Origin of the sequence: Pseudomonas sp. efr-133-TYG-23 (assembly GCF_030209215.1) — a bacterium.
Taxonomy (GTDB): domain Bacteria; phylum Pseudomonadota; class Gammaproteobacteria; order Pseudomonadales; family Pseudomonadaceae; genus Aquipseudomonas; species Aquipseudomonas rhodesiae.
This window is the reverse complement of the sequence record NZ_JARVSL010000005.1, coordinates 169,034-217,603: the sequence shown is the minus strand read 5'-3', so window position 1 is coordinate 217,603 and position 48,570 is coordinate 169,034. Positions and strand designations below refer to the sequence as shown.

The window sequence follows — 48,570 nt, the reverse complement described above, 5'->3', positions numbered from 1 at the left end:
AGCCCGTTCCGCTGTAGCCTAGACAATTACTGTCCAACTTTTGGGGCGCACTTCAATTCACACTTCGAATGTGGGAGGGGGCTTGCCCCCGATTGGCCCTCCAGGCCGCCAAAAAAAGCCTAGATTGGCGACATTTCCTGGGCTAACCCCAAAAACGCCGCCGGCAGGCGAGCGCCTTTTCGTTCTTTGAGGCAGTACAGATACTCCGGAATCTGCGGCGCATGCTCAAGGGTCAGCACCTTGAGCTGTGGGTCATGGGGCACTTCCTGGCGGGCGATGATGCTGATGCCGATATTGCGCAACACCGCCTCGCGGATCGATTCACGGCTGCCGATTTCCAGCAGCGGCCCGTAGTTCACGCCGGCGCCGCGCAGCATGTCTTCGGTCAGGCGGCGTGTGGTGGAGCCGACCTCGCGCATCAACAGGGTGTGTCCGGCGAGCGCGCTCAGCGGCACATGATCGAGTTTGGCCAGGGGATGGTTGCGATGCACCGCCAGCACCAGCGGGTCGGTGCCGAGGACGCGACGTATCAGCCGTGGGTCGTCGAGCAGCTGTGAGGACGCCGCCACATCGACGCGGTAGTCATCCAGCGCTTCGAGCACCTGCTGCGAGTTGCCGATTTCCACCGACACCTCCACTTGGGGTAGGCGCTCGCGAAAGGCTTTGACCAGATCCAGGATGTAGTACGGCGCCGTTGCGGCAATCCTGAGTGCGCCCTGGACCTGACCGTTGTTGCGCAGGAAAAACTCGATATCGGCTTCCTGCTGCAACAGCGTCTTGACCATCGGCAACAGCCGTGCGCCTTCGTCGCTGACGGTGAGGCGGCGCCCGCCGCGATAGAACAGCTCGACGCCGTATTGGCTTTCCAGGTTGCGGATCTGGGTAGTGACCGTGGGCTGGCTCAGGCCGAGTTTTTTCGCCGCCTGGGTGATGCTGCCCAGGCGGGCGACCATAAAAAACGCCTTCAGCTCGGCACTCAGCACACCACCCTCTCTTGTCTATTTGCGCAACAGGCGCAGGCCATTGAACACCACCAGCAGGCTCACGCCCATGTCGGCGAACACCGCCATCCACATGGTGGCCATGCCCATGAACGTCACCGCGAGGAAGATCGCCTTGATCACCAATGCCAGGGCGATGTTCTGCTTGAGGATACTCGACGTTTGCCGCGACAACCGAATGAATGCCGGAATCTTGCGCAGATCATCGTCCATCAACGCCACGTCGGCGGTCTCGATGGCGGTGTCGGTGCCGGCAGCGGCCATGGCAAAGCCGATTTCGGCGCGGGCCAGGGCCGGAGCGTCGTTGATGCCGTCGCCGACCATGCCCACTCGACGGCCTTGGGTGTAGAGGGTTTCGATGGCGTGGAGTTTGTCGGTGGGCAGCAAATCGCCCTGGGCTTGATCGATACCTACCTGCGCCGCAATCGCCTGGGCGGTGTGGGTGTTGTCGCCGGTGAGCATCAGGGTCTTGATGCCCAATTCATGCAACTGCTGGATGGCTTCTCGGCTGCTGTCCTTGACGGTGTCGGCCACGGCGAACAGCGCCAGCGGGCCGGATTTGTCCAGTAGGAGCACGACCGACTTGCCTTGTTTCTCCAGGGCGAAGAGTTTCTCTTCCAGCGCTGGCGAGCACAGGCCCAGGTCCTCCACCAGGCGGTGATTGCCCAGGTGATAGGTTTCGCCGTTGATATCGCCTCGCACGCCGCGCCCGGCCAGGGCCTCGAAGTTATCCACAGTATGGGGCGGCAGGTTTTTATCCACAGCTGCGTTGGCGATTGCCAGGGACACGGGGTGGTCGGAACGCCCAGCCAGGCTGGCGGCGAGGGCCGGCGCGCTGTCTTCGACAGTGGGGAACAGCGCCAGGTAGTCGGTCTGCACGGGTTTGCCGTGGGTGATTGTGCCGGTCTTGTCGAGGGCCAGGTAATCGAGCTTGTAACCGCCCTCCAGGTACACGCCACCCTTGATCAGGATGCCTTTGCGCGCCGCAGCGGCCAGGCCGCTGACAATGGTCACCGGCGTGGAAATCACCAGCGCACAGGGGCACGCGACCACCAACAGCACCAGCGCGCGGTAGATCCAGTCGAACCAGGCGCCGGCCATGAACAGCGGTGGAATCACTGCCACGCCGAGTGCGAACAGGAACACAGCCGGGGTGTAGATCTTGGAAAAACTGTCCACGAAGCGCTGGGTCGGAGCCCGCGCGCCCTGGGCTTGTTCCACCGCGTGGATGATCCGCGCCAGGGTGGAGTTGTTGGCCGCCGCCGTCACGCTGTATTCCAGGGAACCGGCCTGGTTGATGGTGCCGGCGAAGACTTTATCGCCCACCGTCTTCTCAATCGGCAGGCTTTCACCGGTAATCGGCGCCTGATCGACAGTGGATTGACCCGCGGTCACCTCACCGTCCAGGCCGATGCGCTCACCGGGCTTTACCCGCACCACAGCGCCCAGTTCGATGCTTTTAACCTCTTGTTCAACCCAACTGCCGTCAGGCTGCCGCACGGTGGCCTGTTCCGGGGTCATCTGCATCAAACCGCTGATGGCATTGCGCGCGCGGTCCAGGGACTTGGCTTCGATCAGCTCGGCCACGGTAAACAGGAACATCACCATCGCCGCTTCCGGCCACTGGCCGATAAGAATCGCGCCGGTGACCGCGATACTCATCAGCGCGTTGATGTTCAGATTGAGGTTTTTCAGGGCGATCCAGCCCTTTTTATAGGTGCCAAGGCCGCCGCTGAGGATCGACACCAGCGCCACCAAGGCAATGACCCAGGTCGGCGCGGCATTGGTGAAGTGCAGCACTTCGGCGCCCAACGCCCCAAGACCCGACACGGCCAGCGGCCACCAATGTTTCTTGGCCGGGGGAGTAGCGGCGGGCGCGCCCTCTTCGATGGGGTCGGCTTGCATGCCGATGGATTTGATCGCATCGATAATCGGCGCAGTACTCGGCAGGTCGTGGGTGACGCCGAGAATGCGGTTGATCAGGTTGAATTCCAGCTGCTGCACGCCAGCGATCTTGCCCAGCTTATTCTGGATCAGCGTCTGCTCGGTGGGGCAGTCCATGGCTTCGATACGGAAGGTGCTCAGGCGCGAACCGGCGGTGGGTGCTTCGCTCAGTGTCACCACCGCAGGCGCGGGGCCACCTGAACAGCAGGAGCCGCCGTGGCCGTGATTGTGTACGGGCGTGAGTTTTTCAGTGCCATGATCGTGGGTGTGATCATGTTTATGCGGGGTGTGGTGGGAATCGCTCATGCTGTGGCGTCCGTAAGAGTGCTTGTTGCCAAGTAAAGACCCTGTAGCCACTATAGGGTCAAGCACCCATTTGGAGATTGCTGCGATGAAGATCGGCGAACTGGCCAAACTCACCGACTGCGCGGTGGAGACCATCCGTTACTACGAGAAGGAAGGCCTGCTGCCGCCCCCGGCGCGCACTGACGCCAATTACCGCGTGTACACCCAGGCGCACAGCGAACGGCTGGTGTTTATCCGCAACTGCCGCAGCCTGGACATGACCCTTGAGGAAATCCGCAGCCTGCTCAGCCTGCGCGACAGCCCTCAGGACCAGTGCGAAAGCGTCAATGCGTTGATCGACGAGCATATCCAGCATGTAAAGACGCGCATCGACGGGCTGCTGGCATTGCAGGAGCAATTGCTGGACCTGCGCCAACGCTGTGGGGGCGGGGATCACTGCGGGATTTTGCAGCGGTTGGAGGTCAACGGCGGGGTAGTCGCCAGCGAGGCCGAGCCCTCACACGTAGGCAGGAGCCACGGGCATTGACTCAAGCGAACACTGTTCGAATGTGGGGTGGGGGCTGCCCTGGATGCGGAATTTCAGCTGACCCACCGCAATCGGGGGCAAGCCCCCTCCCACATTTGACAGCGTCAGGCTCTAACCCTCTCCCACTTCGGACAGCGTCAGGCTCTAGATAGCGACATCGGCCTTGATGCTCGGATCGGCGTCGTAACCCACGATCTCGAAGTCTTCGAACTTGTAGTCGTAGATCGACGCAGGTTTACGCTTGATCACCAATTCCGGCAGCTTCTTAGGCGTGCGCGCCAGCTGGGTCTGGATCTGTTCCATATGGTTGCTGTAAGCGTGGGTGTCGCCGGTGGTGACGATGATCTCGTGGGGGATCAGGTCGCACTGTTGAGCCAGCATATGGGTCAGCAACGCCAGGGCGGCGGTGTTGTACGGCAAGCCGAGGAACACATCGGAGCTGCGGATATACAACTGCATCGACAGGTGACCGTCATGCACGAACGCCTGATACAGCAGATGGCACGGCGGCAGGGCTTGTTTGCCGTTGCGCGCGTTTTCCTGGGGGCTCTTGGTTTCGTCGGGCAGGTACTCGACGTTCCAGCCGTGGAACAGGATGCGGCGGCTGTTGGGGTTGGTCTTGAGGGTGTGAACCATATAGTCGATCTGGTTGATCGTGCCGCCGTCCTTGGTCGGCCAGGCGGTCCATTGCTCGCCGTAGACCGGGCCCAGGTCGCCGTCTTCGGTGGCCCATTCGTCCCAGATGCGCACGCCGTTTTCATTGAGCCATTTGATGTTGGTGTTGCCGCTCAACATCCAGATCAACTCGTTGGCGATGCTTTTGAAGTGCAGCTTCTTGGTGGTCAGCAGCGGGAAGCCGTCGGCCAGGTTGTGCCGATACTGGCGAGCGAACACGGCCTTGGTGCCGGTGCCGGTGCGGTCGCCCTTGGTCAGGCCATTGGTCACGACGTCGTGCAGCAGTTCGAGATATTGCTTCATGTGGATACCCGTTTCGTTGAAGCCTGGGCCCATCGCGGCTGGGCCCAGGCGTTCGAATTTAAAGCGCGGTGTTCTTCAGCGGCTGCGGGCGATTGTACGCCCACCACAGCAGGCCCAGGCCGACCAGGATCATCGGCAGGCTGAGGATCTGGCCCATGGTCAGCCAGCCCCACGCCAGGTAACCCAGCTGCGCATCCGGCACCCGTACGAATTCGACGATAAACCGGAAGATCCCGTAGAACAGCGCGAACATGCCGGACACGGCCATGGTCGGGCGCGGTTTGCGCGAGAAGATATACAGAATCAGGAACAGTGCCACACCTTCCAAGGCGAATTGGTACAGCTGCGACGGATGGCGCGGTAACTGGGCCGGGTCGCTGAACGGCGGGAATACCATGGCCCACGGCACGTCGGTCGGCTTGCCCCACAACTCGGCGTTGATAAAGTTACCGATGCGCCCGGCGCCCAGGCCGATCGGCACCAGCGGCGCGACAAAGTCCATCAATTGGAAGAACGACTTGCCGTTGCGCCGACCGAACCACCAGGCCGCGATCATCACGCCGATAAAGCCGCCGTGGAACGCCATGCCGCCCTTCCACACTTCGAAAATCAGCATCGGGTTGGCGATATACGCCGACAGGTCGTAAAACAGCACATACCCCAGGCGTCCGCCGACGATTACCCCCATCGACAACCAGAACACCATGTCGGAGAGTTTCTCCTTGGTCCAGGTTGGGTCGAAACGGTTCAGGCGCCGAGACGCCAGCAGCCACGCGCCGCCGATGCCGATCAGGTACATCAACCCGTACCAGTGGATTTTCAGCGGACCGATGGCCAGGGCCACCGGGTCGATCTGCGGGTAAGGCAGCATTGCGACTCCTCGTTAAATCATTCGTTATGGCGTCCGGACCATGCCCGGGCGCGATTAAGCCTTCGTTACAGCAAAAAATTCAAACCGACGCACAATAGCAATCCGGCAAACAGCCGCTTGAGCAGGCGGGGCGACAGCCGGTGCGCCAGGCGTGCACCGAAGCGCGCGAACACCATGCTGGTCAGGGCAATGCCCAGCAGGGCCGGCAAATACACGAACCCCAGACTATGAGCGGGCAACAGCGGGTCATGCCAGCCCAGAATCATGAAACTTAATGCACTGGCCAGCGCAATCGGCAGGCCGCAGGCCGACGACGTCGCCACTGCCTGCTGCATCGGCACGCTGCGCCAGGTCAGGAATGGCACGGTCAGCGAGCCGCCGCCAATCCCGAAAATCGCCGAGGCCCAGCCGATCACGGTGCCGGCCAGGGTCAGACCGACCTTGCCCGGCACCGTTCGACTGGCCTTCGGCTTGACGTCCAGGCCCAGTTGCAGCGCCACCAGCAGAGCAAATACGCCAATGATCTTCTGCAAGTGCGGCCCGGAAATCGCTTCGGCGGTCAGCGCGCCAAAACCGGCGCCGATCAGAATGCCGACGGTCATCCACACAAAGATCGGCCAGCGCACCGCGCCACGCCGATGGTGCTCGCGCACGGCATTTACCGAGGTAAAGATGATAGTCGCCAGGGACGTTCCCACCGCCAAGTGCGTCAGTACCTGCGGGTCGAAGCCCTGCAAGGTGAAGCTGAACACCAGCACCGGCACGATGATGATCCCGCCGCCCACACCGAACAGCCCGGCGAGCACGCCCGCACAGGCGCCAAGCACCAGATACAGCAGAAATTCCATGGGAGCCCCCGAAACAAGTCCGGCATGTTAACGGATGGAAGGCATGCGACCCAACTGGAGACGATGGAACGCTTCTGCTTGAGTGAGTAGAGTGGCAAAAAACACAAAAGGGATCGCCTGATGTGCTTGATCGTTTTCGCCTGGCGGCCGGGTCATGCCCAGCCGCTGATCGTCGCGGCCAACCGCGATGAGTTCTACGCCCGCCCTACGCTGCCGCTGGCCCAGTGGCCGGATGCGCCCCATGTGTATGCCGGCCGCGATCAGGAAGCCGGCGGCACCTGGCTGGGGGTGAACGCCGATGGGCGGTTTGCGGCACTGACCAATATCCGCGATCCGCACCAGCCGCCGGCGCGTAAGTCCCGCGGCGAGCTGGTGGCGCGGTTTCTCAGTGGTTCGCTGCCGATTGACCAGTATTTGGCCGAAGTAAATGGCCGATCCATCGAATATGCCGGCTTCAACCTGCTGGTGGGGACGCGGGAAGAGATGTGGCATTACAACGCCAATCACACCGAGCCTGCCCGATTGGAGGCGGGAGTGTATGGGTTGTCCAATGCCGGGTTGGATACGCCGTGGCCGAAGCTGCTCAAGGCCAAGGCAGCGTTAAGCCAGGCGCTGGATGATCCGCACCCGCATACCTTGCTGGCGTTGTTGAGTGATCCGCAGACCGCGCCGTTCGCCGAGTTGCCGGATACCGGCGTGGGGCTGGCGACTGAAAGCCTGTTGTCGAGCGTGTTTATCGCCAGCCCTACTTATGGGACCCGAGCCAGCACAGCATTGATCGTGAATGCCGACGGCACACGGTGGATGGTGGAGCGTAGTTTCGGGCCCGAGGGCGGGCGGCTGGGCGAAGTGGAGATCAACCTCTAGCCACACCACAACGCCGATGTGGGAGGGAGCAAGCCCCTCTCACAATTCTGATCGGTGTCAGCGTTATAGGGGTTTCGCCGAAGCCGGATTGATCATCCGCGTCAGCCCCAGGTTTTTCAGGGCCAATTGCAGCGAGCTGTGGATAACTTGCGGGTTGTCGATGGTCATCACCTCCGCCAGCAGATCCTTGGCCATGCTCAGGTTGACCTGGCGCAGCAGCCACTTCACTTTCGGCAGGTTGGTGGCGTTCATCGACAAGCTGTCAAAACCCATCGCCATCAACAACACCGCCGCCGCCGGGTCGCCGGCCATTTCGCCGCAGATACTCACCGGTTTGCCTTCGGCATGGGCGTCGCGAACCACATGTTGCAGGGCTTGCAGCACGGCCGGGTGCAGGTAGTCGTATAGGTCGGCAACCCGAGGGTTGTTGCGGTCCACGGCAAGCAAATACTGAGTCAGGTCGTTGGAACCTACCGACAGGAAGTCCACCTGCCGCGCCAGCTCCTTGGCCTGGTACACCGCTGCCGGGATTTCGATCATCACGCCAATCGGCGGCATCGGTACGTCGGCGCCTTCGTCGCGCACTTCACCCCAGGCCCGGTGGATCAGGTGCAACGCTTCTTCCAGCTCATGGGTGCCGGAGATCATCGGCAACAGAATGCGCAGGTTGTTCAGGCCCTCGCTGGCCTTGAGCATGGCGCGGGTCTGCACCAGGAAAATCTCGGGATGGTCGAGGGTCACGCGAATACCGCGCCAGCCGAGGAACGGGTTGTCTTCCTTGATCGGGAAGTACGACAGCGACTTGTCGCCGCCGATATCCAGGCTGCGCATGGTCACCGGCAACGGGTGGAACGCCGCCAACTGCTCACGATAGATCGCCAGCTGTTCCTTCTCGCTCGGGAAACGCTGGTTGATCATGAACGGCACTTCGGTGCGGTACAGCCCCACGCCTTCGGCGCCTCGCTGTTGCGCGCGGGCCACGTCGGCCAGCAAGCCCGTGTTGACCAGCAGCGGCACGCGGTGGCCGTCGAGGGTCACACACGGCAACTCGCGCAGGGAATCGAGGCCCAGCGCCAATTGCTTCTCTTCTTCCACCACCTCGGCATATTGCTTGCGCAGCACTTCGCTGGGGTTGGTAAAGACTTCGCCGCGATGGCCGTCGACGATCATGTCGATGCCGTCGACTTTGGAATACGGCAGGTCCACCAGGCCCATCACCGTCGGAATGCCCATGGCCCGAGCCAGGATCGCGACGTGGGAGTTACCCGAACCGAGTACCGACACCAGGCCCACCAGTTTGCCTTCCGGTACTTCGCCGAGCATGGTGGCGGTCAGTTCTTCACTGATCAGGATGGTGTTGTCGGGGTAGACCAGGTTGGTGCTGCGATCTTCCTGCAAGTAGGCCAGCAGACGGCGACCGAGGTCACGCACATCCGAGGCGCGCTCACGCAAGTAGGCGTCGTCCATCATTTCAAAACGGTTGACGTGATCGCTGACCACCTGACGCAACGCGCCCTGGGCCCACTGGCCGGTCTTGATCACGGTCTTGACTTCGTTCCCGAGGGACGCGTCGTCAAGCATCATCTGGTACACCTCGAACAACGCCCGCTCTTCGGGGCGCAACTGGGTGGCCAGCTTGTTCGACAGGTTGCGCATGTCGGCGCGCACGCCTTCGAGGGCGGTCTTGAACAGTTTGATTTCGGCGTCGATGTCGGTGATGGTTTTGTCCGGCACCACATCGAGGTCGGCCGGCGGCAGCATGACCACCGCCGTACCCACAGCAGCACCTGGCGAACCCGGCACGCCGACGAACTTGGCTTCCTGAATACCCTTGCCCTGACGGCCCAGGCCACGGATGGAACCGGTGGCCTCGGCGTGGGCGATAACCCCGGCCAATTGCGCGCTCATGGTCACGAGGAAGGCTTCTTCACCTTCGTCGAACTGGCGGCGTTCTTTCTGTTGAATGACCAGCACGCCGACAACGCGGCGGTGGTGAATGATGGGTGCGCCGAGAAATGAGGCGTAGCGCTCTTCGCCGGTTTCGGCAAAGTAGCGATAACGCGGGTGATCGGCCGCATGTTCAAGGTTCAGGGGTTCTTCACGCGTCCCCACCAAGCCAACCAGACCTTCATTGGGCGCCATGCTGACCTTGCCGATGGAGCGCTTGTTCAAGCCCTCGGTGGCCATCAGCACAAAACGGTTGGTCTCGGGGTCCAGCAGGTAAACCGAGCAGACCTGGCTGCCCATGGCTTCCTTGACGCGCAACACAATAATCCCCAACGCCGCCTTGAGATCCTTGGCGGAGTTAACTTCCTGGACGATCTTGCGCAGCGTATTGAGCATGGCTCGGGGTCGAACTCCGTCGTCAGTCGCGCGCTAAAAGGCGCGGGGCAAGCTCTTTGAGAGCGCGACGATAAACTTCGCGCTTGAATGTCACCACCTGGCCCAGCGGGTACCAATAACTGACCCAACGCCAGCCATCGAACTCCGGTTTACCGGTCAAATCCATCCGCACCCGCTGCTCATTGGAGATCAGGCGCAGGAGAAACCATTTCTGCTTCTGGCCGATGCACAGCGGTTGGCTGTGGGTACGCACCAGGCGTTGCGGCAAACGATAGCGCAACCAGCCACGGGTACAGGCCAGAATTTGCACATCTTCGCGCTCAAGGCCGACTTCTTCGTTCAACTCACGGTACAAGGCGTCTTCAGGGGTTTCGTCGGGGTTGATTCCGCCCTGAGGAAACTGCCAGGCATCTTGGTTGATTCGGCGAGCCCATAGCACCTGTCCGGCATCATTCGTAAGAATAATCCCGACATTTGGACGGAAACCATCGGGGTCGATCACGGCAACAACCTCGCAAACGCATGTCGCCGCATTGTTCCACAAAGCTTGCGCAAGCGGCAACGAGGCTTCTTAGCTTATGTGCACTCTTGTGAAAAGACCGTATTCTGGACGCCTTTTTACAGACATTTCAGCGAGTAACTGCAATGCGCCTGGCTTTATTCGACTTGGACAACACCCTTCTCGGCGGTGACAGCGACCACGCCTGGGGCGATTACCTGTGTGAACGCGGGATTCTCGACCCGGTGGCCTACAAGGCTCGCAACGACGAGTTCTACCAGGATTACCTGGCCGGCCAACTGGACAATGCCGCTTACCTGAACTTCTGCCTGGAAATCCTCGGCCGCACCGAGATGGCCCAGCTGGACGCCTGGCATAACGACTACATGCGCGACTGCATCGAACCGATCATGCTGCCACGCGCCTCAGAACTGCTGGCCAAGCACCGCGACGCCGGCGATAAGCTGGTGATCATCACCGCCACCAACCGTTTCGTCACGGCGCCGATTGCCGCACGCCTGGGCGTGGACACCCTGATCGCCACTGAATGCGAGATGGAAAACGGCCGCTATACCGGACGCAGCACGGATGTGCCGTGTTTCCGTGAAGGCAAGGTGACGCGCTTGAATCGTTGGCTGGAAGAGACCGGGCATAGCCTGGAAGACTGTTACTTCTATAGCGACTCGATGAACGACTTGCCGCTGTTGGAGCAGGTGGCGAACCCGGTGGCGGTCGATCCGGACCCGAATTTGCGCGCCGAAGCCGAGAAGCGGGGTTGGCCGGTGATTACCCTGCGTAGCTGATAGCGCTATCGGGGCAAGCCCCCTCCCACAAGGACTCGGTTAAATGTGGGAGGGGGCTTGCCCCCGATACAGGCGACACGATCCAACGGGTTAAACCGGCTTGGCCCCCATCAACCCGGCAATCGCCACAAACCCCACCAGGCTGACCACCGCTAGCACCAAAGTGAAATTCAGGCTACCGCCCTCGCCCTTGCGCAACCGGTTGAGCCGCGCCACCAGCCAGAACCAGGCCAGCGCCGCCACGGTGTAGAGCAGGCTGGAGCCCAGAATCCAGGTCTGCCCCAACGGCCAGCCCACCAGGTGCACCAGCCACCAGCCGGTAAACGGCATGCTGAGCAGACAAACCCCCATCAGCAACCATACGAACGCCCAAGGGCGCTGCACGACCACCGCCGGACCGACGCTGCGTTTGCGCCATGCCAGCAGCGCCAGGCCCAGGCCGCAGAGCAGCAACACCGCAGTGGCCGCAATGTGGATAACTTTGAGGGTGATCAGGGTTTGCATGTGTCTACTCCTTAAAGGCCGCCCCAATCAGCGTAGTCGCTCAACCGAGGAACAGTTTGTAGGCCGGGTTATCGCTTTCGTCCCAGTACGGGTAACCGATTTCCGCCAGGGCCGCCGGTACCAAGTGACGTTCGTTAGCCGGCACTTGCAGGCCGGCCACCACACGGCCATCCGCCGCGCCGTGGTTGCGATAGTGGAACATTGAGATGTTCCAGCGCCCGCCCAATTTGTTAAGAAAGTTGAACAAGGCCCCCGGCCGCTCCGGAAACTCGAAGCGCAACACCACTTCATCGCTCACCTTGGCCGCATGACCACCGACCATATGGCGGATGTGCAACTTGGCCAATTCGTTCTCGGTCAGGTCCAGCACCGGAAAACCCTGCTGGGTGAGGCTGGCGATCAAGGCGCTGCGCGGGTCGCTTTCCGGATGCGTCTGCACACCGACGAAAATGTGCGCTTCGCTGCCGGTGTGATAGCGGTAGTTGAACTCGGTAATCTGGCGTTTGCCCACGGCCTCGCAGAACGCCTTGAAGCTGCCAGGCTTCTCGGGAATGGTCACGGCGATGATCGCTTCGCGGCCTTCACCCAGCTCGGCGCGCTCGGCCACATGGCGCAGCCGGTCGAAGTTGACGTTGGCGCCGGAATCGATAGCCACCAGGGTTTGCCCGCTGACGCCTCGGGTTTCCACGTATTTCTTGATGCCCGCCACGCCCAGCGCCCCCGCCGGCTCGGTGATGGAACGGGTGTCGTCGTAGATGTCCTTGATCGCCGCGCAGATTTCGTCGGTGCTGACGGTGATCACTTCATCCACGTAGTCCTTGCAGATGTCGAACGTGTGCTGACCGATCTGCGCCACCGCCACGCCATCGGCAAACAGGCCCACGGTCGGCAACACCACGCGCTCGCCCGCTGCCATCGCGGCTTGCAGGCAGTTGGAGTCATCCGGCTCGACACCGATGATCTTGATTTCCGGGCGCAGGTATTTCACGTATGCCGCAATACCCGCGATCAGGCCACCGCCGCCCACCGGTACGAAGATCGCGTCCAGCGGCCCTGGGTGCTGGCGCAGAATCTCCATCGCCACGGTGCCCTGCCCGGCAATGGTGTGCGGATCGTCGTAGGGGTGAATGTAGACGTAGCCTTTTTCGTCGACCAGCTTGAGCGAATAGGCCAGGGCTTCCGGGAACGAATCGCCGTGCAGCACCACTTTGCCACCACGGGAGCGCACGCCTTCGACCTTGATCTCGGGGGTGGTCTTGGGCATCACGATAGTGGCCTTGACCCCCAGCACCTTGGCCGCCAGGGCCAGGCCCTGGGCGTGGTTGCCCGCCGAGGCGGTGACCACACCGCGCGCACGTTCTTCGGCGCTCAGTTGGGTCAGCTTGTTGTAGGCGCCGCGAATCTTGAACGAGAACACCGGCTGCAGGTCTTCCCGCTTGAGCCAGACCTTGTTGCCCAAGCGCTCGGAGAGCTGGCGGGCGGTCTGCAACGGAGTTTCTACGGCAACGTCGTAGACGCGCGAGGTTAGGATCTTTTTGACGTACTGTTCAAGCATCGGAAAGCATCACTGGGCGGGTTGGGCAGGGCCAAGGAGTCTAACCCGGCTTTTAGCCATACGACCACACGAATCCCGAGGTTTTGTTGGGGTATACTCGCCGCCCTCGATAACTCCCCGCCCGTTCCGGAGCCCGCATGACCCAGGATCAACTCAAACAGGCCGTGGCCCAGGCCGCCGTCGATTTAATCCTTCCCAAACTCGACGACAAGAGCATCGTCGGCGTCGGCACCGGCTCCACCGCCAACTGCTTTATCGATGCGCTGGCCCTGCACAAGGGCGCGTTCGACGGCGCCGTGGCCAGCTCCGAAGCCACCGCCGCGCGCCTCAAGGGCCACGGCATTCCGGTGTATGAGCTCAACACCGTGAGCGACCTGGAGTTCTACGTCGATGGCGCCGATGAAAGCGACGAACACCTGCACCTGATCAAAGGCGGCGGCGCAGCCCTGACCCGCGAGAAGATCGTCGCGGCCGTGGCCAACACCTTCATCTGCATCGCCGATGCCAGCAAACTGGTGCCGGTGCTCGGTACATTCCCACTGCCGGTGGAAGTCATCCCCATGGCCCGCAGCCACGTAGCCCGGGAATTGGTGAAGCTGGGCGGCGACCCGGTGTACCGCGAAGGCGTGTTGACCGACAACGGCAACATCATCCTCGATGTGTTCAACATGCAGATCACCAACCCGGTCGAGCTGGAAACCCGGATCAACGCCATCGTCGGCGTGGTCACCAACGGCCTGTTCGCCGCGCGGCCGGCGGATGTGTTGCTGCTGGGCACGCCTGAAGGCGTGAAAACCCTCAAGGCTTAAGCACAGGTTGACTGTGGGACGGAGCCAGCCTCCTCCCACAGCCCCTGTCCATGTAACAAAAACGCTACCTTTCGCAGCACCCCTCTCCAAAATCGTGCGCCAAATCACGACATTCAATGCCGTCGCTGGTATCAAATCCGTTACAACTTACAACCACGCGACCCCGCCGTTTAACAATGCGCCAATTCACAATCGCCCAGGGAATGAGGCGCACATTGTGCAAAGGGTCTCGGCTCAACCACTCCGTCACTTCAAGGAAGACCCTGTGATAAAGCCCCTCGCCTTCGCGATCGGCGCGACCTGCGCCTTGGTGTCCCTGCAAGCCTCAGCCTACGAATACGGCGAGCACGCCAACACCACCCTGGAAAAGCTGATCAACGACTACCCCGGCCGGTATCGTGGCACGGCCAATTTCGCCGGCGCGGCCGACTGGATGCAAAGCCAGATGGGCACGGCCTACACCATCAGCCGTCAGGACTTCACCTGGAACAGCGGCAGCCGCGCCTCGCAGAACGTAGTGGCCTACGCCGCCGGCACTCGGCCGCAGTACGTGGTAATTGGCGCGCATTTCGACACTTACTTTGGCCGCCCTACCCTGCAAGGCCTGGATGACAACGGTTCCGGCGCCAGTGTGCTGACCGAAGTGGCGAAGAACCTGGGCGGTCTGCAGCTGGAAAACGGGCTGCAGGTTGTCGGTTTCGGCGCGGAAGAAGAAGGCTTGCGCGGCTCCCGGGCGTTCGTCGATTCGCTGAGCGCCAGCCAACGCGCGAATATGCTGGCGATGATCAACCTCGACAGCCTGATCACCGGCGACATGATGTACGCCCACGCCGGCCAGAACAGCACCGCCAACCCCGCACTGGCGGCATTGCGCGAACACACCTTCCAGATCGCCAAGGAATTGAATATTCCTTTGTTCACCAACCCCGGCCTCGACCCGCAATACCCCACAGGCACCGGTTGCTGCAGCGACGGCGAAGCATTCGAAGCGCTGAACATACCAATCCTCTATATAGAGGCCACTAACTGGGAACTGGGCGACCTGGACGGCTATACCCAGACCAATAACCCGAAAATCCCCGGCGGCTCGACCTGGCACGACCCCGCTGAAGACAACAAAGCAGTACTCACCGATGCCTTCGGCCAAGCGCGCATTGACCAGCGCCTGCGCGACTATTCGCGCCTGCTCAGCCGCTTGGTGCTGGAGCTGACCAACGCTGACCTGCTGGCCTCAACCGCTTCCGGCGGCGCCGTCGCGCGCAATATGCAGGACAACCTGCAGCGCCAGCACCAGGCGATGGTGCGCCTGCACGATCGCCGCTGGCTGACCTTGCAATCGGCCAGCCGCGAGGTAGGCAGCTTTGACGGCGAGATTGGCGTGGACGGCGAATACAACCCCGACAGTGGCTTCGACACGGCGCCCAACCCAGAGGCCCGGCGCGTGGGCCTGCACGCCCTGGGCGATTACCAACTCAGCGCGAGCCTGAACATCGGCGCCAGCCTCAGTTACCTCAACGGCCGCGACAAACTGGAACACCGCGGCAAACTCGACAGCGACACCTGGCAAGCTGCCGCCTATGCGCTGCTTAACGATGGCGGGCCGAGCTGGCTGGCCGGCGACCTGAGCATCGGCCACAGCCGCTTCGATAGCCGGCGCAACCTGCTGATCCAGGCCAATGGCGGGCCGATCCTGCTCAATCAACAGCTGACCGGCAGCACTGACGCATTGACGCTCGGCGCGCGGGTGCTGGGCGGCTACGACTTTGACCTCGGCGCAATCAAGAGCGGCCCGTTCGCCGGCCTGGACTACAGCCACTCACGCATCGATAAATTCCACGAGAAACAAAACCTGCGCACCGCCCTTGAATACGAGGAACAATCCTTCGACTCCCTGGAAGCCAGCCTTGGTTGGCGAGTACGCGGTACCGTCGCACTGCCTCATGGCCTAAGCCTGATGCCCTACGGCGACATTGCCTGGGTTGAGGAATTGGCCGACGGCCGCCTGGACGATCTGCAATTGACCGCCCGCGCCGATGGCCAGGCGCGTACCGCGCGACTCGGCGCTGTGGATAAGCATTTTGGTCGCGCCCAACTGGGCAGCCAGTTGGCGATTACCCCACAGCTGGGGGTGTATGCCGAGGTCAATAGCCGCCTGGGCCATAGCGAAGGCAGCCAGACCGGCTATTCACTGGGTGTGCAATGGATGTTCTGATCAGGGCTTTTTGAATACGTAGAACAGGTTCGGCTCGCTGACCAGGTACAGCGCGCCATCGTCATCCATGGCAATGCCTTCGGCCTGGGGCACGCGTTTTTTCAAACCCTGGCGTCCGTTGAGCAGAGACAGACTGCTCAACGGGCGACCGTCGATGTCCAGCTCCAGCACCAGAAACGACTCATCCGACAGCGCCAGTAAATGGCCGCTGCGCTCGTCGTATTGCAGGCTCGACAGGTCGCGCACAAACAGCCCGGCGTCACGCTTGGGGTTGTTGATCACATGCACCGAGTAGGTTTTTTCCGGCTTGAAATGAGGAAAGCCGTGCACCTCGTAGATCAGCATCGGGTCGCGCTCCTTAGCGACGAACAGACGCTTGCCCACCGAATCGTAGGCCAAACCCTCAAAGCCCTTGTTGCCGCCGACATGCACGCCCAAGGTCATTTGTTCAGCGTCGGCCGCGTCGAGGAATTCGGTGTCATCGTCCACATGCACTTTGATCAGCCGTTGCTGGCGCTCATCGCTGATAACGTAGATGTTCTCGCTGATGAACTCCACGGCCTCGGCATCGCCAAACCCGACCAGGGGAATACGCCGCAGGATCTTGCCCTCCAGGGACAGCTCGATCAGCTCGGCGTTTTTATTGGTCACGGTAAACAGGCTTTTGCGGATCGGATCGTAGGTGAGGGCTGACACGTCGTCGTCCAACCCCTCAATCACCTGCGCCTCCAGCACCACGCGGTAATCCGCCAGGCCAATGGATTGCTCATTGGTAGGCTGGCGCCACGCCTGCCAGTTGAACCAGGCGCGCTCAAAGAGACGGAAGTACTGCGCAACAGCGACGGCGCTGATCACGATGACCAGCGCAAGCATCAAAAGAATAGGTTTGGGGCGGGCAAGTCGACGCATTGGGCGAGCTCAAAGTCAAAAGTGGCGAATAAATATCACGCCGGTCTGAATTTAAACTTAAACGCGCCCCACTGTCTGGCGAATGCCGTTGAAAGAGAAATGTCCGACGTATTTCGTCAGCTACTTCTGCTTTTCGAAACGATAGAACAGGTTCGGCTCGCTCACCACGTACAGGTTGCCATCCTCGTCCATGGTCACCCCTTCGGCCCGCGGAATCGTGTCCTTGAGGCCATTGAAGCCACCGAGCAAGGTCATGAAGCTGACCTGATCGCCCTTTTCATCCAACTCCAGCAACAAGTGAGAGTCGGCCGATAACACCAGTAGATGGCCCGTGCGTGGGTCGACGGCCAGGGCCGAGAGGTTGCGCATGTCCAACTCTTTGCTGGCCAGCTTTTGTTTATCGCCAGTCAGGCTCTGGCTGCCGTCGCTTTTCCAGGTGAACAATGCCGGCGGACGCTCCTCACCGAGCACCAGTTGCTGAGTGCGCTTGTCCCAAGTCACGGCCTCAAACGCTTTGTTCTGGTCCTTGGAGGGGCCCAGGTCGTAACTGGTGAAGTCGGCTTTGTTCAACTGCTGGGTCGTGGCATCGACCTTGACGATGGTCAGCGTGTGTTGACGTTCATCGACCACCGCCATCAGGCCGTTTTCCAGCATCGCGACGCCTTCCGGATTACTCCAGCCGTTGAGCGGCATCTTGCGTAGCACGTCGCCTTGCAGGTTCAGCTCCACAAGAAACGGGTTTTTGCCCATGACAGAGAACAGGGTCTTGGTCTGTGGGTTATAGGTGAGGTCCGACGCTTCGTCTTTTTCCATGCCCGGCAGCACCTTGGCATCGATCACCGCCTGATAGTCCGGCAGCCAGACACTTTCCTTGCGCTCGGCAGCGCTTTCAAATCGCTCCAGCACCCACAGCACGCCTCGATCGTCCCAATGCATGGCCCACGCCACGCCATACACCACCGCCCCGACCAGAAACAGCCAGGAATACCAGCGCAGGGCAAAGCGGGAGCGGGGCTTGGATGATGCAGAGGGCAGAGGCACGGCCATTGAGCGCTTTTCCGAGAAGTGATTAGGGGATTAGCACAGGATCAATGGGCTCGCGTGCTGGAGCCTGAAGATTATCCGGATCGCGTGTGAAAAAAATGCAAAAGCCGTGATGTGAGACGTGCTCGCCCCCCCTTTTATAGAAGGGGGCAAGCCCCCTCCTACGGCGTGCTTAGCGGACGACGCTTTCGAAGCGACTTACGCCCGGCAATTCCAGCACCAGTTCATCGCCTGCATTCAACGGGCCTACGCCGGCGGGGGTGCCGGTGAGGATCACATCCCCCGCCTGCAGCGAGAAGCAGCCGGCCATGTACTGGATCATCGGAACGATAGGGTTGAGCATCTGCGCGCTGTTACCGTCCTGGCGCACTTCGCCATTGATGGTCAGGCGAATGCCGATGTCGGTCAGGTCCGGGAAGGTGCTGCCGACCACGAAGGGCGCAATCACCGCCGCGCCGTCGAACGACTTGGCGACTTCCCACGGCAGGCCCTTGGCTTTCAGTTCGGCCTGCTTGTCGCGCAGGGTCAGATCCAACGCCGGGGCGAAGCCGGAAATGGCATCCAGCACTTCTTCACGGCTGGGCTTGGCCGACAATGGCTTGCCGATCAACACCGCGATTTCCGCCTCGTAATGCACCGAACCACGCTCTGCGGGAATAGCGAAACCGCCTTCCAACGGCACCACGCAACTGCCCGGCTTGATGAACAGCAAAGGTTCGGTCGGCACCGGGTTATCCAGTTCCTTGGCATGTTCGGCGTAATTGCGCCCAATACACACCACTTTCCCCACAGGAAAATGGATATTGGTGCCGTCGACATACTTGTGCTGGTAGCTCATGAAACGACTCCTTCAGGGGCGGTTTAAACAGCGAAGATCTTGCCGGGGTTCATGATCCCGTTCGGGTCGAACACCGCTTTGACGGCTTTCATGTATTCGATTTCAACTGGCGAACGGCTGTAGGTCAGGTAATCGCGTTTGGTCATGCCCACGCCGTGCTCAGCGGAGATCGACCCGTTGTATTTCTCGACGGTTTCAAAGACCCACTTGTTGACGGTGGCGCACTTGGCGAAGAACTCATCCTTGCTCAGATTTTCCGGCTTGAGGATGTTCAGGTGCAGGTTGCCGTCACCGATGTGGCCGAACCAGACGATTTCGAAGTCCGGGTAGTGTTCGCCGACGATTGCGTCGATTTCCTTCAAGAATGCCGGCACTTTACTGACGGTCACCGAAATATCGTTCTTGTAAGGCGTCCAGTGGGAAATGGTCTCGGAGATGTACTCGCGCAGTTTCCACAGGTTGTGCAATTGGGTTTCGCTTTGGCTCATCACGCCGTCCAGCACCCAGCCCTGCTCGACACAGTGCTCGAAGGTTTCCAGGGCATGATTGGCAACTTCTTCGGTGGTGGCTTCGAATTCCAGCAGCGCGTAGAACGGGCACTCGGTTTCGAACGGCGCAGGCACGTCGCCACGCCCGAGGACTTTGGCCAGGGCCTTGTCGGAGAAGAACTCGAAAGCCGTCAGGTCCAACTTGCCCTGGAAGGCATGCAGCACCGGCATGATCGAGTCGAAATCGGTGGTGCCCAGCACCATGGCGGTGAGGTTCTTCGGTGCACGGTCCAGGCGCATGGTGGCTTCGACCACAAAGCCCAGGGTGCCTTCGGCGCCGATAAACAGCTGGCGCATGTCATAGCCGGTGGCGTTCTTGATCAGGTCGCGGTTCAGCTCCAGCACGTCGCCCTTGCCGGTGACGACTTTGATGCCGGCCACCCAGTTACGGGTCATACCATAGCGAATGACCTTGATCCCGCCGGCATTGGTGCCGATATTGCCGCCAATCTGACTGGAACCGGAGGATGCAAAGTCCACGGGGTAGTACAGGCCGTTTTCTTCGGCGACGTTTTGCAACTGCTTGGTGACCACGCCCGGCTGGCACACGGCGGTGCGGTCGGTGAGGTTTACGTCGAGGATCTGGTTCATATAGTCGAAAGACACCACCACCTCGCCATTAGCCGCAACGGCTGCGGCCGACAGCCCCGTACGCCCGCCGGACGGCACCAGCGCCACCTTGCGCTCATTGGCCCAACGCACAACCGCCTGCACCTGCTCGATGGTCTTGGGAAACACGATGGCGGTCGGCGCGGGGGCGAAGTGTTTAGTCCAATCCTTGCCGTAAGCCTCCAGGGAGTCGGCGTCGGTCAGCACTTTGCCGGGCTCAACCAGGGTCTTTAGCTCATCAATCAGGGCAGGATGGGTCATCGACAGAACTCTCGAACAATTCATGGTCATCCTGAGAACGCTTCACGTCGCAGGATAGGTGTTTAGCGGGGCGCATATGCTAGCATACCGCCCCCGCAGGACAGAGCCCAAGGGCGTTTCTGCGGTGACGGCTTTCCTGCCGTCCGGGTCAGCTTAAGTGATCCGACTCCCTGCCATTTTTCTCCGGGATACAGGTTTACGCAGATGAGCAAGACTTCTCTCGATAAGAGCAAGATCAAGTTCCTTCTTCTGGAAGGCGTCCACCCATCGGCTGTCGACGTTCTGAAAGCCGCCGGGTACACCAGCATTGAGTACATCACCAGTTCTCTGCCGGAAGCCCAGCTCAAGGAAAAGATCGCCGACGCGCACTTTATCGGCATTCGCTCACGCACTCAGTTGACCGAAGAGATCTTCGATCACGCCAAGAAACTCGTGGCGGTCGGCTGTTTCTGCATCGGCACCAACCAGGTCGACCTCAACGCCGCACGCGAGCGCGGTATTGCGGTGTTCAACGCACCGTACTCCAACACCCGTTCCGTGGCGGAGCTGGTGTTGGCCGAGGCGATCCTGTTGCTGCGCGGCATCCCGGAGAAGAACGCTTCCTGTCACCGTGGCGGCTGGATCAAAAGCGCGGCCAATTCCTTCGAAATCCGTGGCAAAAAGCTGGGCATCGTCGGTTACGGTTCGATCGGCACGCAGTTGTCGGTGCTGGCTGAAGGCCTGGGCATGCAGGTGTTCTTCTACGACACCCTGACCAAGCTGCCGCTGGGCAACGCCACTCAGGTGTCGAGCCTGACCGAGTTGCTGGGCATGTCCGACATCGTGACCCTGCACGTTCCGGAAACCGCTGAAACCCAGTGGATGATCGGCGAGAAGGAAATCCGCGCCATCAAGAAAGGCGGCATCCTGATCAACGCCGCGCGCGGCACCGTGGTGGAGCTGGACGCCCTGGCCGACGCAATCAAGGACAAGCACCTGATCGGCGCCGCCATCGACGTATTCCCGGTAGAACCTCGCTCCAACGACGACATCTTCGAAAGCCCGCTGCGTGGCCTGGACAACGTGATCCTGACCCCGCACATCGGCGGTTCCACCGCTGAGGCCCAGGCCAACATCGGCCTGGAAGTGGCCGAGAAGCTGGTCAAGTACAGCGACAACGGTACGTCGGTCTCGTCCGTCAACTTCCCGGAAGTGGCCCTGCCGGCTCACCCTGGCAAGCACCGCCTGTTGCACATCCACCAGAACATTCCGGGTGTGATGAGCGAGATCAACAAGGTTTTCGCGGAAAACGGCATCAACATCTCCGGTCAGTTCCTGCAGACCAACGAGAAAGTCGGCTACGTGGTAATCGACGTCGACGCCGAGTACTCGGACCTGGCGCAAGAGAAGCTGCAGCACATCAACGGCACTATCCGTAGCCGCGTGTTGTTCTAAGGCTTTAACCGCTGCACAAAAAATGGGAGACCCGCAGGGGTCTCCCATTTTTTTGTCCGCAGAGCGCTTACTTGACGTTAACCGTGATGACTTTCGAGGCGACCGTTGGCTCGAACTGGCGATGCACGTTGTCGCCCGCCACCAGTTGCAAGGTGTGCTTGCCTGGGGCCAGGGTGAGTTCGGTTTCGGTTTGCGCCTTGCCGAAGTGGATCGAGGTGGCGGTGGCCGGAATCGCCTCGTCGGCTTTAAGCGCCGTCACGTCCTGGTCGACCAGCAGGTGATGGTGGCCGGCGTTAGGCACTTGCTTATCGATAGGTTCCAGGTCCAGGTTCTTGACGCCGAATTTGACGGTGAAGGTTTTGTCGACGGTCGCGCCATCCTTCGGCGAGACGATAAACACTTCGGCACCTTCAGGCGCCGGCGTACGTGGAAGGTCGGCGGCGCTGGCCAACATCGAGGCACCCAGCAACAGGCTGGCAATCGTTGCACGGGACAAAAGGGCTTTCATTCGCTTCTCCAGTTTTTCTGTGAAATCTGTAGGTTTATGACAACTTCGCGGCAAATTGCTGTCCAAGGCACTCAACACCATAGCAAAGCGATGCTGAACGGCGCCTCGCACATTCGAATTCTCTAGGAGTGACCATGCGCTTTTCGCCTGGCCTGTTACTGCTGCTTCCTCTTCTGAGCCCTTTGGCCCATGCCGAACTGATCGACGATGTGAACGATCGCGGCGAACTGCGCATCGCCCTTGAAGCCACTCACCCGCCGTTCAACTTCAAGGAGGGCGACAAGCTCACCGGCTTTGAAGTGGAGCTGGGCGAGCAACTGGCCAAGGAAATGGATGTGCGCCCGTCCTTCATCACCACCGATGACACTGACTTGCTGCAAGGGGTGGAAAGCGGCAAATACGACGTGGCCATCAACCATATCGCTATGACTGCCGAGCTGCGTGATCGGTTCGATTTCAGCGAGAGCTATAACCAGGCGCCTGACCTGGCGATTCCGTTCCAGAAGGGCAATCCGGCGTTCAAGGCCAGCCTGGACAAAGCCTTGGAGCGGGTGAAGGCGGATGGGCGGTTGAAGGCGCTGTCCCACAAGTGGCTTGAAAGCGACGCCCAGTAACGCCAACGCGCTGGCAGCCCTCTCCCGCCTTTTGATTAGGTCGGGATTGAAAGCTGAGCCAGCGCGGCGGCAGCCTCGGGCAGCTCCAGCTCGCTGAACACCTGCACGCCATGGCGCTTGAGTAGCGCCGCCGTGACCCCTTCGCCGCTGACTTTGACGCCTGTGAACGTACCGTCATAGGTCAGCAGATTGCCGCAGGAGGGGCTATTGGCCTTGAGCACAGCGATACGGATGCCGTGGCGCTGCACCAACGCCAACGCCTGGCGCGCGCCGTCGAGGAACGCGGCGCTGAAGTCTTCGCCCGCGGCGGTGAGCACCTGGGCCCGGCCTTCCCACACATCGATGCCCTGCCCGCCCGGAATCTCCGCAGACGGACGCGGCGTCGGCAAGCCGCCCGCGACTTCCGGGCAAACCGCCACTACCCGCCCTTCTGCCTGCCAAGCCGCCAATTGGTCGAACGGCCCACTGGCCCCACCGTCGTAGCGCACCTTATGCCCGAGCAGGCAGCGGCAGATCAGTATCTTGTGCATGCTCAGAACGGCTCGTTGCCCCGCCGACGGAACCAGCCGGTCAGGGACAGCCGTTCGCGCGTGGCGGGCATGACTTCGTGGGGGATGACGCCGGACAGGAACACCACCAGACAACCGCCGACAGGGGTCACGTCGTATTCGACGTCGTCCTTGAGGTACATGCGCAACTGGCCGCCGTGTTCGGGCAACCAGGCGTCATTCAGGTAGATCACCGCCGAGACCATGCGCCGGTCATCATCGCGAAAGCGGTCCAGATGTTTGAGGTAAAACGCCCCTGGCGGGTACATGGCGAAATGGCTTTCGAAATCCTCCAGGCCGAGGAACAGCCCTCGGTTCATGGCCAGGCGCAGGCTATCCATCACCGCCATGTAGGTGTCGCAGACGGCGGCGTCACCCTCCTCCAGCCACTGGATACGGTCGCCGCGAATACCCTCACGGATCTCCTGGGCCGGGCCGCGCCCTACCGCCGCGGGCGCCAATTCACCTTCGGCGGCACGTTTACGGCACTCAGCCGCCAGTTCCAGGGTCAGAGCCTGGGGCAGGAAGCCGTTCTGCTGCGACCAACCTTTCTCGGCCAGGTCGTCGACAATACGTTGCAGCAGGGGATGATCGAAGGGTATTTGCATGGCGCGCATAGTATCCATACGCCTGTGAATCCGACAGAGCCGCCGAGCGTCTGAACACAGATTAGTTCATGTGACTGACAGGATTTCTCGACAAATCCTACGCCCCACACGGACAATAGTGGCCGACTGACAGGAGTCCATATGCGTCGTTTGTTTTTTTCCTTGCTGATGTTCTGCGTTTTGCCCGCCTGGGCAGACGGCCATGACCAGTTGTACAAGGTTGCCGGCTGGGCCGAACAACGTGCGCATTTCACCGATGCACTCGCGGCGGCCCAACAGCGCTACCGCAATAGCCTGCCGCCGGCGGTATATCAGGCACTGGTGGACAACAGCAACCAACGCTTCGCCGCCCAGGCCATGGATCAGCGCGCCGAAGCGCAGTTACGCAAGCACCTGGCGGACCCGGCACCAGCGCTGGCGTTCTTTCAGTCACCCTTGGGGCGCAAGATCGTCGCCGCCGAATTACTCGCTACCCGCCGCGATCAATTAGCCAAAAACGCCCAGGGCCTGCCGAAGATCCAGGCCGACGCCACCCGCAGCCTGATCATCGGCCACCTGGCCCAAGCCCTGCCCGCCCGTGAGGCCGGCGCAGAGGTCAGCCTGGCGATTGCCGGCGTGGCGGCCGACAGCCTCAGCCAGATGATCCCTGGCCTGCTGGGCGGCGGTCAGGCCCAGGGCATGTTGAATGGCCAACGTGAGCGCTTGATGCAGCAGATCGGTAATGACCTGAACAACACGTTGCTGTACGTCTATCGCGATTTGTCCGACCCGGAGCTGGAAGAATTCGCCACGTTCGCCGAGTCGCCGGAGGGTAAGGCGTATTACCAGGCGGCGCTGGCGGCGATTCGCGCAGGCCTGGCAGTCGGCCAGAGCACCTCAAGCCTGACGCAGTAGAAATGTGCGAGGGGCTTGCCCCCTCCCCCACTTGCACCGCGTTATTTCAGATGGTCCGTCAAATACCGGAAGTACTCTTCGCGAATCTCTGGAATCTCATTGGCCAGGTGATGCCGTCCACGGGACAGCATCAGCACCTCGGGCCGGTCGAACTTGCCGCGCAGCACGTGCAGGTTGTGCTGCCAGTCCACCGTCATGTCTTCCTCCCCCTGCACGATCACCGGCCGCCGCGTGCTGCGCGGGGCGGCCTCGATGCGTTTGATCCAGCGCGCCAGGGCGCCCACCCAGGCGGTGGGTAGTTGCCGCGGCTGCAGCGGATCGGCTTCCAGGAACGGCCGGAAGGCCGGGTCGTTGGAGTTGTCGCTGAACCGCCGCGCAATACCTTTGACGAATGGCCTCAGCAGGTAATAGCTGACCTGGGACCAGCCCCACGCGCGCGGACGCACCAGCGGCGACAGCAGCAGCACTTTGCCTTGCGCCGGGCTCTGGGCGCCGTGATAAAGCAGATGATCCACCACGATCGCGCCGCCGGTGCTTTGCCCGAACAGGTGCCAGGGCTTGGGCAGTTGCAGTGCCTCGGCCTGGGTGAACAGGGCTTGAACCACATCTTGGTATACCGCGAAATCATCGATGCTCGCGCGCGCGCCACTGGACAAGCCATGCCCCGGCAAATCGCAGGCGATCACAACGAAGCCCTGGTCCAGTGCCCAGTCCACTACGTTGCGGTACAGCCCCATGTGGTCGTAGAAGCCGTGAAACAAAAACATCGTCGCCACCGGCACCGGCGGCCACCACACCTGCGCCACCACGTCGAAACCGTCCACCTCAAAGCGCCCCAGGCGACTCACCGCCGGCACTTTGCGCGCGGGCAGGTCCAGCCCGTAAAAACGCTGGTAGACCCGCGCCTCGGCGCTGAGCGGTTGCGCATCCGACAAGGGGCGCAAGCTGTCGCGCAGATGATCCGGGTCAAAGGTGACGGGCATAAAGGGTTTCCAGGCTCACAATATCGAGCTGCGATATTCATCTGTCAGGGCAGGCATGGCAAGCTACGCGACCTGCGAGGATAGATCCGAATGCGACAGACCTACCGTACCGCCCTGTTCGCCAGCCTGATCCTGATTATCTGCACCGGCGTGCTGTGGACGGCGTATGACTGGTTTCAGGGCCGCTATCTGCGCGCTTTCAGCGAGCACACGGCGGTTTTTTCCGGCGATGCGCTGCAACTGCCCGCCGAACTCAGCGGCCCAGGCCCGATCCGCCTGGTGCATTTCTGGGACCCGGCGTGCCCGTGCAATGTGATCAACCAGCAACATCTGGGCGAGCTGATCGAGCAGTACGCGTCCAAAGGCGTTGAGTTCTACGCCCTGCAAAAAACCGGCAGCCATGGCCAATTACCGGACAACCTGCGCCAGATGAAAATCCTCACTGCCCTGCCCGGTGCCGACCAGGTGCCGGCCAGCCCCGCCGTGGGCATCTGGGACCGCAGCGGCAAGCTCGCGTATTTCGGGCCCTACAGCGAGGGCCTGACGTGCAATGCCAACAACAGTTTTATCGAGCCGATCCTGCAAGCGCTCGACGCCGGGCGCGAGGTGAATGCCACGCACACCCTGGCGGTGGGCTGCTATTGTTCGTGGTCAACCGGGCCGTAGGCCGCCACCCCATTCTTGGTAAGGACTCTTCATGAAGCGCGTCTTGCAGACTCTCGCGGCTGTGGTGGTGCTGCTCGCTCTCGGCGCCGGTTGGTATGTGTACAGCAAACAGCCCACGCGCCAGGGCACGGTGACACTGGCCCATCTGCAAGGCTCGGTCACCGTGCGCTATGACGACCGTGGCGTGCCGCATATCCGTGCCGAGAACGAAACCGATCTGTATCGCGCCCTGGGCTATGTGCACGCCCAGGACCGGCTATTCCAGATGGAGATCATGCGCCGCCTGGCCCGTGGCGAACTCGCCGAAGTGCTGGGCCCCAAGGTGGTCGACACCGACAAACTGTTCCGCAGCCTGCGCATCCGCGACCGCGCCGCGACTTATGTGGCGCAGCTGGATCATGCATCGGCGCACTGGAAGGCGCTGCAAGCCTATCTGGATGGAATAAACCAGTATCAGGACAGCCACCCCAGCCCGATGGAGTTCGACGTGCTGGGCATCCCCAAGCGGCCCTTCACGGCTGAAGACACCATCAGCGTGGCCGGGTATATGGCCTACAGCTTTGCTGCCGCGTTTCGTACCGAACCATTGCTGACTTACATCCGCGATCAATTGGGCAGCGACTACCTGAAGGTTTTCGACCTCGACTGGCAACCCAAGGGCGCCCTTAACCTGGCCGCCAGCGACTGGCAATCCCTCGGCGCCCTCGCCGCTCTGAGCGACCAGGCCCTGGCCGACAACGGCCTGCCGCAGTTCGAGGGCAGCAACGCCTGGGCCATCAGCGGCAGCCGTACCCGCAGCGGCAAACCGTTGCTGGCGGGCGACCCGCATATCCGTTTTTCCGTGCCGTCGGTGTGGTACGAGGCGCAACTGTCGGCGCCGGGTTTTGAGTTGTACGGCTATCACAACGCATTGGTGCCGATGGCATTCTTGGGGCACAACCTGGATTTCGGGTGGAGCCTGACCATGTTCCAGAACGACGACCTCGACCTGATCGCCGAGAAGGTCAACCCGGACAATCCCAATCAGGTCTGGTATCAGGGCCAGTGGGTCGACCTGATCCGCAGCGAACAACAGATCGCGGTCAAGGGCCAGGCACCGGTCACCCTCACCCTGCGCCAGTCGCCCCATGGGCCGATCATCAATGACGTGCTTGGCGAGACGGCAGGCAACATTCCCATCGCGATGTGGTGGGCGTTTCTCGACACTCAGAACCCGATCCTTGAAGGCTTCTACCAGCTCAACCGCGCCGATACGCTGGCCAAAGCCCGCGCTGCTGCGGCCAAGGTCTCGGCACCCGGCTTGAATATCGTGTGGGCCAATGCCAAGGGCGATATCGGCTGGTGGGCGGCGGCGCAGTTACCGATTCGTCCGGCAGGCGTGAACCCCGGGTTTATCCTCGACGGCAGTACCACCCAGGCCGACAAACTCGGCTTCTACCCCTTCAGCGCCAACCCCCAGGAAGAAAACCCGGCGCGCGGCTATGTGGTCTCTGCCAACGCCCAGCCAGCGTCGCCTACGGGCATGGAAATCCCCGGTTATTACAACCTGGCCGACCGTGGCCAGCAGTTGAACGCCCAGTTGAGCGACGCCCGAGTGAAGTGGGACGTGACCAACAGCCAAGCCTTGCAACTGGGCACCACCACCGCGTTCGGCCCACGCCTGCTGGCACCGCTGCTGCCAGTGCTGCGTGAGGTGGTCAAGGACCCGGCGCAACTCAAGCTGGTGGATCAACTGGCCAACTGGAAAGGCGACTACCCGCTGGACTCCATCAGCGCCACGCTGTTCAACCAGTTCCTGTTCAACCTCGCCGATGCGGCCTTCCACCCCAAACTCGGCGACGCGATGTTCAAGACCCTGATCAGCACCCGCGTGATCGACGCGGCCCTGCCACGCCTGGCCGCCGCTGCGGACTCGCCCTGGTGGGATGGCAAACGCACCGACACCGTCAAGCTCGCATGGGACAACAGCCTCGCCCACCTCAAGGCCACCCTTGGCGACGACCCGAACCAGTGGCAGTGGGGCAAGGCACATACGTTGACCCACGGTCATCCGCTGGGCATGCAGAAGCCACTGGATAGGGTATTCAACGTCGGCCCGTTCCCCGCACCGGGCACCCATGAAGTGCCGAATAACCAATCCGCTGCCATCGGCCCGGCGCCCTGGCCAGTGACATACGGCCCATCCACCCGCCGCTTGATCGACTTCGCCGATGTAGCCCACGCCCTGACCATCAACCCCGTGGGGCAAAGCGGCGTGCCGTTCGACAAGCATTACGGCGACCAGGCCGAGACCTATATCGAAGGGGGTTATGAGCAGGCGCATTTGAGCGATGAAGAAGTCACGGCCAATACCCGCGGCACGCTGAAGCTATTGCCCGCTCGATAACGGCCTGTAGCGCGGGCAAAAAAGTGGGAGGGGGCTTGCCCCCGATAGCAGTGGGTCAGTCACTTCATCTGTTGACTGATTCACCGCTATCGGGGGCAAGCCCCCTCCCACATTTGGATCGCGTAGATCTTTAGACCGGTGCTGGCGCGCGGCGCTTGTCCGGTTGCTGCCAGCCGTCGGCGGCGGCCTCTTCGATGGCTTGCTGGATGGCCTTCTTGCGCATCTCTTCGGCACGCCTGCTGAAGAACCACACCAGGAAGGTCACCAGCGACACTGCCAGCAGAATCAGGCTGGCCACGGCATTGATCTCGGGCTTAACCCCCAGACGCACGGCCGAGAACACTTCCATCGGCAGGGTCGTGGAGCCTGGGCCCGACACGAAGCTGGCGAGTACCAGGTCATCCAGGGACAACGCGAACGACATCATGCCGCCCGCCGCCAATGACGGCGCGATCATCGGGATGGTGATCAGGAAGAACACCTTCCACGGCCGCGCGCCCAGGTCCATCGCGGCTTCTTCGATCGACAGGTCCAGCTCACGCAAGCGCGCCGACACCACCACCGCCACATACGCGGCACAGAACGTGGTGTGGGCGATCCAGATGGTGACGATGCCACGCTCCTGGGGCCAGCCGATCATCTGCGCCATGGCCACGAACAGCAGCAACAGCGACAGACCGGTGATCACTTCCGGCATCACCAGTGGCGCGGTCACCAGGCCGCCGAACAGCGTGCGGCCCTTGAAGTGGCTGATGCGCGTAAGCACAAAGGCCGCCAGGGTGCCCAGCGCCACCGCAGCGATTGCGGTGTAGCAGGCGATTTCCAGGGAGCGGGCCACCGAGCCCATCAATTGGGTGTTATCCAACAGGCCCACGTACCACTTGATCGACCAACCGCCCCACACCGTCACCAGTTTGGATTCGTTGAACGAGTAGATCACCAGAATCAGCATCGGCAGGTAGATGAACAGCAACCCCGCCACCAGCATGAAGCTTGAGAAACTGAAGCGCTTCATATCTTGCCCTCCATCTCTTTGGCTTGGCTGCGGTTGAACAGGATGATCGGCACGATCAGGATCGCCAGCATCACCACCGCCAGTGCAGAGGCCACCGGCCAGTCACGGTTATTGAAGAATTCCTGCCACAACACTTTACCGATCATCAGGGTTTCCGGGCCGCCCAGCAGTTCCGGGATCACAAACTCGCCCACCACCGGAATGAAGACCAGCATGCAGCCAGCGATGATGCCGTTCTTGGACAGCGGCACGGTGATCTTCCAGAAGCTGTTGAAGGTGCTCGAACCCAGGTCAGACGCGGCTTCCAGCAGGCTCTGATCGTGCTTCACCAGGTTGGCGTACAGCGGCAGGATCATGAACGGCAGGTAGGAATAGACCACGCCGATGTACACCGCGATGTTGGTGTTGAGGATCTGCAACGGTTCGCTGATCAGCCCGATGGACATCAGGAATCCGTTGAGCAAGCCGTTGTTGCTGAGGATGCCCATCCACGCATACACGCGGATCAGGATCGCGGTCCAGGTCGGCATCATGATCAGCAGCACCAGCACGGTCTGCATCTCTTTGCGCGCGCTGGCGATGGCGTAGGCCATCGGGTAACCGATCAGCAGGCACAGCAGCGTGCTGAAGAACGCCATTTTCAGCGACCCCAGGTACGCGGCGATGTACAACTCGTCGTCGCCAAGCATCGCGTAGTTGGCCAGGTTGAGCACCAACTGCAGCTTCTGCTCAATGAAGGTGTAGATCTCGGTGTACGGAGGGATCGCTACATCGGCTTCGGCAAAGCTGATTTTCAGCACAATGAAAAACGGCAGGGCGAAGAACAGGAACAGCCACAGGAATGGAATCCCGATGACCACCTGCTTGCCGCTGGGGACGATGCGGAGCAAGCGCCGCTTGAGCTTCTTCATGTTCATGAGCGAAGTACCACGCCGCTGTCGTCTTCCCACCAGACGTAAACCTGATCACCCCAGGTGGGCCGCTGGCCACGGCGCTCGGCGTTGGCCACGAAGGACTGCACCAGCTTGCCGCTCGGCAGCTCCACATAGAACACCGAGTGGCCGCCCAGGTAGGCGATGTCGTGGACCTTGCCGCTGGACCAGTTGTGTTCGCAGGTCGGCATTTCGGTGGTAACCAGCAGTTTTTCCGGGCGGATGGCGTAGGTCACCGATTTGTCTTCCACCGAGGTGGCAATGCCGTAGCCTACGTAAATGTCGCGGTCCAGGTCCGCGCACTTGAGCACCGCGTGGCCTTCGGCGTCGTCCACCACTTGGGTGTCGAAGATGTTGACGTTGCCGATGAACTCGCACACCAGGCGGCTGGTGGGGGTTTCATAGATATCGATCGGGCTGCCGATCTGGGCGATCCAGCCCAGGTGCATGATTGCGATGCGCTCGGCCATGGTCATGGCCTCTTCCTGGTCGTGGGTCACCATCACGCAGGTCACGCCGACGCGCTCGATGATTTCCACCAGCTCCAGCTGCATCTGCGAACGCAGTTTTTTGTCCAGGGCGCCCATAGGCTCATCGAGCAGCAACAGCTTCGGGCGCTTGGCCAAGGAGCGGGCCAGGGCCACGCGCTGACGTTGGCCGCCGGACAACTGATGCGGCTTGCGCTTGGCGTACTGGCTCATCTGAACCAGCTTGAGCATCTCGGCCACGCGGGCGTCGATCTCGGCCTTGGGAATCTTGTCCTGTTGCAGGCCGAAGGCGATGTTCTGCGCCACGGTCATGTGCGGGAACAGCGCATAGGACTGGAACATCATGTTGATCGGCCGCTCATAGGGCGGCATATCGGTGATGTCCACACCGTCGAGGTAGATGCGGCCTTCCGTTGGCCGTTCGAAGCCCGCGAGCATGCGCAGCAAGGTGGATTTGCCCGAACCCGAACCGCCGAGCAAGGCGAAGATCTCGCCTTTCTTGATTTCCAGGGACACATCGTCCACGGCAATCGTCTCGTCGAACTTCTTCGTGACCCGGTCGATTTTGACCAGCACCTTTTTCGGTGTCTGGTCGCCCTCGAGGGCTTTCTTATAGGCGCCGGAGGCAACTGCCATTTACGAAACTCCCAAAAAAATAGACTGCGGTTCACCCGAGGCGGGCGAACCCAGGAAAGTTGTGCCTTATTTGCCCGTCTTGACCTTGGTCCAGCTACGGGTCATTAAACGCTGCACCTTCGGGGGTAGCTCGAAGTTGACGAATGTCCGGTCGAGAACCGCCTGCGGTGGGTAAACCGCTTCGTCGGTGCGTATCGATTGCTCCATCAGCTTGTCCGCCCCGGGGTTAGGGTTGGCGTAGCCGACGGCGTCACTGACCTGAGCGATCACCTCAGGTTGCAGCAAATAGTTGATGAAGGCATGGGCCTCCTTGACGTTGGTGGCATCCTTGGGGATGGCCAGCACGTCGAACCACAGGTTGCCGCCTTCTTTCGGAATGACGTAGGCGATGTTCACACCTTTGCCCGCCTCGCTTGCGCGAGCCTTGGCCTGGAACACATCGCCGGAGAACCCGGCGGCCACGCAGATATTGCCGTTGGCCAGGTCAGAGATGTATTTGGACGAGTGGAAGTAGGTCACGTAGGGCCGCACTTTCAGCAGCTTTGCTTCGGCCTTTTTGTAGTCTTCCGGGTTGGTGCTGTTGGGGTTCAGGCCCATGTAGTTGAGCACCGCCGGCAGCATTTCATCCGCCGAATCCATGAACGACACACCACAGGTGGCCAGTTTTTTCATGTTTTCCGGTTCGAACAGGACGGCCCAGGAGTCGATATGGTCGACGCCCAGCACTTCTTTGACTTTGTCGACGTTATAGCCGATGCCATTGGTGCCCCACAGGTACGGCACGGCGTACTGGTTGCCCGGGTCGTTCTTTTCCAGGCGTTTGAGCAGTGCCGGGTCGAGGTTGGCGTAATTGGTCAGCAACGATTTGTCGAGCTTCTGGAACGCGCCGGCCTTGATCTGCTTGCCGAGGAAGTGGTTGGACGGCACCACCACGTCGTAACCGGTGTGCCCGGCCAGCAGTTTGCCTTCCAGGGTTTCGTTGGAGTCGAACACGTCGTACACAGGTTTGATGCCGCTCGCCTTCTCGAAGTTGGCCAGGGTGTCGGTGCCGATGTAATCCGACCAGTTATAAATATGCACGGTCGGTGCAGCCTGCACGCTGACAGCCAGCGTGATACCTGCACTCAGCAGCATGGCTTTGCGAAATAAAGAAATTGGCAAGTGGAGGTCCTCTTAAATAGTTGGGCCCAAAGTTGTTGCCCGGCAACAAAACCGGCGCGCAACTTACCCTCGATAAACCGATCCGGCAAAACTTTCTGTCATTTAATTAATGTGTGGGAGAGCGTTTCCCCCTCCCACAGGTTTCAAGGCTTACTTGCCCGATTTGATCTTGGTCCAGCTGCGTGTCATTTCACGCTGGGTCGCGGCTGGCAGGTCAGCAATGGCATAGAGCTTGGCTTGCACATCCGCCGGTGGATAGATGCCTGGGTCGCTGGTGATGTCTTTGTCGACCAGGGCGGTGGCCTTCTCGTTACCGTTCGGGAAACGCACGCTGTTGGTGATCGACGCCATGACTTCCGGCTTGAGCAGGTAGTTCATGAACTTGTAGGCCGCGTCGACATTTTCGGCATCCTTAGGAATGGCAACCATGTCGTAGAAACTGCCGGCGCCTTCTTTCGGAATGTCGTACGCCACTTTGACCTTGCCACCGGCTTCAGCCGCGCGGGACTTGGCCTGCTGGATGTCACCCGAATAACCCACGGCTACGCAGATGTTGCCGTTGGCCAGGTCGGAAATGTACTTGGAGGAGTGGAAGTAACCGATCGAAGGACGGATCTTCAGGAACAGTTCTTCGGCTTTCTTCAGGTCGTCTTTCTTCTGAGTGTCGGTCGGCAGGCCCAGGTAATGCAGGGCAATCGGCAACATTTCGGTCGGCGAATCAAGGAAGCTCACGCCGCAGCTTTTGAGCTTGGCGATGTTTTCAGGCTTGAGCAGCGTGCCCCACGAGTCGATCTTGTCCACGCCCAGCGCAGCCTTGACCTTCTCCGGGTTGTAGCCGATGCCGATCGAGCCCCACATGTACGGGAAGGCGTGCTTGTTGTCAGGGTCGCTGACCGACACGGCTTTGAGCAGGGATTTGTTCAGGTTGTCGTAGTTGGACAGCTTGGACTTGTCCAGCTCCTGATAAACGCCGGCCTTGATCTGCTTGGCGAGGAAGTTGTTCGACGGTACGACGATGTCATACCCGGACTTGCCGGCCAGCAATTTGGCCTCCAGGGTCTCGTTGCTGTCGAACACGTCGTACACCACTTTGATGCCCGACTCTTTTTCAAAGTTGGCGATGGTGTCCGGTGCGATGTAGTCGGACCAGTTGTAGACGTGCAGCACTTTATCGTCTGCCTGGGCCGCGCCTGCCATTGCGCCCATCAGGGACAAAGCGAGGAGGGTCTTGCCCGCGTTCTTCAAACCTAATGCCTTCATTTGGTGATGCTCCAATTTTTTCTTTTTTGGGCCACAAGCTATGTATGTTCCGCAGCCCAGCCAATGGGCAACAAAACAGGGCGACAGTCTGGCAAGTTCAGGGGCCGGCTTTCAACCAAAGCCCCCACATTTATAACCACTCGGTGCGCTGAGCACTGAGCCTAGCACTTAGCCTTGCAATGCCGCCAAAGTCAGGTCCAGGCACTGGCGGGCCTTGGTCACCAGCTCGTCGATTTCCGTCTTGCTGATCACCAGCGGCGGCGAAATGATCATGGTGTCGCCCACGGCGCGCATGATCAGGCCATTCTCGAAGCAGAACGTGCGGCAAATCATGCCCACGCCCTTGCCTTCGTAACGCTTGCGCGTGGCCTTGTCCTGCACCAGTTCAATCGCACCGAGCATGCCGACGCCACGCACTTCACCCACCAGAGGGTGATCCGCCAGCTCCCTCAGACGTTTCTGCAAATAGGGTGCCGTTTCGTCATGTACACGCTTAACAATCTGTTCATCGCGCATGATGCGGATGTTTTCCAGCGCGACTGCCGCCGCTACCGGATGACCGGAGTAGGTGAAGCCATGGTTGAAATCGCCGCCTTCGTTAAGCACGGCCACCACGTCATCGCGCACGATCAGGCCGCCCATGGGGATGTAACCCGAGGTCAGGCCCTTGGCGATGGTCATCATGTGCGGCTTGAGGCCATAGAAATCGCTACCGAACCACTCACCGGTACGGCCGAAACCGCAGATCACTTCGTCGGCGACAAATAGAATGTCGTACTTGGCGAGGATTTCCTTGATGCGCGGCCAGTAAGTCTCAGGCGGTACGATCACGCCGCCGGCGCCCTGGATCGGCTCGGCAATAAAGGCACCGACATTGTCCACGCCCAGTTCCAGGATCTTCTCTTCAAGCTGGTTGGCAGCCCACACGCCGAACTCTTCGGGGCTCATATCGCCGCCTTCGCCGAACCAATACGGCTGGGCGATATGGACGATGCCCGGAATCGGCAAATCGCCCTGCTCGTGCATATAAGTCATGCCGCCCAGGCTGGCGCCGGCCACGGTGGAGCCGTGGTAGCCATTCTTGCGGCTGATGATGGTTTTCTTGTTCGGCTGGCCTTTGATCGCCCAGTAGTGGCGGACCATGCGCAACATGGTGTCGTTGCCTTCGGAGCCGGAACCGGTGAAGAACACGTGGTTCATGCCGGCTGGAGCGATGTCGGAAATGGCCTTGGCCAGTTCCAGCACCGGCGGGTGAGCGGTCTGGAAGAACAGGTTGTAGTACGGCAGTTCTTTCATTTGCTTGGCGGCGGCGTCGGCCAGTTCATCGCGACCGTAACCGATCGCCACGCACCACAGGCCGGCCATACCGTCGAGGATCTTGTTGCCTTCGCTGTCCCACAGGTATACGCCGTGGGCTTTGGTGATGATTCGTGGGCCTTTCTCTTTCAATTGCTTGAAATCGCTGAACGGCGCCAGGTGGTGATCACTGCTCAAGGCTTGCCATTCACGGGTTTGCGGGTTGTTGCTGGACATACCGATCTCCTAGACTTTTCAGTGAAGGGCGCACCGTTCAAAGGGCGCGCCCGGCGCATCAGACGGCAAAGAGCAGGAATTCCCGCTCCCACGAACTGATGACGCGCTTGAAGTTTTCATGCTCGGCCCGCTTGACCGCGACGTAGCCTGTGATGAATTTGTGCCCCAGGTATTTCTCGATGGTCTTGCTGTTTTCCATACGCTCCAGGGCGTCTTCGATGGTCAGCGGCAAGCGCAGATTGCGCCGCTCGTAACCACGACCCACCACCGGCGCGCTCGGGTTATGGCCTTCGACCATGCCGATAAAACCGCACAGCAGGCTGGCGGCAATCGCCAGATATGGGTTGGCATCGGCGCCCGGCAGGCGGTTTTCCACGCGGCGGTTCTGCGGGCCGGCATCCGGTACGCGCAGGCCCACGGTGCGGTTTTCTTCGCCCCACTCCACGTTCACCGGCGCCGAGGTATCCGGCAGGAAGCGGCGGAACGAGTTCACATTCGGCGCAAACAACGGCAGCAATTCAGGGATGAATTTCTGCAAGCCGCCGATGTGGTTGAGGAACAGCTCACTCATGGTCCCGTCCTCATTGGAGAAGACGTTCTTGCCGGTGGTGATGTCGATGATGCTCTGGTGCAGGTGCATGGCGCTGCCGGGCTCGCCGGTCATGGGCTTGGCCATGAAGGTGGCGGCCACATCGTGCTTGAGCGCGGCTTCACGCATGGTGCGCTTGAACACCAGAATTTGGTCAGCCAGGGACAGCGCATCGCCGTGACGGAAGTTGATTTCCATCTGCGCGGTGCCGTCTTCGTGGATCAGGGTGTCGAGGTCCAGTTCCTGCAGCTCGCACCAGTCGTAGACGTCTTCGAACAATGGGTCGAATTCGTTGGCCGCTTCTATAGAGAAGGACTGGCGACCGGTTTCCGGGCGACCGGAACGACCAATCGGCGGTTGCAGTGGGAAGTCCGGGTCTTCGCAGCGTTTGGTCAGGTAGAACTCCATCTCCGGCGCCACGATGGGCTGCCAGCCTTTATCGGCGTAGAGCTTGAGGACTTTCTTGAGCACGTTGCGCGGCGACAGCTCGATGGGGTTGCCTTGCTTGTCATAGGTGTCGTGGATCACCTGTGCGGTGGGCTCGATGGCCCAGGGCACCAGGAACACCGCGTTCTGGTCGGGGCGACAGATCATGTCGATGTCGGCCGGGTCGAGCAATTCGTAATAAATGTCGTCTTCGACATAGTCGCCGGTCACGGTCTGCAACAGAACGCTCTCGGGCAGGCGCATGCCTTTTTCGGCGATGAACTTGTTGGTCGGCGAAATCTTGCCTCGGGTGATACCGGTGAGGTCGCCAATCATGCATTCGACTTCTGTGATCTTGTGGTCTTTCAACCAATCGGTGAGCTGGTCGAGGTTGTTACTCATAAATGCCTCTGGGCTGGGTTTCCTGGCATCCATTAAAGGCCAGGCGTTGGTTGACGCAGCATCCGCGTCGTTTCTTCACTCAGGGTAGGAGCTTACCTGCCATTTGGGGTGGTAATGCATTCCTCACGCCAAAGTCGTGCAGAATCATGAGCGGCACCCGGGGTCGGCGCCCTTCAGAGGCGAAGGCGCGGTGAGTGAAGGGGGAGAAAAAAGGTCGCCCGAGGCGTCAAGAATATTGGCCGGGGCATGGGTATTCACGCAGGATGGGTGAACGGATGACAAAGCCCGTGAGAAGCAGGCCGAGACGCCGATTAGCGGCAGGCGAGACATGAAGCACCCCGGTATTATTGCTGTTATGGGTTTGAATCGAGCTTAGCCTTGTTCATTTTTTTACACAACACCCCCGTAAAAAATACAACACGGCCCGCTCAAGCCTGCGGTGCCCAAGCCGTTCAAAGCGGAAAAAACGCCCCGAAAAGCCCCAAAAAAGCCGTCACGGCGCTTTTTTAGGGCAAAAAAGGCCTCGCTTGACTTCGGCATGCCGTTCGGGTTGACTGAAACCAGAAAAGATCAATGATTGATATTTTTAACAACAAAGGTGTTGCATCATGTCGGTACCCCCGCGTGCCGTTCAGCTTAACGAAGCGAACGCGTTCCTTAAGGATCATCCTGAGGTTCTGTACGTAGACCTTCTAATTGCGGATATGAATGGTGTGGTGCGCGGCAAGCGCATCGAACGCACCAGCCTCCACAAGGTTTACGAGAAGGGCATTAACCTGCCTGCCTCTTTATTTGCCCTGGATATCAACGGCTCGACGGTGGAAAGCACCGGCCTGGGTCTGGACATAGGCGATGCTGACCGAATCTGTTATCCAATCCCCGACACCCTGTGCAATGAACCTTGGCAAAAGCGCCCTACCGCGCAGCTGCTGATGACCATGCACGAACTGGAAGGTGAACCTTTCTTCGCCGATCCGCGCGAAGTCCTGCGCCAGGTTGTTAGCAAATTTGACGACCTTGGGCTGACCATCTGCGCCGCCTTCGAACTTGAGTTCTACCTGATCGACCAGGAGAACGTGAACGGCCGCCCACAACCGCCCCGCTCGCCGATCTCCGGCAAACGCCCGCACTCGACACAGGTCTACCTGATCGACGACCTCGACGAATACGTCGACTGCCTCCAAGACATTCTGGAAGGTGCCAAAGAGCAAGGCATCCCGGCCGACGCCATCGTCAAGGAAAGTGCCCCGGCGCAGTTCGAAGTGAACCTGCACCACGTCGCCGACCCAATCAAGGCCTGCGACTACGCCGTACTGCTCAAGCGCCTGATCAAGAACATCGCCTACGACCATGAGATGGACACCACCTTCATGGCCAAGCCTTACCCAGGCCAGGCAGGCAACGGTTTGCATGTACACATTTCGATCCTGGACAAGGACGGCAAGAACATCTTTGCCAGCGAGGATCCCGAGCAGAACGCCGCATTGCGTCACGCGATCGGCGGTGTGCTGGAGACCCTACCCGCCCAAATGGCGTTCCTGTGCCCTAACGTCAACTCCTACCGCCGTTTCGGCGCACAGTTCTACGTGCCGAACTCGCCGTGCTGGGGCCTGGACAACCGCACCGTGGCGATTCGCGTACCAACCGGTTCGGCCGATGCGGTGCGTATCGAACACCGCGTGGCGGGCGCCGACGCCAACCCTTACCTGCTGATGGCTTCGGTCCTGGCAGGCGTGCACCACGGTCTGACCAACAAGATCGAGCCTGGCGCTCCGGTGGAAGGCAACAGCTACGAGCAAAACGAGCAGAGCCTGCCGAACAACCTGCGCGATGCCCTGCGCGAGTTGGACGACAGCGAGGTGATGGCCAAGTACATCGATCCTAAGTACATCGATATCTTCGTTGCCTGTAAGGAAAGTGAGCTGGAAGAGTTCGAACACTCCATCTCCGACCTTGAATACAACTGGTACCTGCATACCGTGTAAGCGGTTGCGGCGATAAAAAAACGCCACAGGCTTTGGGTCTGTGGCGTTTTTTTATGGGGCTGTTCTGAGAGACCGGGTCGGTCTTATCGGGGGCAAGCCCCCTCCCACATTTTTGATCTGTGAATACATACCAAGTGTGGGAGGGGGCTTGCCCCCGATAGCTGCCTGGCAGACAACACAGATTCCTGCTCATACAATGCCCGCTGCCTTGTAGGAGACTTCCATGACCACCCGCCCCGCCGCCCCTCGCAAACCCCGCGCCCGCAGCCAGGCGCGGATCGATGCGATTCTCGATGCCGCCCGCACCCTGCTGGCCGCCGAAGGCGTGGCAAGTCTGTCGATCTACAGCGTGGCCGAACGCGCGCAGATTCCACCGTCGTCGGTGTATCACTTCTTCGCCAGCGTGCCGGCGCTGCTGGAGGCGTTGACCGCCGATGTGCATGGGGCGTTTCGTGCGGCGATTCAGGCGCCCATCGATCATGAACCCCTCAAGCAATGGCGCGATCTGTCCTGCATCGTCGAGCAACGCATGCTCACCATCTACGACCAGGATGCCGCCGCGCGCCAATTGATCCTGGCGCAGCATGGCCTCACCGAAGTAACCCAGGCCGACCGCCAACATGATCTGGAACTGGGCGACCTGATGTTCAAGGTTTTCAACCACCACTTCGAGGTGCCGACACTGCCCAGCGATGTGGATGTGTTCGCCCTGGCGCTGGAGCTGAGCGACCGCGTGTATGCGCGCTCGGTGCATCAGCATGGGCTGATCACGCCGCGCATGGCCGAGGAAGGCATGCGGGTGTTCGATGCGTATGTGGGGCTGTATCTGCCAGCTTACCTGCCCAAGCGTTGAGCCTTGCGTTGACTGGGGGCGATCCCATCGGGGGCAAGCCCCCTCCCACACTTTGACCTGTGAATACATTCAAAAGGTGGGAGGGGGCTTGCCCCCGATGACGACCTCAAGCCTGTTCACAACTTGGCGATCGACACCTCGGTTGATTTCACAAAGGCAATCACTTCACTACCAATGACCAGCTCCAGCTCTTTGACCGAGCGAGTGGTGATCACTGAGGTGACGATGCCGGACGCGGTCTGCACGTCGATTTCCGACAACACGTCACCGACCACGATTTCCTTGATGGTGCCTTTGAACTGGTTACGCACGTTGATGGCTTTAATAGTCATGTCGTTCTCTCTTCATGGGGATAGGTGAGTTATTGAGCCCAACGCAATTGCGTCGGCAGCGGTGAAACAGGTTCGGGGTCGGGCGGTGTACCGGGCAGTGACAGCACGCGGTTGAGTACCTCGGCTTCCAGCGCGGCCAGGCGGTGGGAGCCACGGGCCCGTGGGCGGGGCAGGTCAACGATCAGGTCCAGACCGATTTCACCGTCTTCGATCAGGATCACCCGGTCGGCAATCGCCACGGCTTCGTTGACGTCATGGGTCACCAGCAGCACGGTAAAGCCATGCTGCTGCCAAAGGTTTTCGATCAGTTGCTGCATCTCGATGCGGGTCAGGGCATCCAGCGCGCCCAGCGGCTCATCGAGCAACAGTAGGCGCGGTTGGTGGATCAGCGCGCGAGCCAACGCCACGCGTTGCTTCTGGCCACCGGACAAGGCCGCCGGCCATTCATTGGCGCGCTCGGCCAGCCCCACCGCGTCCAAGGCTTGCAGCGCTTTGGCACGCCAGTCGCCTTTGAGGCCCAGGCCCACGTTGTCGATGATCTTTTTCCACGGCAGCAGCCGCGCTTCCTGGAACATCAATCGCGTGTCTTCACGGGCCGCGCTCAGGGGTGCGGAACCGGCTAGCAGCTCTCCGCCGCTGGCGTCGTCCAACCCGGCCAGCAGGCGCAGCAAGGTACTTTTGCCGCAACCGCTGCGCCCCACCACGGCAACGAATTGCCCCGCCGGAATGTGCAGATCGATGCCCTTGAGCACTTCCCGCGTGCCGAAGGCTTTGCGCAACTTACGCACCGCCAGGGGAATCCCCTTGAGCAGGCGTGGAGGTTGTTGAGCGGTCATGCCGCACCTCCTTTATGCGTTTGGTACGCCGGATGCCAGCGCAGCCACACCCGCTCCAGACCGCGCGCGGCCAGGTCCGCCAGTTTGCCGAGGATCGCGTACATCACGATCGCCAGCACCACCACGTCGGTTTGCAGGAATTCGCGGGCATTCATCGCCAGGTAACCAATACCGGAACTGGCCGAAATAGTTTCCGCCACGATCAGCGTCAACCACATAAAGCCCAGCGCAAAGCGCACGCCCACCAGGATCGACGGCAACGCACCCGGCAGGATCACCTGCCAGAACAGGCTGAACCCGGACAACCCGTAACTGCGCGACATCTCCACCAGCGCCGGATCGACGTTGCGAATACCGTGGTAGGTATTCAGGTAGATGGGGAACAGCGTGCCGAGGGCGACCAGGAAAATCTTCGCCGTCTCGTCAATGCCGAACCACAGGATCACCAGCGGGATCAACGCCAGGTGCGGCACGTTGCGGATCATCTGCACCGAACTGTCGAGCAGGCGCTCGCCCCATGTCGACAGCCCGGTGATAAAGCCCAGCGCCAGGCCGATAGCGCCGCCGATCACAAAACCCAGGCCCGCGCGCCAGCCACTGATGGCCAGGTGCGTCCAGATTTCACCGCTGCGCACCAGGTTAACCCCGGCTTCGATCACCGCGCTCGGCGCCGGCAGGATGCGTGTCGACAACCACCCAGCCGACACCGACACCTGCCACACCGCCAGCAACAGCAGCGGCAGCACCCAAGGCGCCACGCGATGGCTCACTTTTTCAAGGTTCATCGCGCCGCCTCAGCTCTGTGACGCCGCTTTGGGAAGAATATCGTTGGCGACCATTTCGCCGAACGGGCTCACGTATCCGGCGCTTTTCGGCAGTTCTGGACGTTCGATATCCAGGTGCGGGAACAGCAATTCGGCCACGCGGTACGACTCTTCCAGGTGCGGATAACCGGAGAAGATAAAGGTGTCGATGCCCAGCGCTGCGTACTCCTTCACGCGCTCGGCCACGGTTGCGCCGTCGCCCACCAGCGCCGTACCCGCCCCGCCGCGAACCAGGCCGACGCCGGCCCACAGGTTGGGGCTGACTTCGAGGTTGTCGCGGTTGCCGCCGTGCAAGGCGGCCATGCGTTGCTGGCCCACCGAATCAAAGCGCGCCAGTGAGGCTTGGGCGCGGGCGATGGTGTCGTCGTCCAAGTGGGAAATCAGTTTGTCGGCAGCTTTCCAGGCTTCGTCATTGGTTTCGCGCACGATCACATGCAGACGAATGCCGAAGCGCACAGTGCGCCCGAGCTTGGCGGCCTTGGCCCGCACTTGTTCGATTTTCTCGGCCACGGCGGCCGGTGGTTCGCCCCAGGTCAGCACCATTTCCACCTGCTCGGCCGCCAGGTCCTGGGCCGCTTCGGAGGAGCCGCCGAAGTACAGCGGCGGCCGTGGCTGCTGGATCGGCGGGTAGAGCAATTTGGCGCCTTTGACACTGATGTGTTGGCCGTCGTAATCCACGGTTTCGCCTTCAAGTACGCGACGCCAGATACGGGTGAACTCCACCGAGGCCTGGTAGCGATCTTCGTGGCTGAGGAACAGGCCATCACCGGCCAGTTCTTCGGGATCGCCACCGGTCACCAGATTGAACAACGCCCGCCCGCCGGACAAACGATCCAGGGTCGCGGCCTGGCGCGCGGCCACCGTCGGGGAAATGATCCCCGGGCGCAGTGCGACCAGGAACTTGAGACGTTGGGTCACTGGAATCAACGAAGCGGCCACCAGCCACGAGTCTTCGCAGGAACGCCCGGTGGGGATCAGCACCCCGCCGAAGCCCAGGCGATCGGCAGCCTGGGCCACTTGTTGCAGGTAACCGTGATCCACGGCGCGAGCGCCTTCGGCAGTGCCAAGGTAATGACCGTCGCCGTGGGTAGGCAGGAACCAGAAAATATTGAGGCTCATGGAGTTGTCTCCTGAAGAAGTCGGATTACGGCGCTTTAGCAACAGCGGCCGGAGGCGTCCAGATCACGTCCTTGATGCTCAAGGGCTTGGGGATCAATTTGAGTTGGTAAAAGCTGTCGGCGATTTTCTGTTGAGCGGCCACCACTTGCGGGGTCAGGAACAGCGCGCCGTAGCCCTGGCGTTTTACCGAGGTGAGGGTGATGTCGGCCGGCAGGCCGAGCAGCGGTGCAACTTGGTCGGTGACTTCCTGCGGGTTGGCTTTGGACCACTCGCCCACGGCACGCACCTCTTCCACCAACGCGGTGATCACGTCGGGGTGCTGTTCGGCGTAGGGTTTGGTTGCCAGGTAGAACTGATGGTTGTCGGCGATGCCAGTGCCGTCACGCAGGGTACGTGCTTGCAGTTGTTGCTCGGCGGCGGCCTGGTACGGGTCCCAGATCACCCACGCATCCACACTGCCCCGCTCGAACGCCGCACGGGCATCGGCAGGCGGCAGGAATACTGTCTGCACATCGCTGTATTTCAGGCCGGCGTCCTCCAAGGCGCGCACCAACAGGTAATGCACGTTGGAGCCTTTGTTGAGCACGATTTTCTTGCCCTTGAGCTCGGCCACCGATTTGATCGGTGAGTCTTTGGGCACCAGGATCGCTTCGCTGGTCGGCGCCGGTGGCTCGTAGGCCACGTAGAGCAGATCGGCACCGGCCGCCTGGGCGAAGACCGGCGGAGTTTCGCCGGTCACGCCGAAGTCGATGGAGCCGACGTTCAGACCTTCAAGCAACTGCGGGCCGCCAGGAAACTCGGTCCACTGCACCTGCACGCCTTGGGCCGCCAGACGTTTTTCCAGAGTGCCCTTGGCCTTGAGCAGGACCAAGGTGCCGTATTTCTGATAACCGATCCGCAGGGTCTCGGCGGCGTGAGCTTGAACAATGGCGCCGAAGGACACAGCCGCAGCAAACAGTGCGACCAGACCACGACGCAAGATGACAGTGCGCATGGCGCTCTCTCCAAAAATGCGATGAGGGGTTTTGGCTGCACCTGCTTGGCCGTTGGCGGCTGAGTAAGGTGAGTGTTTCCAGGTTTCAGGTACGGCTTAAATGCTCCAGCGAGCACTCAACAAACGTTCATTCAATACATGCGGATCAAGGGGTTTCGGGCGACGGGCCATGGCGCCGTAGAGCGTCTCCAGCGCCTCGTACAACCGCTGCTCCAGCACCGGCACCAGTTGCGCCTGGGCGCTGCCTTCGCCATAGGCGATCTGGCTGTCTTCGGCAAAAATGCCGTGGAGCAACTCCTGCGCCTTGAGCGCCGACAGCACTGGCTTCAACGCGTAATCCACCGCCAGCATGTGCGCGATGCTGCCGCCAGTAGCCATTGGCAGCACCACCTTATGGGCCAAGGCCCGTTCAGGCAGCAGATCGAGCACGGTTTTCAACGCGCCGGAGAACGAAGCCTTGTACACCGGGGTGGCGATCACCAGGCCGTCGGCGTTGGCCACCTGCTCCAGCAGGTCGATGATCTTTGGGCTGTCGAACCGCGCGTGCAGCAAGTCTTCGGCCGGGAAGTCCCGTACCTGGTAACTCACTACTTCCACGCCTTTGTGTTGCAACCACTGACGGGTTTTTTCCAGCAAGACCCCGGAGCGGGAACGCTGGCTGGGACTGCCTCCGAGTGTTACGACCAACATGCAGGAATTCCTTGAGCAAGTGCCGGCGGTTCGCTGAAGTTGCGATGGCGCCAAGATGGAACAGACCTTATCAGTTGATTCATATATCTATAAATCTTATTTTTTCATTTGTTTATTCCATAAAAACATATGGACTTTAACAATCGCCAGGCGAAAAAAAAGGCCGTGGAAACGGCCTGAAAACCCCTGCTTTGATTCAGTTACAGATGCGGTGCATCGACGGTGGTAGGGGGCTTGCCACCAGAGCGATATCCGCGTCAACGATTGGGCTGCGGAGTCAGCCGCAAGTACGGCTTCACTGCGCGATAGCCCTTTGGAAAGCGTTTCTTGATCTCGTCCTCGTCCTTGAGCGACGGCACGATCACCACTTCATCCCCGTCCTGCCAGTTGGCGGGCGTGGCGACCTTGTGGTTATCGGTCAATTGCAGCGAGTCGATCACCCGCAGGATTTCATGGAAGTTGCGCCCGGTGCTGGCCGGGTAGGTGATGGTCAGGCGAATCTTTTTGTTCGGGTCGATTACGAACAACGATCGCACGGTGAGGGTATCGCTGGCATTGGGGTGGATCAGATCGTAGAGATCAGAGACCTTGCGGTCGGCATCGGCCAGGATCGGGAAGTTGACGGTGGTGTTCTGGGTTTCGTTGATGTCTTCGATCCACCTGTGGTGCGAGTCCACTGGGTCAACCGACAGCGCGATGGCTTTGACGCCGCGCTGGGCGAATTCGTCCTTGAGCTTAGCGGTAAAGCCCAGCTCGGTAGTGCATACCGGTGTGAAGTCGGCCGGGTGGGAAAACAACACTCCCCAGCTATCGCCCAGCCACTCGTGGAAACGAATTTTGCCGGCGCTGGAATCCTGTTCGAAGTCGGGGGCGATATCGCCCAGTCTTAGGCTCATGGTGTGGCTCCTGATGAGTGCTTATGGAGCCCACTGTGCATGGGTTGTGGCTATTTTAAAAAGAATAAATATCGATTTATCTAGATGATAAAAGAATATTAAAAATCGTTCATTGGACGCTCAACCGGGTGCAAGGCACCATCGTCACCAAGGTTCGAGAAGGCCTTGAGACGCTGTAAAAGAGGGGTTCAGGAAGGGCTTACGGGGGTGAGCCTGACTTGAAAAGCAAGACACCTTGCCCGGCGTTGCGCCGGGCAAGGTTTTACGCAGTTACTTGAACGCGTAGGTATAGCTGACGATTACACGGTTTTCGTCCTGGTCGCGCGCGGCGGCAACATCGTTGCGCCACATAGCGTTTTTCCAGGCCACGCCGACGTTCTTGAACGGGCCTTCCGGCACCACGTAGGCAACAGTGATATCGCGCTCCCACTCGGACTGGCCGGTGAACTCTGCACGGCTACCGTTAACGGTGTCGATGTCAGTACCTTTGAGGTACACAACGCCCGCTGTCAGGCCAGGCACGCCGACCTTGGCGAAGTCATACGCGTAGCGAGCCTGCCAGGTGCGCTCGCCGGCACGGGCGAACTTGGCGATCTGCATGTCGGTGGTGATGTAAGCCGAAGAACCGTCGCCTTGGTTCAGCCAAGGGAAGTCGCTGCTACCGTTGCTGACTTGATAACCACCACCGAAGGTGTGACCACCCAGGGTGTACAGGAACAGGCCGCTGTACAGGTTGTTATCGACCTTGCCGCGACCGGAGTTCACGCCGCTGTAGTTGCCCGAGGAGAAATAGGCCGACTCGTTGCCGTTCTTGCCGTCATCGGTGCTGTGGAAGTAGCGCAGGTCAGATTTCAACACGCCCGGGCCGATTGCCCAGTTGTGAGTCAGACCCAGGAAGTGCTGCTTGTAGAAGTCTTCCAGATTGCCGTAGTAGTACTGGGCAGTCAGGTCCTTGGTGATCTTGTAATCACCACCGGCGTAGTAGAACTTGTTGCTGTCACGCCAGTTGGCGCCGCGGGAGTTGGCACCGGAGATCGACAGGTTGTCGACGTTGCTGGAGTTACGACCTTTGGCTTTTTCGATCTGACCGGCAACCAGGGTCAAATCCTTGATGTCGTTGGTGGTGATCTGGCCACCCTGGAAGGTCTGCGGCAGCAGACGACCGTCGTTGGTCACGATGACCGGCAGCTTGGGCTGCAGAGTCCCCAGCTTCAGTTCGGTCTGGGAAATCTTGGCCTTGGCGGTCAGGCCCAGGCTCGAGTAGTTATCAACGGCTTCGCCGTTGGACTTGCTCGGGAACACAGTGCCACCGTAGGAAGAGGCAGTAGCACCGTTGGTGCCGCCACCGGAATCCAGGCGAACACCCAGCAGGCCGATAGCATCAAGACCGAAGCCTACGGTGCCTTGGGTGTAACCGGAGATGAAACGCAGGTCGAAGCCTTGGCCCCATTCTTCCTGCTTGCTTTGAACACCGGCGCGCTTGTTGGCAGCAGAGCCAGCAGCCGAATCACGGTTGTCGGTGTTGATGTAAAAGTTACGCAGACCCAGGGTTACTTTACTGTCATCGATGAAACCAGCAGCGCCTGCTTGCTGAGCGATTGCGCCCAGGGCTACAGCCAGTGCCAAGGTGGACTTCTTCATGTACCGCTCCTCTCGTTTCTAATTTTTGTAGTTCTTTGGTCTCGGGTCTGACGCCCTCGATCCACAGATGCGCGATTAGCGCCAGATAGTGACTACCAAGTCAATCGTAACCTAGTGTGTCTACTACTTTCGTCTAACCGCTGTTGATTTGGTCCCTGCAGGGTAATGAGTTTTTCATACACCCAAAAAGAATTGTTTCATTCTTTTTCATACAAATTTGGAATAAGCCTTTGCGTAGATCGGGTTGGTCAGCGTAGACGAACCTATCGAAATGCTAATTCCTAAAAAGTATTTTTTAACGCCATTTAGATCAGTAAAGAATAAACGTAACGCAGCAAACGTCACCTACGATCAAAAAAGCGACGCCATGATGGCCAAACGCATATCCTCCAGTCAATTTGTTACAGTTTTTGTATCGGAATAGTTTCTTTTGATGACAAGCCCGGCACTCAACGGCCGAGCAACACCTTCTTCACGCAATCTACTCCTTGCCGCGCTTACCGTATCGGCCCTTACCGAGCGTTCTGAAGGGTTTATAGCCCTTTATGACAGCCACGTTGTCGCACCCCGGCACACGGCGAGGTCTGAAGGAACCTAAAAAGGTTGGCGCGAGCTAGCTCGCGCCTGCAACAAGGTCGCGAGGGTTAGAGGGCTTTTTCGAAAATCTTCGAATTGCGCTGGTAGTTGTACAGCGAGGCGCGCGCGGACGGCAGACGGTCCACGCTGCTTGGCACAAACCCACGCTCCCGGAACCAATGGGCAGTGCGGGTGGTGAGGACGAACAACGTCTTCAAGCCCTGGGCCCTGGCGCGGGTTTCAATGCGCTCAAGCAGTTCATCGCCGCGCCCGCCGTGGCGGTATTCGGGGTTCACTGCCAGGCACGCGAGTTCACCGGCATCCGAATCGGCGATCTGGTACAGCGCCGCGCAGGCGATGATCATGCCTTCGCGTTCGACCACGCTGAACTGCTCGATTTCGCGCTCCAGCACTTCCCGCGAACGGCGCACTAAAATGCCCTGCTCTTCCAACGGGCTGATCAGGT

General features: G+C 60.4%; 45 protein-coding genes (1 of these 45 running past the window's edge). 12 read left to right on the top strand and 33 right to left on the bottom strand.

Going from position 1 to position 48,570, the window contains the following annotated elements; all coding sequences use genetic code 11:
• Positions 1-119: 119 nt before the first annotated feature.
• A complete protein-coding gene (locus tag QRN41_RS03585; protein WP_034101319.1) occupies positions 120-983 on the bottom strand; it encodes a LysR family transcriptional regulator in 864 nt (287 codons plus the stop codon).
• 15 nt (positions 984-998) lie between these two features.
• Entirely contained in the window at positions 999-3,251 is a 2,253-nt protein-coding gene (locus tag QRN41_RS03580) for a heavy metal translocating P-type ATPase (RefSeq protein ID WP_285421161.1), read from the bottom strand.
• A gap of 85 nt (positions 3,252-3,336) precedes the next feature.
• On the opposite strand from QRN41_RS03580, the gene cadR reads away from it, so the two are divergent.
• Positions 3,337-3,777 (top strand): Cd(II)/Pb(II)-responsive transcriptional regulator, encoded by a 441-nt coding sequence (gene cadR / locus QRN41_RS03575; RefSeq protein WP_285421160.1) that lies wholly within the window; start codon positions 3,337-3,339, stop codon positions 3,775-3,777.
• Positions 3,778-3,921: 144 nt separating this feature from the next.
• Here cadR and QRN41_RS03570 read toward each other — a convergent pair whose 3' ends face one another.
• From QRN41_RS03570 to QRN41_RS03560, 3 genes are all read right to left on the bottom strand, one after another.
• Complete coding sequence (locus QRN41_RS03570; protein ID WP_034101322.1) at positions 3,922-4,755, bottom strand: thymidylate synthase; 834 nt, start codon at positions 4,753-4,755, stop codon at positions 3,922-3,924.
• Positions 4,756-4,813: 58 nt separating this feature from the next.
• Complete coding sequence (gene lgt / locus QRN41_RS03565; RefSeq protein WP_034101323.1) at positions 4,814-5,626, bottom strand: prolipoprotein diacylglyceryl transferase; 813 nt, start codon at positions 5,624-5,626, stop codon at positions 4,814-4,816.
• Between the two features lie 65 nt (positions 5,627-5,691).
• Positions 5,692-6,474, bottom strand: coding sequence for a sulfite exporter TauE/SafE family protein (locus QRN41_RS03560; RefSeq protein WP_034101324.1), 783 nt, complete (start codon positions 6,472-6,474; stop codon positions 5,692-5,694).
• A 120-nt stretch (positions 6,475-6,594) separates the two neighbouring features.
• On the opposite strand from QRN41_RS03560, the gene QRN41_RS03555 reads away from it, so the two are divergent.
• A complete protein-coding gene (locus QRN41_RS03555; protein WP_236217632.1) occupies positions 6,595-7,341 on the top strand; it encodes an NRDE family protein in 747 nt (248 codons plus the stop codon).
• A 63-nt stretch (positions 7,342-7,404) separates the two neighbouring features.
• Here the strand turns inward: QRN41_RS03555 and ptsP are convergent, their stop codons facing one another.
• Positions 7,405-9,684: a phosphoenolpyruvate--protein phosphotransferase gene (gene ptsP, locus QRN41_RS03550; protein WP_285421159.1), complete on the bottom strand. Its 2,280-nt coding sequence runs from the start codon at positions 9,682-9,684 to the stop codon at positions 7,405-7,407.
• A 22-nt stretch (positions 9,685-9,706) separates the two neighbouring features.
• Positions 9,707-10,186 carry an RNA pyrophosphohydrolase gene (locus tag QRN41_RS03545; RefSeq protein ID WP_003176750.1) on the bottom strand — a complete coding sequence of 160 codons (480 nt, stop codon included), beginning with the start codon at positions 10,184-10,186 and terminating at the stop codon, positions 9,707-9,709.
• 143 nt (positions 10,187-10,329) lie between these two features.
• Between QRN41_RS03545 and QRN41_RS03540 the strand changes: the two genes are divergently transcribed.
• Entirely contained in the window at positions 10,330-10,986 is a 657-nt protein-coding gene (locus QRN41_RS03540; protein ID WP_285421158.1) for a histidinol-phosphatase, read from the top strand.
• 90 nt (positions 10,987-11,076) lie between these two features.
• Here the strand turns inward: QRN41_RS03540 and QRN41_RS03535 are convergent, their stop codons facing one another.
• Positions 11,077-11,490 (bottom strand): DUF2269 family protein, encoded by a 414-nt coding sequence (locus tag QRN41_RS03535; RefSeq protein WP_167417022.1) that lies wholly within the window; start codon positions 11,488-11,490, stop codon positions 11,077-11,079.
• A gap of 40 nt (positions 11,491-11,530) precedes the next feature.
• Complete coding sequence (ilvA, locus tag QRN41_RS03530) at positions 11,531-13,045, bottom strand: threonine ammonia-lyase, biosynthetic (RefSeq protein WP_034101330.1); 1,515 nt, start codon at positions 13,043-13,045, stop codon at positions 11,531-11,533.
• A gap of 137 nt (positions 13,046-13,182) precedes the next feature.
• Between ilvA and rpiA the strand changes: the two genes are divergently transcribed.
• Both rpiA and QRN41_RS03520 read left to right on the top strand, forming a co-directional pair.
• A complete protein-coding gene (gene rpiA, locus QRN41_RS03525) occupies positions 13,183-13,854 on the top strand; it encodes a ribose-5-phosphate isomerase RpiA (protein WP_285421157.1) in 672 nt (223 codons plus the stop codon).
• A 265-nt stretch (positions 13,855-14,119) separates the two neighbouring features.
• Positions 14,120-16,066 carry an autotransporter domain-containing protein gene (locus QRN41_RS03520; protein WP_094064330.1) on the top strand — a complete coding sequence of 649 codons (1,947 nt, stop codon included), beginning with the start codon at positions 14,120-14,122 and terminating at the stop codon, positions 16,064-16,066.
• Here QRN41_RS03520 and QRN41_RS03515 read toward each other — a convergent pair whose 3' ends face one another.
• From QRN41_RS03515 to QRN41_RS03500, 4 genes are all read right to left on the bottom strand, one after another.
• On the bottom strand, positions 16,067-16,975 hold the full coding sequence (locus tag QRN41_RS03515) for an SdiA-regulated domain-containing protein (protein ID WP_167417021.1): 909 nt from the start codon (positions 16,973-16,975) through the stop codon (positions 16,067-16,069).
• Positions 16,976-17,095: 120 nt separating this feature from the next.
• A complete protein-coding gene (locus QRN41_RS03510; protein WP_034139710.1) occupies positions 17,096-18,022 on the bottom strand; it encodes an SdiA-regulated domain-containing protein in 927 nt (308 codons plus the stop codon).
• Between the two features lie 169 nt (positions 18,023-18,191).
• Positions 18,192-18,857: a fumarylacetoacetate hydrolase family protein gene (locus QRN41_RS03505; protein WP_094064332.1), complete on the bottom strand. Its 666-nt coding sequence runs from the start codon at positions 18,855-18,857 to the stop codon at positions 18,192-18,194.
• A 23-nt stretch (positions 18,858-18,880) separates the two neighbouring features.
• Positions 18,881-20,275, bottom strand: a complete 1,395-nt coding sequence (locus QRN41_RS03500; protein ID WP_034101339.1) for a D-2-hydroxyglutarate dehydrogenase — start codon at positions 20,273-20,275, stop codon at positions 18,881-18,883.
• 204 nt (positions 20,276-20,479) lie between these two features.
• On the opposite strand from QRN41_RS03500, the gene serA reads away from it, so the two are divergent.
• Entirely contained in the window at positions 20,480-21,709 is a 1,230-nt protein-coding gene (serA, locus tag QRN41_RS03495) for a phosphoglycerate dehydrogenase (protein WP_034101340.1), read from the top strand.
• Between the two features lie 67 nt (positions 21,710-21,776).
• Here the strand turns inward: serA and QRN41_RS03490 are convergent, their stop codons facing one another.
• The gene (locus tag QRN41_RS03490; RefSeq protein WP_034139712.1) at positions 21,777-22,217 is read right to left on the bottom strand and encodes a DUF4399 domain-containing protein; all 441 of its coding nucleotides are present in this window, start codon (positions 22,215-22,217) and stop codon (positions 21,777-21,779) included.
• Between the two features lie 134 nt (positions 22,218-22,351).
• Between QRN41_RS03490 and QRN41_RS03485 the strand changes: the two genes are divergently transcribed.
• A complete protein-coding gene (locus tag QRN41_RS03485; protein ID WP_034101343.1) occupies positions 22,352-22,831 on the top strand; it encodes a transporter substrate-binding domain-containing protein in 480 nt (159 codons plus the stop codon).
• Positions 22,832-22,866: 35 nt separating this feature from the next.
• Here the strand turns inward: QRN41_RS03485 and QRN41_RS03480 are convergent, their stop codons facing one another.
• On the bottom strand, positions 22,867-23,361 hold the full coding sequence (locus tag QRN41_RS03480; protein ID WP_285421156.1) for a 2-thiouracil desulfurase family protein: 495 nt from the start codon (positions 23,359-23,361) through the stop codon (positions 22,867-22,869).
• Positions 23,362-23,363: 2 nt separating this feature from the next.
• A complete protein-coding gene (locus QRN41_RS03475; RefSeq protein ID WP_047881737.1) occupies positions 23,364-23,996 on the bottom strand; it encodes a 2OG-Fe(II) oxygenase in 633 nt (210 codons plus the stop codon).
• A 132-nt stretch (positions 23,997-24,128) separates the two neighbouring features.
• Between QRN41_RS03475 and QRN41_RS03470 the strand changes: the two genes are divergently transcribed.
• Complete coding sequence (locus tag QRN41_RS03470) at positions 24,129-24,881, top strand: DUF2059 domain-containing protein (protein WP_034101347.1); 753 nt, start codon at positions 24,129-24,131, stop codon at positions 24,879-24,881.
• A 41-nt stretch (positions 24,882-24,922) separates the two neighbouring features.
• Here QRN41_RS03470 and bipL read toward each other — a convergent pair whose 3' ends face one another.
• Positions 24,923-25,864 carry a phospholipase BipL gene (gene bipL / locus QRN41_RS03465; RefSeq protein ID WP_285421155.1) on the bottom strand — a complete coding sequence of 314 codons (942 nt, stop codon included), beginning with the start codon at positions 25,862-25,864 and terminating at the stop codon, positions 24,923-24,925.
• Between the two features lie 90 nt (positions 25,865-25,954).
• On the opposite strand from bipL, the gene QRN41_RS03460 reads away from it, so the two are divergent.
• Complete coding sequence (locus QRN41_RS03460; RefSeq protein ID WP_285421154.1) at positions 25,955-26,530, top strand: DUF6436 domain-containing protein; 576 nt, start codon at positions 25,955-25,957, stop codon at positions 26,528-26,530.
• 31 nt (positions 26,531-26,561) lie between these two features.
• On the top strand, positions 26,562-28,916 hold the full coding sequence (locus QRN41_RS03455) for a penicillin acylase family protein (RefSeq protein ID WP_285421153.1): 2,355 nt from the start codon (positions 26,562-26,564) through the stop codon (positions 28,914-28,916).
• Positions 28,917-29,046: 130 nt separating this feature from the next.
• Here QRN41_RS03455 and QRN41_RS03450 read toward each other — a convergent pair whose 3' ends face one another.
• The 7 genes from QRN41_RS03450 to QRN41_RS03420 form a co-directional block, all read right to left on the bottom strand.
• Positions 29,047-29,931, bottom strand: coding sequence for an ABC transporter permease subunit (locus QRN41_RS03450; RefSeq protein WP_034101352.1), 885 nt, complete (start codon positions 29,929-29,931; stop codon positions 29,047-29,049).
• A complete protein-coding gene (locus QRN41_RS03445; RefSeq protein ID WP_034139718.1) occupies positions 29,928-30,848 on the bottom strand; it encodes an ABC transporter permease subunit in 921 nt (306 codons plus the stop codon). Before QRN41_RS03445 ends, QRN41_RS03450 begins: the two co-directional genes overlap by 4 nt.
• Complete coding sequence (locus QRN41_RS03440; protein ID WP_034101355.1) at positions 30,845-31,987, bottom strand: ABC transporter ATP-binding protein; 1,143 nt, start codon at positions 31,985-31,987, stop codon at positions 30,845-30,847. The genes QRN41_RS03445 and QRN41_RS03440 overlap by 4 nt, the downstream gene beginning before the upstream one ends.
• A gap of 66 nt (positions 31,988-32,053) precedes the next feature.
• The gene (locus tag QRN41_RS03435) at positions 32,054-33,148 is read right to left on the bottom strand and encodes a polyamine ABC transporter substrate-binding protein (protein ID WP_285421152.1); all 1,095 of its coding nucleotides are present in this window, start codon (positions 33,146-33,148) and stop codon (positions 32,054-32,056) included.
• A 150-nt stretch (positions 33,149-33,298) separates the two neighbouring features.
• Positions 33,299-34,393: a polyamine ABC transporter substrate-binding protein gene (locus tag QRN41_RS03430; protein ID WP_285421164.1), complete on the bottom strand. Its 1,095-nt coding sequence runs from the start codon at positions 34,391-34,393 to the stop codon at positions 33,299-33,301.
• Positions 34,394-34,576: 183 nt separating this feature from the next.
• Positions 34,577-35,941, bottom strand: coding sequence for an aspartate aminotransferase family protein (locus QRN41_RS03425; RefSeq protein ID WP_034101357.1), 1,365 nt, complete (start codon positions 35,939-35,941; stop codon positions 34,577-34,579).
• 58 nt (positions 35,942-35,999) lie between these two features.
• Positions 36,000-37,358, bottom strand: coding sequence for a glutamine synthetase family protein (locus QRN41_RS03420; protein ID WP_034139720.1), 1,359 nt, complete (start codon positions 37,356-37,358; stop codon positions 36,000-36,002).
• Positions 37,359-37,966: 608 nt separating this feature from the next.
• On the opposite strand from QRN41_RS03420, the gene QRN41_RS03415 reads away from it, so the two are divergent.
• Entirely contained in the window at positions 37,967-39,343 is a 1,377-nt protein-coding gene (locus tag QRN41_RS03415; RefSeq protein WP_034101359.1) for a glutamine synthetase family protein, read from the top strand.
• Between the two features lie 223 nt (positions 39,344-39,566).
• Positions 39,567-40,196 carry a TetR/AcrR family transcriptional regulator gene (locus QRN41_RS03410; protein WP_034101360.1) on the top strand — a complete coding sequence of 210 codons (630 nt, stop codon included), beginning with the start codon at positions 39,567-39,569 and terminating at the stop codon, positions 40,194-40,196.
• Between the two features lie 116 nt (positions 40,197-40,312).
• Here QRN41_RS03410 and QRN41_RS03405 read toward each other — a convergent pair whose 3' ends face one another.
• The 9 genes from QRN41_RS03405 to argA form a co-directional block, all read right to left on the bottom strand.
• The gene (locus QRN41_RS03405) at positions 40,313-40,528 is read right to left on the bottom strand and encodes a TOBE domain-containing protein (protein WP_003176783.1); all 216 of its coding nucleotides are present in this window, start codon (positions 40,526-40,528) and stop codon (positions 40,313-40,315) included.
• 29 nt (positions 40,529-40,557) lie between these two features.
• On the bottom strand, positions 40,558-41,364 hold the full coding sequence (gene ssuB, locus QRN41_RS03400; RefSeq protein ID WP_034101361.1) for an aliphatic sulfonates ABC transporter ATP-binding protein: 807 nt from the start codon (positions 41,362-41,364) through the stop codon (positions 40,558-40,560).
• Positions 41,361-42,149: an aliphatic sulfonate ABC transporter permease SsuC gene (gene ssuC / locus QRN41_RS03395; RefSeq protein ID WP_034139722.1), complete on the bottom strand. Its 789-nt coding sequence runs from the start codon at positions 42,147-42,149 to the stop codon at positions 41,361-41,363. Before ssuC ends, ssuB begins: the two co-directional genes overlap by 4 nt.
• A 9-nt stretch (positions 42,150-42,158) precedes the next feature.
• The gene (ssuD, locus tag QRN41_RS03390; RefSeq protein ID WP_040266913.1) at positions 42,159-43,307 is read right to left on the bottom strand and encodes an FMNH2-dependent alkanesulfonate monooxygenase; all 1,149 of its coding nucleotides are present in this window, start codon (positions 43,305-43,307) and stop codon (positions 42,159-42,161) included.
• A 25-nt stretch (positions 43,308-43,332) separates the two neighbouring features.
• Positions 43,333-44,301, bottom strand: coding sequence for a sulfonate ABC transporter substrate-binding protein (locus tag QRN41_RS03385; RefSeq protein ID WP_034101364.1), 969 nt, complete (start codon positions 44,299-44,301; stop codon positions 43,333-43,335).
• 96 nt (positions 44,302-44,397) lie between these two features.
• The gene (gene ssuE / locus QRN41_RS03380; protein ID WP_034139724.1) at positions 44,398-44,991 is read right to left on the bottom strand and encodes an NADPH-dependent FMN reductase; all 594 of its coding nucleotides are present in this window, start codon (positions 44,989-44,991) and stop codon (positions 44,398-44,400) included.
• A 257-nt stretch (positions 44,992-45,248) separates the two neighbouring features.
• Positions 45,249-45,887 carry a peroxiredoxin gene (locus tag QRN41_RS03375; protein WP_034139725.1) on the bottom strand — a complete coding sequence of 213 codons (639 nt, stop codon included), beginning with the start codon at positions 45,885-45,887 and terminating at the stop codon, positions 45,249-45,251.
• Between the two features lie 270 nt (positions 45,888-46,157).
• Positions 46,158-47,528, bottom strand: a complete 1,371-nt coding sequence (locus QRN41_RS03370; protein WP_034139726.1) for an OprD family porin — start codon at positions 47,526-47,528, stop codon at positions 46,158-46,160.
• 644 nt (positions 47,529-48,172) lie between these two features.
• Positions 48,173-48,570, bottom strand: partial view of an amino-acid N-acetyltransferase gene (gene argA / locus QRN41_RS03365; protein WP_034139727.1) — the final stretch only. 904 nt of this gene lie beyond the right edge of the window; 398 of the gene's 1,302 nt are visible here — the last part of the coding sequence; its start codon lies beyond the right edge, outside the window — the gene reads right to left on this strand; the stop codon is at positions 48,173-48,175.

Excerpts from the sequence above, each read along its gene's own strand:
- ssuC (WP_034139722.1), bottom strand. The coding sequence starts at position 42,149 with ATGAACCTTGAAAAAGTGAGCCATCGCGTGGCGCCTTGGGTGCTGCCG.
- QRN41_RS03485 (WP_034101343.1), top strand. The coding sequence starts at position 22,352 with ATGCGCTTTTCGCCTGGCCTGTTACTGCTGCTTCCTCTTCTGAGCCCT.
- QRN41_RS03475 (WP_047881737.1), bottom strand. The coding sequence starts at position 23,996 with ATGCGCGCCATGCAAATACCCTTCGATCATCCCCTGCTGCAACGTATT.
- rpiA (WP_285421157.1), top strand. The coding sequence starts at position 13,183 with ATGACCCAGGATCAACTCAAACAGGCCGTGGCCCAGGCCGCCGTCGAT.
- QRN41_RS03440 (WP_034101355.1), bottom strand. The coding sequence starts at position 31,987 with ATGGCAGTTGCCTCCGGCGCCTATAAGAAAGCCCTCGAGGGCGACCAG.
- QRN41_RS03450 (WP_034101352.1), bottom strand. The coding sequence starts at position 29,931 with ATGAAGCGCTTCAGTTTCTCAAGCTTCATGCTGGTGGCGGGGTTGCTG.
- QRN41_RS03455 (WP_285421153.1), top strand. The coding sequence starts at position 26,562 with ATGAAGCGCGTCTTGCAGACTCTCGCGGCTGTGGTGGTGCTGCTCGCT.
- QRN41_RS03555 (WP_236217632.1), top strand. The coding sequence starts at position 6,595 with ATGTGCTTGATCGTTTTCGCCTGGCGGCCGGGTCATGCCCAGCCGCTG.
- ilvA (WP_034101330.1), bottom strand. The coding sequence starts at position 13,045 with ATGCTTGAACAGTACGTCAAAAAGATCCTAACCTCGCGCGTCTACGAC.
- QRN41_RS03420 (WP_034139720.1), bottom strand. The coding sequence starts at position 37,358 with ATGAGTAACAACCTCGACCAGCTCACCGATTGGTTGAAAGACCACAAG.
- QRN41_RS03370 (WP_034139726.1), bottom strand. The coding sequence starts at position 47,528 with ATGAAGAAGTCCACCTTGGCACTGGCTGTAGCCCTGGGCGCAATCGCT.
- QRN41_RS03570 (WP_034101322.1), bottom strand. The coding sequence starts at position 4,755 with ATGAAGCAATATCTCGAACTGCTGCACGACGTCGTGACCAATGGCCTG.
- QRN41_RS03505 (WP_094064332.1), bottom strand. The coding sequence starts at position 18,857 with ATGAGCTACCAGCACAAGTATGTCGACGGCACCAATATCCATTTTCCT.
- lgt (WP_034101323.1), bottom strand. The coding sequence starts at position 5,626 with ATGCTGCCTTACCCGCAGATCGACCCGGTGGCCCTGGCCATCGGTCCG.
- QRN41_RS03460 (WP_285421154.1), top strand. The coding sequence starts at position 25,955 with ATGCGACAGACCTACCGTACCGCCCTGTTCGCCAGCCTGATCCTGATT.
- QRN41_RS03540 (WP_285421158.1), top strand. The coding sequence starts at position 10,330 with ATGCGCCTGGCTTTATTCGACTTGGACAACACCCTTCTCGGCGGTGAC.
- ssuE (WP_034139724.1), bottom strand. The coding sequence starts at position 44,991 with ATGTTGGTCGTAACACTCGGAGGCAGTCCCAGCCAGCGTTCCCGCTCC.
- QRN41_RS03510 (WP_034139710.1), bottom strand. The coding sequence starts at position 18,022 with ATGGCCGTGCCTCTGCCCTCTGCATCATCCAAGCCCCGCTCCCGCTTT.
- QRN41_RS03560 (WP_034101324.1), bottom strand. The coding sequence starts at position 6,474 with ATGGAATTTCTGCTGTATCTGGTGCTTGGCGCCTGTGCGGGCGTGCTC.
- ssuD (WP_040266913.1), bottom strand. The coding sequence starts at position 43,307 with ATGAGCCTCAATATTTTCTGGTTCCTGCCTACCCACGGCGACGGTCAT.
- cadR (WP_285421160.1), top strand. The coding sequence starts at position 3,337 with ATGAAGATCGGCGAACTGGCCAAACTCACCGACTGCGCGGTGGAGACC.
- QRN41_RS03385 (WP_034101364.1), bottom strand. The coding sequence starts at position 44,301 with ATGCGCACTGTCATCTTGCGTCGTGGTCTGGTCGCACTGTTTGCTGCG.
- QRN41_RS03480 (WP_285421156.1), bottom strand. The coding sequence starts at position 23,361 with ATGCACAAGATACTGATCTGCCGCTGCCTGCTCGGGCATAAGGTGCGC.
- QRN41_RS03515 (WP_167417021.1), bottom strand. The coding sequence starts at position 16,975 with ATGCGTCGACTTGCCCGCCCCAAACCTATTCTTTTGATGCTTGCGCTG.
- ptsP (WP_285421159.1), bottom strand. The coding sequence starts at position 9,684 with ATGCTCAATACGCTGCGCAAGATCGTCCAGGAAGTTAACTCCGCCAAG.
- QRN41_RS03375 (WP_034139725.1), bottom strand. The coding sequence starts at position 45,887 with ATGAGCCTAAGACTGGGCGATATCGCCCCCGACTTCGAACAGGATTCC.
- ssuB (WP_034101361.1), bottom strand. The coding sequence starts at position 41,364 with ATGACCGCTCAACAACCTCCACGCCTGCTCAAGGGGATTCCCCTGGCG.
- QRN41_RS03500 (WP_034101339.1), bottom strand. The coding sequence starts at position 20,275 with ATGACCCATCCTGCCCTGATTGATGAGCTAAAGACCCTGGTTGAGCCC.
- QRN41_RS03410 (WP_034101360.1), top strand. The coding sequence starts at position 39,567 with ATGACCACCCGCCCCGCCGCCCCTCGCAAACCCCGCGCCCGCAGCCAG.
- QRN41_RS03490 (WP_034139712.1), bottom strand. The coding sequence starts at position 22,217 with ATGAAAGCCCTTTTGTCCCGTGCAACGATTGCCAGCCTGTTGCTGGGT.
- bipL (WP_285421155.1), bottom strand. The coding sequence starts at position 25,864 with ATGCCCGTCACCTTTGACCCGGATCATCTGCGCGACAGCTTGCGCCCC.
- QRN41_RS03580 (WP_285421161.1), bottom strand. The coding sequence starts at position 3,251 with ATGAGCGATTCCCACCACACCCCGCATAAACATGATCACACCCACGAT.
- QRN41_RS03470 (WP_034101347.1), top strand. The coding sequence starts at position 24,129 with ATGCGTCGTTTGTTTTTTTCCTTGCTGATGTTCTGCGTTTTGCCCGCC.
- QRN41_RS03425 (WP_034101357.1), bottom strand. The coding sequence starts at position 35,941 with ATGTCCAGCAACAACCCGCAAACCCGTGAATGGCAAGCCTTGAGCAGT.
- serA (WP_034101340.1), top strand. The coding sequence starts at position 20,480 with ATGAGCAAGACTTCTCTCGATAAGAGCAAGATCAAGTTCCTTCTTCTG.
- QRN41_RS03415 (WP_034101359.1), top strand. The coding sequence starts at position 37,967 with ATGTCGGTACCCCCGCGTGCCGTTCAGCTTAACGAAGCGAACGCGTTC.
- QRN41_RS03405 (WP_003176783.1), bottom strand. The coding sequence starts at position 40,528 with ATGACTATTAAAGCCATCAACGTGCGTAACCAGTTCAAAGGCACCATC.
- QRN41_RS03535 (WP_167417022.1), bottom strand. The coding sequence starts at position 11,490 with ATGCAAACCCTGATCACCCTCAAAGTTATCCACATTGCGGCCACTGCG.
- QRN41_RS03445 (WP_034139718.1), bottom strand. The coding sequence starts at position 30,848 with ATGAACATGAAGAAGCTCAAGCGGCGCTTGCTCCGCATCGTCCCCAGC.